Consider the following 51,405-nt stretch of genomic DNA (forward strand, 5'->3'; position numbering starts at 1 on the left):
ACTATCGACAAATTCGATTGGCGCAAAGCAATATCTGGATGATCGAGTGGGAGTCTTTTCTGATCCGAAGCAAGAGCGGCACGTAACAAGTCACGGGCCTCCGAAAGCTCACCTAGATCCTTAAGCACCGTGGCGAGGTTGTTTTGACTTTTTGCCACTCTTGAATGGTCAAACCCGAATATCCTTTCCTCTGAAGCAAGCGCGACGCGCATTAAATCACGCGCCTCCCCGAGTTCACCTAGTTTCTTAAGGGCAGATGCAAGATTCATTTGACTTCTGGCGATGTTGTGGTTACCTGGTTCGTAGCACTTCTCAACCGACGAAACGACAAGACGCAAAAGATCACGCGCCTTTTCGAGCTCACCTAAGTCCAAATACACCGTTCCTAAATTCGTCCGAACAGCATTAAGCCGAGGATGCTCAGCTGGAAAGTGTTTTTCTTGCGCAGCCAGCGAAGCGCACAACAGGTCTCTTGCTTCCGGAAGTTGGCCGAGTCCCCTAAGTACTATCGACAAATTCGATTGGCGCAAAGCAATATCTGGATGATCGAGTGGGAGTCTTTTCTGATCCGAAGCAAGAGCGGCACGTAACAAGTCACGGGCCTCCGAAAGCTCGCCTAGATCTAGAAGCACCATGGCGAGATTGGATTGACGCAAAGCGATGACTGAGTCGTCTGGTGGAATTCGTTTTTGATCCGACGCAAGGGCGGCACGCAACAAATCACGGGCCTCCGAAAGCTCGCCCAGGTCAGAAAGTATAGCCGCCAGATTCGATTGATCAGCGACGATGCGGGGATCATCGGGTGGCAAGAGTCGTCTACTTGCATCCAGCACTGTGAGCATCAGCTTACGTGCTTCCTTCAATTCGCCCAACTCTTTGAGGACTATTGCAAGGCCAGATTGGCAGACAAAGATAGCTGGATGACTAGACGGGCACGAAATTTCAAGAAGAGACAACGCTTCTTGATAATAAAAGCGAGCCAGCATCAACTTCCCGACGTTTTCATAATGCTTAGCGATGTGGACTGCAAGCTCGATCATAACCGGGTCGGAGGCCGAACGATTCTTGAACACAACTTCTGCATGCGGAAGAACCGCCTCAAGCTCGGTTATGCTATGGAAGTCATTTTGATCATGTGATCGCTCCATTTCGCGGCACAAACTTTGTGTTGTGGCTTCTCTTAGGGCGTCTTCAATTGGACTACGAAGTCGAACAAACCCCATGATTAATCGGTGCGTGAACGGATTGCCATCAATGTCGAAATCGATCAACGACAGCCGGCGTAGTTCGGTTAGCCAATTTCGAAGTGGATCACGCAGCGGAGTTGTTTCGGGGATTGCCAGAGCGGCCCTCAAAACCCGATGCGGCAACCCGATTGGAGCCAGGACAGCCATTACCGTCAGAACGCGTTTTGCTGATTCCGAGATAAGCGCCCAACTAAACTCGAAGGTGTTGATCACACCTTTTTCATGCCCGGTTGGTAATTCATCACGATACTCCCCCGCAAACTCCTCCAAAAAAGAAACAATATCCCCATGCTTAAACTCATCCAGAACGACCTTCGGTGTGATATCCGGGCGCATATCGAGATAATCTCGAAGAAGCTCCAAGGCCAACGGCAATCCGCCTACCGCTTGAATAATACTGGCGCCCTCATTGTATCCATAACGTCGTTGACCTGAACTTAGAAGTTGAACGCCTTCTTCAGAGCTTAAAGCGCTCAGTTCAACCGTTGAGTAGCGAGTCAAGTCGGTCCTGCGTGTCGTGACCAAGACATGGATTCGCCCGGTTGGCGGTAGCCACGGTTGTAGAGGTTGACTCTCAGAAAAGTTATCAAGGATTACAAGAGAGGCAGTTGTGCAATTTAGCGCATGCCATAAAGCCTGGACTTGTTCACCGAGTGGCAGCGTTTCGTCCACTTCAATACCCAGGGCCTTAGTAATAACCGCAATCAGTCGCGACGGTCCCTGATCGGCCTCGATCCAAAATACCCCACCTGGATAGTCGGTAGAGAAGCGGTGAGCGTATTCAACTGCGAGTTGTGTTTTGCCCAGTCCGCCAGTACCGACCACGACTGCTATGCCTTGCTCTACAGTGTATTTGCCTAAAATTAGACAGTTGCGCAGTGTCCACAACGCTTTAACACGCCCTATAAATCGGTTACCAAGTGAGCGATATAACATGCGGGAGCGTGCCGGAAGATTGACTATCGGTGGTAACACCGAATGATCCGTGGGGGTAACCATGTTATCTCCCGGCGTCCCCCCCAGATCATGGCAAATCAATGGGTATTTTTTTTCGAATAGTACATCGGTACTAATATCGAGCGTCTGCACCTGTCGTAAAAAACGGGGGAAATTCCCATCTGTCCTACATTGAGTCAACATTAGTGGACGAACCTTGCGCTCGAGACCATTTGGATCGTTCGCCATCGAGGCGGTTCGTTCGATCTCAGCCCATTTAGACGTTAGGAAATTCGGGGAAAGTATCACCACCAAGTAGTCGCATTCGTCAATCCCCTTTTCTAATGCCCTCACCCAGTTAGCACCCCATTCGATTGACTCTTCGTCAAAAAAACAGGTCACGCCATCGCGAGTGAGACGTGTGTACAGCTCACGAACAAATGGTTTGTCTTCAGAGCTGTGGCTGAGGAAAACAGAGGGCATCGATATCTACCAGTCGCGGAATATTCTAGGGACGAGACGTCCGCAATTTATAACATCGGTGCATAAGGAAGTCGATTCGTTTCGTAATTTCGTTGCGAAAGCAAGTGACGCGCGTTGTAGCGAATGGGGTTCCTTTCCGTAGCACGCCATCGACCTATGCAAGGTGCAATTTCCGATCATCAGTTTCGGCTTTAGCCTGTCAGTCAGAAATGCTGCGGAGCGAGACGTGCGCCCGAGGATATCGTAGTCCTGATTGCCGGTCGGTTCACGCGGTGAAGCCATACCAGCGACATTTGTTGGCCAACCTGAGTCCAAAACCTACGGACAGGCGTCGCCGCCTTGCCCTCTGGCTCGCGGTACTCCGCCTACGATCCGACGAGTCGGCGATCGACTGTTGAGGTTCGGTTATTGCGCTAATCGTGTTCACACGGTTGCTAGTGAAAACGGCCCCTAACCTCTTGATCTTCGAAGGAAAACTGCCACATATGTTCGTCATGCAATGTGGCGTTCTTGCGACACGACGCGACGTCTTTGCTCGTCATTTGCGCCAATGTCCCCCGCCCGTACGCTGATTGCGGTAATACGTTCCAACGTCGAGCGCGTTCATTTCTACGTAAGCTATACCGCGCAGCAACCTATCCGCGTGCGTGACGGATCGCGGGAAAGCCGATATGCCTTAATTTCAACGCCCCGGAACCGACATCATGTACGGATGTTTTCAATTAATATGGGGTCCTTATTTAAAACCGAATTTCGTTAGTCCGGCGTAGATTACGCGTTGATTCGTAACTGAACTTTGACGCCTTGATGACCAGTTATAGGGCAGTTGGATTGTTGCCGGAATTAAAGGCGCTCCTGGACTTCGTGCTGAGTGCGATACACATCCACTTTGCAACGTTCTAAAGTCGGATCCATCATGGATAGCTTCGACGACCGAGTCGCTCAGACGGCGTAAAGTCGCCAGCTACTGCCCAGCGTGATTGGCCTCTTAGTTCTGCCATTCGCTTCGAAGCGGCTTCAATGGCCGCTTCATAGCGGTATAACCGTCACTTGAATCTCGCAATTGATGTTTGTTCGGATGACCGAAGATGGCCGGTCTGAGACAGTACCCCCCGCAAATTTGCTCGCCGCAAAGGCGCCATCGACAAAGCGCGCGTGAGAACTTAGCTATTGACATAGGATGGAAACAATCGATCGATGGCACGTGCCAATCGAGTTGCCAACCTTATTCTTTCCGCCGCCCAACACCTTCGAACGATCGGCAGGCGATATGCCGAGTTTCGTCAGCGTCGACGAGCGCTCCATAGACGTCGGCGGCGTCAGTTGTAGCTGACGCCAGACAAGGGCCGTCTCTTTCCAGCCATCAGGCGCGTAATGCGCTATAAGGATGTGCGCGCAACGATGGTGCACCGCGAGGCAGACTTAGGCTCGGTTGTCAATGCGCATGCACGGCGGCGCGAGAAGATGCGTTTGGCTGAATCACGAAAACCAAAACTAAGTGGCGAAGAAGTGGCGAAGTGTATCGCGCAAACCCGCGTTGTGACTGAGTTGGCGCATTCTTGTGGGTCATCCTCCAGAATTTCGCCGGTAAGACTAAGACCGGCACGGATCGTTGACAAGATAAGCGCATGCGCCCACATTCCAACGTTGACGCATCGCCGATTACGTGAGTTTTCCAATGCATCGCGCACGGATTGTCAAGTCGTACGATGAGACACTGGGACCCTAGGGGGAGGGGGTATCTCAGATCTGGAGACCTTTCGACGCGGACACCGAGCGTTCTCTCACGCGCAGAAAAAATCCCCTTTTAACAAGAAATGTTAAAGGCTTTAACATGGCCCTAATTACCTAGGATCCTTTATTGGCGGGGCTTTGAGCCGATTTTTACATGTTAAAGGGATGTTAAAGCGATGTTAAAGTGGTGTTAAAGATGTTAAGGTGGAGAGACGGTCTTACGAAGTGAGCGGCAACTGAACTTCTGATTTCATGGGTTTGAAAATTCGACGGCACGGCCCGTCCTACGCCGATTCGCCCACACTTTTTCACCCCTTCCCCCAAGACGTAGTCCAGACGTCCCTGCAGCACCTTGAACGCAGCGCGGGCCTCCTTGCACACTTTGCGCGAACTCTTGCAAATCAGCACGAAAGGCTTTATCTGCGGCGTGGCAGTAGTCGAGCTAACTTCTGCAGTCGGCACAACATCGCCTGTCCGCTCAAGCTGCGCAATGTCGCGGCGGCGCAGCGCGACATTGCGAAGTCAAAAAAGACACACGCTGGCAGGGCAGCCGGACCAACAAACGGCTGAATTTCCGCTGAAGCGGTCATGGAAACCACACGCACTCCTGGCTGCTCATCCGTCGACGCCGCCGATACCCGGATGATTGAGATACGCGCTGCGACATTGAGCGATGGAAGACGCGCGCCGGCCGACGATTAGACACGCGGAGAAGCTGTCATTGATGGTGATGAGTCGGCTAGTAGCCCGCGAATCACACCGACGACGGCGGTAATCGACATGCTGCCAATGCGCACGCCGACATGACCGCGCGCACCTTTCTTGCGCGACGACTCGACGTGACTCGCTGTCAATTACGACGTCCCAAGCGGCGGGCGTGTTTGCGGCGATTCCTTCCAGGGCGCCCCCGATCAATCCGCGTGGAGCCGCGGCGTGGGCGATCTACGGTTGCGTCAACTCGGCGCGCGAAACCAGCAAACGCTCGTATCTGATCTCACGGAACGGCTCGCCGAATATGACTTGCGCCGCCTCGACGGACGTCAGGTGCAGCCCTGGGACTTAGCCGCCACCGGCCGCGACGCCGGGATCAATGACGCGGCGGCGATAGTAACGTCGGCACTGCTGGAGCTGGCGTGTCTGCAGTCCAATGCGCAGGACCTCGTGAAGCGGCAGCGTCATGGCATCGCGATGCTGGAAGGGCTGTGCCGCGATAAGCTCACGGGGTAAGGCGAGTGGTGCAAGCGGGTTTGCGCGAGACTCGGCAGGTGAAACTGCGGCCGAATAAGAAAAGACCTCGTGCCGGGTCAGGCAACAACGTCATCAGCATGCGCGAATACGGCCGGTTTCACTTACACGATGCGTTCGCTTCAGTTCAACACAATATTCAGCGAAGACGCCGCTCCATCGAGCCTTGCTGCCGGACGTGTTCTTTCGCGCGTCTGATGGCTGCGTCGAAGGATAGTTCGGTCGCCACGTGGCGGTTGTCGACGCTGACGAACCACCGGTCGTCCGCCTGGCACCAGCGCACGCGGCGGTCTTGCATGAGCAGCGAGAACCAGCGCCAGAGTTCCGCGTCCTCGGCGTTCGCGCCGGCGGCCGCCATGGCGCGCTGGCCATGCAAGGATTGAGACTTCGGCAACATACGGTTTTCTCTAATTTGGATCGCACCAAGATTCAGTGCTTCGACGGCGCAAGCGGTCGGCAATGGAGCTCAGAACGGAGATGAACACGAACCGCAGCGTGGATAGACGCCGCCGTCTTCACGCACCACGATGCGCTTGCCCGTCGTGCGCGCGGGTGTCCATACAAACGGGAACGCCGCGATCACCGCGCCCGGGAGCGCCTGCTCGATGACGGCACGGCGGCTTTAGGGAAGAGGTCTGTCGTTACGCTGTTTATCGTCTTCCAATTTTTCCTCTCTGCATGATCAGGGCCCCCAGCACGCCCTCGGGCCGCACGGGCCATAAGGGATCAGAAACGATGACGCAGCGACAGCCGCAGCGCGAATTGGTGGTTGCTTGCCGAGGGCGTCTGTCCGTTGATGGCTGCTACGGCGGACTGGCCGTACGAATCGGTGCCGCTTGCGCGCTGGTACACGCCGATCGCATAGACATCGGTACGCTTCGACAGCAGGTAATCTGCGCCCACGCCGACCTGGTTGTAATGGGCCGCGACGCGATCGTTCGCGCCGCTAGAATGCACGTACTCGTATACCACGCCGCCGAGCAGCGAGGGCGTGGCCTGCAACGTGTAGTTCGCCTCGACTGTATCGAACTTGCCGGTGCCGCCATAGCCGAGCATGTTCGGACCGTCGCCGTCTTCAAGATGCTTGAACTGCACGTTGTTGTAGTTCAGCGCCACCGACGAAGTGCCGAACTTGTACGACGCGCCCGTCGCGATGACCTGATAGGTCTGCGCCGAGCTATAGCCGCCGAAGATCGGATTCGATTGCGCGGCCGTCGCCGAGCCGAACGAACCCATGTTGTTGCTGGTCGCGGCGGTGCCGGATGACGGATTGGTGCCGAAGAACGAATAGTTCGGATCGCGCGAGTTCAGGTAGGCCGCGCCGATCGACAACGGTCCGCGCGAGAAGCCGACGCCTAGCGAGTAGACCTGATTGCGTCCGGCGCTGCCCGCCACGCCGCCCAGGCTGTAGACGCCGCCGAACGAGAAGCCGCCGTAGTCCTTGCTGCGGAACTTGACCGAGTTGTTGACGCGCCGGGTGTTGCCCTGATTGTCGATGTCGCCCGGCTGGCTGGCCGGATAGCCGCCCCACATCGCGACGGTCGAGTACGGCTGCACGAAGTCCACCACCGAGTCGTACTGGCGGCCGGCGGTCGCTGTGCCGTAGGGCGTGGTCAGTCCGACGAACGCCTGCCTTCCAAATTCCGCGCCGCCCTGGCCGAGCGTGCCGCTCTGGATGTTGAAGCCGTTTTCCAGCGTGGCGATGGCCCCATATCCGCCGCCCAGATCTTCCTTCACGCGCATGCCCCAGCGGCTGCCGCTGATGCCGCCCGAGCCGCCGTCCTGCATGTTGAATTGCGACGCGCCCTTGAGCGCGCCGTTCGCGCGTCCGGTCTGCGCGTTGCTGGTGTAGTTGATGCCGACATCGATGACACCATAGAGCGTGACACTGCTTTGCGCGGCGCAGGGAACCGCGACGGCCAACGACGAGAGGGTCGCCCCTGCCAACAAGCTTCTTTTCATTATGTATGTCTATCCGGTTGCTTTTCGATGATCGCGGGGAACGAGAATGAAGCGAGAGGTGAGTGTCGTGTTTCTCGTTGGTCCCGCGCGCTAAGCCGGCCGGCTGACCGGGCTGGAAGCGACTATCCGGAAACGCGAAACCAGCGTCAAACTACGAATAATCACTAAGTCTTGTGGTTTCTTCATCCTGAGGCGCGGACGAACGAAGGCGCCGGGGCATCCTGTCCCGGCGCCTTCGTTTACCACTAACGCTGGCTTTCGCCCAGCAGCGCCTCGCGCGCACGCGCAAGCCGCGCCGCCGCTTCGCCTATCTCCCCTATATCCGGCGCAGCGAACGAAAGACGGAATGCGGCGGCATCGGTTTGATCGGCATAGAAGGCCTTGCCCGGCACGAACAGCACCTTCTGCTCGATCGCATGCTTCAGCAGTTCCGATGAATCCGTCCCGTCCATGCGCGCCCAGACAAACATGCCGCCTTCCGGCCGCTGGAATTGCAGCGCGCCCGCGAGCTGCACATCGAGTGCATCGCACAAGGCCTCGCACTTACGCCGATACTGCTCCGCGATGCCCGGCAGGTGTTCCCTCAGCGCGCCCTGTGCGAGATACGTGGCGGCAATCGCCTGCATCCACGGCGCGCTGCACAGATCGGCAGTCTGCTTGGCGACGGTGCAGCGCCGCACGATGTCCGCGGGCGCGACGGTCCAGCCAATCCGAATCCCCGGCGCCACCACCTTCGACAGACTGCCGAAGTACACGACGCGCTCACGTCCGCCGTCGATGTCCTGCGCCACCTTCAGCAGCGAAGGCAAGGCCTCGCCGGCAAAACGCAGGTCAGCATAAGGTTCGTCTTCAACGATAATGAAGCCGTGCTTCACCGCCAATTCAACAAGTGCCTTGCGACGTTCGAGCGACAACGTCGCGCCTGTCGGATTGGCGAACGTCGGTACGGTGTAGAGCAGCTTCGGACGTCCCGCTTCGCCGCTCTCCAGCATCGCCGCGAGCCGCGCGACATCCAGCCCTTGCGCATCCACCGGCACCGTGACGATGCGCGCCTGCTGCATCTTCAGGGCCTGCAAGGTGGCGGGATACGCGGGCTGCTCGGTGAGCACGGCATCGCCGGGTGAGACCAGCACGCGCAGCAGCAGATCGAAGCCTTGTTGCGAGCCGGTCGTCACCATCAGTTGGTCCGCAGGCACCGTCACGCCGCGTTGCTGCATGAGCTGCGCGAGCGCGTCCTTGAGTTCCGGCAGGCCGTCGGTGGGACCATATTGCAGGCAGCGCGCGGGATGCGTCCACGCCTGTGCGGCGGCGCGCTGCAAGCCGTCGGTATCGAACAGATCGCTCGCCGGATAACCGCCCGCGAGCGAGATCATTCCCGGCTCGCCGAGATACTTGAACAACTCGCGGATCGGCGAGCCGCCGGGGTTCCGGAATGGCTCAGTAAAGTCGACCATCATGATGGCTCCAGAACGCGCGGCTTACTCGATCGAAAAGTCGATGCCCTGGGCCAGCGGCAACGCGGACGAATAGTTGACCGTATTGGTGGCACGGCGCATGTAGCCCTTCCATGCGTCGGAACCGGACTCGCGGCCGCCGCCGGTTTCCTTCTCGCCGCCGAACGCGCCGCCGATCTCCGCGCCGCTCGGCCCGATGTTCACGTTGGCAATGCCGCAATCGCTGCCCGAATCCGAGAGGAAACGCTCGGCCTCGCGCAGATCGGTCGTGAACACGCACGACGAAAGACCATGCGACGCCGCATTGTTCGCTTCGATCGCCTCGCTGAATTCGCGGTACTTCATCACGTAGAGAATCGGCGCGAAGGTTTCCTTCAGCATCACCGCGGTCTGCGACGGCATCTCGACGATGGCCGGACGCACGTAGTAACCGTTCTCGCGGCCCGCCACGACATGACGCTCGCCGCCCGTCACCGTGCCGCCTTCGTCCTTCGCCTGTGCAAGCGCGGCCTGCATGCGCTCGAACGATTGCGCGTCGATCAGCGGGCCCATCAGCGTGCCGGCCATGAGCGGATCGCCGATGGCGACCTTGCTGTAAAGCGTCTTCAGACGCGCGACGGTCTGCTCATACACGCTTTCGTGCACGAACAGGCGGCGCAGCGTCGTGCAGCGCTGGCCCGCTGTGCCGACCGCCGAGAACAGGATCCCGCGCAGCGCGAGTTCGCTGTCAGCGGTGCCGGTCACGATGCCCGCGTTGTTGCCGCCGAGTTCGAGGATCGAGCGGCCGAAGCGCTTCGCCACTTCGATGCCAACCGTGCGGCCCATCTCCGTGCTGCCCGTCGCGCTGACGACCGACGAGCGCGGGTCCGCGACGAGTTGCGCACCGATCTCGCGGCCGCCGTTGATGACGCAGGTGAGGCCCTTGGGTGCATCGCCGAATTCTGCGAGCGCGTCTTCGAGAATGCGGTCCACGGCAAGCGCCGTCAGCGGCGTCTTCTCCGACGGCTTCCAGATCACGGCATTGCCGCACACGAGCGCGAGCGCCGCGTTCCACGACCACACGGCCGCCGGGAAGTTGAACGCCGAGATCACGGTGCAGACGCCGAGCGGATGCCACGATTCCGCCATGCGATGGCCGGGACGCTCCGACGCGATGGTCAGGCCGTACAGCTGCCGCGAGAGACCGACCGCGAAGTCGCAGATGTCGATCATTTCCTGCACTTCGCCCATGCCTTCCTGAAGAATCTTGCCGGTCTCCAGGGTGATGATGCGTCCGAGCGCTTCCTTCTTCTCGCGCAGCTTGTTGCCGAGCAGGCGCACGAGTTCGCCGCGGCGCGGCGCGGGCACGTTGCGCCAGGCTTCGCTGGCGGTCTTCGCGGCGGCGAGCGCGGCATCGGCTTGCGCTTGCGTGTGGCTCTTCACATGGCCGACAACGGCGCCGTCGATCGGCGAGCGCACGACGATATCGCCTTCTTCGGCCAGACGCGCGATGCCCAGATCGGAAAGAATGGTGGAAGCTTTCAAGGATGGATCTCCAGTGGAACTGGCCCGATTGTGCGAGTGCGCGCAACCGGGCTCAAGCGAGTTAATTGCAGGACTTGATGCGCTTCACGCATCAAGCGAAGTGAGTCCGCGCTGTGGCGCGGGCTTGCGCGTGCCGTGTTGCAGCGCGCGTTGCAGCAGTTGCGCGACATGCAGCGTGTGCCGTTGCGCGCCGTGCGCGATCTGCTCGCGGCAACTGAAGCCGTTGGTGACGATCAGCGTGTCCTGCTGCGCCGCGCGCACGAGCGGCAACAGCTTGTCTTCGCCGATCTTCATCGAAAGCTCGTAATGGTCCGCGTTGAAGCCGAACGAACCGGCCATGCCGCAGCAGCCGGTATCGAGCAGCTTCCAGCGCACGCCGAGTCGACCGAGCAGCGCGGTTTCCTTCTTCATGCCGAACAGCGCCTTCTGGTGACAATGACCGTGCAGCAGCACGTCGGCGTCGAGTGTCGGCCAGTCGAAGTCGGCATCGGCGACGAAGTCCGAGAACATGAAGGTCTGGCGCGCCAGTTGATGCGCGAGCGGATCATCGGGAAGCTGCTTGACCAGTTCGTCACGGAACACCGACAGGCAGCCCGGCTCCAGACCGACCAGCGGCGTGCCCGCGCGGATCTCGTCGGCGAAGGTGTCGAGCACTTCGCGCAGCATCGCGCGCGCTTCGTCGAGCAAGCCGTAGTCGTACAGCGGACGGCCGCAGCACAGACGCTTCTTCGGCAGCACGACCTCATAGCCCAGCGCGGCCAGCACGTCGCTTGCGGCGTGCGCCACATCCGGCGTGAAGTGGTCGTTGAAGGTATCGACCCAGAAGAGCACCTTGCGCGTCGGCTTCGCGGCATTGCGATGCCCCTGCGCCGCCGCCGTCGCACGGAAGGTGCGCGGCGCGAACACCGGCAACGCGCGATCCTTCGCCACGCCGGCGATCCATTTGCTCACCGGCGCAAGCGGCCGGAACGAAGTCGCGAGATTGGCGAGCCACGGCGCGCGCGCGGCAAACGGCGCCCACTGCCCGATGCGCCCCATGAACCACGCCTGACGCGGACGCCGCCTGCGGGCATAGTGATGCGACAGGAATTCGGCCTTGTACGAGGCCATGTCGGTATGCGTCGGACAGTCGCTGCGGCAGCCCTTGCACGCAAGACACGTGTCCAGCGCTTCCTTGACTTCGACGCTGTCCCAGCCGTCCTCGATGACGTCGCCCTGCAGCATCTCCCACAGCAGATGCGCACGACCGCGCGTCGACTGGCGTTCCTCGCGGCTGCCGCGAAAGCTCGGGCACATCGTGCCGCCATCGAGCGAGCGGCACTTGCCCATGCCGATGCACCGCTCCACCGCGCGCTGCATGCCGTCGCCTTCGGGACTGCGGAAGGTGAGCTTCGTCTGCAACTGCACGGGCTTGTACGCGGGGCCCATGCGCAGGTTCTCGTCGGCGCGATAGGCGTTCACCACCTTGCCCGGATTGAGGCGCTGCGCCGGGTCCCAGATGGCCTTGAACTGCTCCATCGCCAAGATGATCTCGAGGCTGTACATGATCGGCAGGAACTCGGCCTTGGCCTGGCCGTCGCCATGTTCGCCCGACAGCGAGCCGCCAAATTCCACGACCAGTTCCGCCGCCTCGCGCAGGAAGCGCCGCCACACCAGCACGCCTTCCGCGCTGCGCAGATCGAAGGTTATGCGCGCATGCACGCAGCCATCGCCGAAATGGCCGTACAGGCAGGTCTCGTAGCCATGGCGGTCCACGAGCGCCTGGAAGCGCCGCAGATAATCGCCTAGGCGCAACGGATCCACGGCCGCATCCTCCCAGCCGGTGATCGGGTCCGGCTTCGACGGATCCACTGACAACGCCACCGCCGACGCACCCGTTTCGCGAATCGACCAGATCAGCGCCTGCTTCGCTCTCTCTTCGACGACAAAGCCCGTGACGCCCTCGCCGCCCGCGCCCGACAGGAAAAACGCGCGCGCTTCTTCGGCCTGCGCACGGGCCTCGGCGAGGGTATCGGCGCCGAATTCGAGTACGACCCACGCGTCGCCTTCCGGCAGTAGCGCGATTTCGTCAGCCTTGAGGCCACGCGCCTGCAGGCCGCGAATGATGCCGCGATCCAGTCCTTCGATAGCAATGGGACCAAAGCGCTCGAAATGCGCGACGCCGTCCGCCGCGACGAAGATATCCGCGAAGCCGAGCACGAGGATCACGCGGCTCGCCGGACTGTGGACGAGGCGCACCTTTGCGCGCAGCGTCACCGCACACGTGCCTTCCGTGCCCACCAGCGCCCGCGCTACGTTGAAGCCGTTCTCCGGCAGCAGTTGATCGAGATTGAAGCCGGACACGCGGCGGCGGATCTGCGGAAACTCGCGACGGATCGCGTCGGCGTAGCGGTCGCGTAGATCGCGCAACTGCCGATAGATTTCGCCCTGCCGCCCGCCATCCGCAATGATGCGTTGGAGTTCTTCGGGCGACGTCGGGCCGGTCCAGAAGCGCGCGCCGTCATACGTGAGCACTTCCAGCGCCTCGACGTTCTCGGCGGTCTTGCCCGCCATCACCGAATGCGCGCCGCACGAGTTGTTGGCGATCATGCCACCGAGCGTGCAGCGGCTGTGCGTCGCCGGGTCCGGACCGAATGTGAGGCCATGCGCGCCCGCCGCATCGCGCAGCGTGTCGCAGATCACGCCCGGCTCGACAATCGCCGTGCGCGCCTCGGAATCGATCGACACGACCCGGTTCACATACTTGCTCGCGTCGGCCACGACCGCGACATTCACGCACTGCCCGTTCTGCGACGTGCCGCCTCCACGCGTCAGGAATGGCACGTCATGTTGACCGCACAGTTCGAGCGCGCGCGCGAGGTCATCGACATCGCGCGGCACCACGACGCCCAGCGGCACCTGTCGGTAATTGGACGCATCCGACGCATAGAGTGCCTTAGCGCCGGCATCGAAGCGCACTTCGCCGCGCAACGCGGCCGCGAGGTCGCGTTGCAGCGACTGCAACTGAGCGGCATCCGCCGCATACGGCTGCGCGCTCACCTTACTTCGCCGCGCCGGCTGTCATCTTGAAGATGCCTTGCGCATTGCCGGCATCGAAACGCAGGTCGGTCATCCAGGCGCGGGCAGCACGGTCGAACTCGCGCTTGCGCGTAATGAATTCGTAGAACGAGCCCGGCACCTTGCGCGTGACCGTGTCGCCGTTCGCGGTGCGGAACATGCGCTCGACCGTGTCCGCGCGATAGGCCGTCTGGAACACCCGTCCGGAACGCGAGCGTTCGACTTCGGGCTTCATCGGACGGCCCTTTGCCTTTTCGTCGTCGGAGAGCTGGAACACGTCGGCGACGCGGTCGGTTGCGTGATTGAAGCCGTTGCCCTCGGTCGCGATCCACGCCATTTCCGCCGATTCCGCCAGCAACAATTCATAGTCGGCCAGCATGGGCAGGTCGTGCTGACGCTCGAATGCGCCGACGATCACCGGCAGCAGTTGGTGCACCGCGTCGATGGGCAGCGAGCCGTCGCGCTCCAGTTCCGACAGTTGCGCAACCGCCAGCGGCGTGAGCGGATCGCGCGACGCGCCTACCACATTGGTCACGGCCTGCTGGAAGGTCTCCGAGAAGCGCTCGGGGTGCAGTTCGCTCACGAAGAACTGCGCGATCTCATCGGGCGCGTCTTCATGGGCATAGGAACGGCCGGTCATGCCGAGCTTGTCGAGCGGATAGCGGCCGTTCAGCCGGAAACCGAGCGGTCGGAGAATGCGGGTGAACGCGGCTTCGCCCGGCGGCAGGCCGCCGTTCTGCGGCCAGCGCACGGTGCGCAGCGCCCCGTGGTCGAAATATACGGAGCCGCCGTTGGCGATGGTTTCATCGGTATAAGTACGGCCGTTCGGCGAACGCGCGAGCAGGCCTTCGAAGAGCGCCATGTTCATCGCCTGGGCGAGTTCGGCGCGCGTGACGGTGCTGGGTTCCCAGTCGTTCAGGATCGAGGGGGCGTTCAGGGTCTTGAAGAGCAAGCCCGTCTTCTCGGAGCCGAGCAGACGCTCGAGCAGGCTTTCGATATTCGTATTTCGCATGGTCGCCTGGTATCGCGGTTGGACGTTGGATGCCGGCCTTCACGCACGGTGGCGGAGCCGCAACGGCAAGGTCGCATTATTTTTAATCGTTGTGCCGCGCGTAAAGCGAGATTAAATTGTGACTTGATGAGTGTTTGGAATCACCATGCGCAAGTTCAAGCTCCCCAACATGGGCGCGCTGCTCGCCTTCGAAGCCGCCGCGCGCCATGAAAGCTTCACGCACGCGGCCAAGGAACTGTTTCTTACGGAGAGCGCCATCTCCCGTCAGATCGCCACGCTCGAAATTAATCTGGGCGTGCGTCTATTCGTGCGCGCCAAGCAGCGCGTGGTGCTGACGCGCGCGGGCCGCATCTACGGCACGCAGGTGCGGCGTTCGCTCGAACAGCTCGACCGCGACACGCTCTCCATCATCGCGCACGGCAGCGGCGGCGGTTACCTGGAGCTGGCCGTGCTGCCTACGTTCGCGTCGCAGTGGCTGATTCCGCGCATCGGCGATTTCTACGCCTGCACGCCGGACGTGCGCGTCAACATGGGCGTGCGCACGGATGCGTTCTCCTTCGTGGATTCTCACTTCGAAGCCGCCATTCACTACGGCAAGCCCACCTGGCCCGGCACCACGGCGGACTATCTGTTCGGCGAGGAAGTGGTGCCGGTGTGCAAGGCGTCGCTGCTGGAGCGGCCGATCGGGCACGTGCATGAACTGCTCGCGTATCCGCTGCTGCACTCCACCACGCGGCCGGACGACTGGACCCGCTGGTTCGCGAGCCTCGGCCTGGAAGACGCGAGCACCATGCACGGCATGCGCTACGAGCTGCACACCATGGCGATCAGCGCGGCCGCGGCAGGCCTGGGCGTCGCGCTCGTGCCGAAGTTCCTGGTGAGCGGGCAGCTCGAACAGTTCGGGCTGATCGTGCCGTTCGAGGCGAGCATCAAGGCCGACTCTGCCTACTACCTCGTCTATCCGACCGAACTCAGCCATGGCAAGCCGCTGGAGAAGTTCCGCGAATGGCTGCTGAAGCAGGCCAGCGATTACACCGCCGACGACGACTGCAAGCCCGCGAGGTCTTGAGCATTTCGCATCATGTGGTGCTTTTATCTCGTTTGGCGAAGCGTCACGTCTGACCGATCATGAGCGCACGCTGGCAAGGCGCGTCGAATGCGTTGAATGCGTCGATGAGGCGCGGCGAGCCGCCAGACCATTACTCCTGCGGCGCCGCGCGTGCTCTGCCTGTCCGCGCGGCGTCCGTTTTCGCACCTCGGGGACCCACATGGCAAACGACCAAAAGAAACCTTCCACCGCTTCGCGCCGCGACTTCATTCGACTCGGCGTAGCCGGCGCGGCCGGACTTGCAATGCCCGCCATCTGGACCTCGGCGAAAGCCGCTTCGAAGCGCCTCGTGGTGCGCGACTCGGGCGGCGTCTACACCGACATCTACACCCGCACGCTGTACAAGCCGTTCCAGCAGGCGACAGGCATTGAAGTCGTGGGCGTGGCCTCGGGCGCTGAACCGACCGCGCAGATCAAGAGCATCGTCGAGACGGGCGCGAAGACGTGGGACATGGCCGAGCTGAGCTTCCCGGCCGTGTATCTTCTGTCGCGCAAGGACAAGGTCTATCTGGAGCCTGTCAATCTCGACGGCAACGCAGCCGTCGCGAAGATTCCCGCGCAGTTCCGCGACCAGTATGCGATCGGCCACAACGTCTACACGACGGTGATGACCTATCGCTCGGACGCCTTCAAGGGCGGCAAGACGCCCGCTTCCTGGGCCGACCTGTGGGATGCCAAGGCGTTCCCGGGCCGCCGCGCGCTGCGCAAGTTCCCGTTCGACACCATCGAAGAAGCGCTGATGGCCGCCGGCACGCCGCCAAGCAGCGTCTATCCGTGCGATCTGGACAAGGCGTTCAAGAGCCTCGACCGCGTGAAGCCGAACATCGACATCTGGTGGACCACGGGCGCGCAGTGCGAGCAGTTGCTCAAGTCGGGCGAAGTGGCGATGGCATCGAGCTGGCTGGCGCGCGTGCTGCCCGCCATCGATGCAGGCGCGCCGCTCGCGATTGCCTGGGACGGTCACATCTACGGTCCGCAAGGGTTCGGCATAATGAAGGGCGGCGACAATGTCGATGCCTGCCGCCAGTTCGTCGCGTTCTGCGCGGACCCGAAGCGCCAGGCGGAAGTCGCGAGCGCGCTGGCGGTCGGGCCGACGCATCCGGACGCGTTCCAGTACATTGATGCGAAGCGCGCGAAGAACCTGCCGACCTTCCCGGACAATCTGAAGCGCGGCGTGCGTATCGACCCGTCGTACTGGCCGGCGCATCAGGATGTCGCGATCGAGCGTTTCAACGACTGGGTGCTGCGCTAACCGTCGTCGAACCATCACGATGCAATGAGTCTTTTCTATTCTTCAACGCAGGGCTTCGCCAACGTCGCCGACTACCGTGAGGCCGCGCGACGGCGGCTGGCGAAGATCGCCTTCGACTATCTCGACGGCGGCGCCGAAGACGGCCATACGCTGGCGCGCAACCGCGCCGCGTTCACCGATGTGCATTTCGCCCCGCGCGCGATGGTGGACGTCTCGCACGTCTCGCCGGCCGCACAGTTGTTCGGCTACGCGTCCGCCGCGCCGATGGTCGTCGGGCCGACCGGACTGAACGGCATGTTCTGGCCCAAGGCCGATGAAACGCTGGCCCGCGCTGCTGCCGCGCGCGGCGTGCCGTTCGCGCTGTCGAGCGCGTCCACGTCGTTGCTCGAAGACGTGCGCGCCGCTGCGCCGGACGGCGAGCTGTGGATGCAGCTGTACGTGCAGAAGGATCGCCGGATCGCCGAGTGCATCATGCGGCGCGCGTCGGAAGCGGGCTACACGACGCTGCTCGTCACGGTGGACACGCCCGTGCATGGCCGCCGCGATCACGATATTCACAACAACTACCGCCTGCCGCTGCCGATCACGCCAAAGCTGATCCTCGATCTGCTGCGGCATCCGCACTGGGCGTTGCAGATGGCGCGCCAGGGCACGCCGCAACTCGTCAACCTCGCGCGCAGTCTCGGCGAAGCGCCCGATTTGCAACGTCAGGCGGCCGCGCTGGCGCGCCAGATGGATCTGTCGCTGGCGTGGTCGGACATCGCGTGGCTGCGCAAGCACTGGAACGGGCCGCTGCTCGTCAAGGGCATCCTGACCGTCGATGACGCGCGTCTCGCGCAGCAGCACGGCGCGGACGGCATCGTGCTGTCGAATCACGGCGGCCGCCAGCTGGAAGGCGCGCATGCGCCGCTCGACGTGCTGCCCGCCGTGGCCGATGCGGTCGGCGATGCGCTGCATGTCTACCTCGATTCGGGCGTGCGGCGCGGCGCCGACGTGGTCAAGGCCGTGGCGCTCGGCGCGCGCGGCGTGCTGCTCGGCCGCGCGCCGCTGTATGGCCTCGCGGCACGCGGCGATGCGGGCGTCGCGCACGTGCTGTCGCTGCTGTTCGATGAAATCGTGACGACCATGACGCTGCTCGGCAGCCCCGGCATCGACACGCTGCCCGAGCGCATCTCGGGCGCGCGGCCCGGCACTGCGGCTGCGACCGGCAAACCCAACGTCACTGTCATACCCAAGCTGGTCCAATCATGAATCTGATCGAATCGCTGCTGCATATCGTGGGGCCGAAGGGCCTCGTGGACCTCGCCGACGCCGAACCGATGCTCACCGACTGGCGCGGCCGCTATCACGGGAAGGCGCACGCCGTGGTCAAGCCCGCGGACACCGCGCAGGTCGCGCAGGTGATGCAACTGTGCGCGGAGCTTGGCGTGAGCGTGGTGCCGCAAGGCGGCAACACCGGCCTCGTGGGCGGCGCGACGCCGTCCGAAGCGGGCGACAGCATCATCATCAGCCTCGCGCGCATGAGCAAGATCCGCGAGATCGACACGCGCAACGACACGCTCACCGTCGAAGCCGGCTGCACGCTGCAACAGATCCAGGAAACGGCGGCGTCGGTGGACCGGCTGTTTCCGCTGTCGCTCGCGAGCGAAGGCTCGTGCCAGATCGGCGGCAATATCTCGACCAACGCGGGCGGCACCGCCGTGCTGCGCTACGGCAACATGCGCGCGCTGGTGCTCGGCCTCGAAGCGGTACTGCCGGACGGCCGCGTCTGGGACGGCCTGCGCGGCCTGCGCAAGGACAACACCGGCTACGACATGAAGCAGATGTTCATCGGCGCAGAAGGCACGCTCGGCGTGGTGACCGCTGCCGTGCTCAAGCTGTTCCCCGCGCTGCGTTCGCATGCCACGGCATGGGTCGCGCTCGATTCCGCCGATGCCGCCATCGAACTGCTGTCGCGTTGCCGCGCCACCTGCGGCGACGCGCTGACTTCGTTTGAACTGATGTCGCGCAGCCAGCTCGACGTGGTCTATCAGGAAGTGCCCGACACGCGCGATCCGCTCGACGGCCAGTCGCCGTGGGTGCTGATGATCGAACTCGCCGATGCCGCGCACGACGCGCCGTTGCAGGCGATGCTCGAAGACGTGATCGGCGCGGCGCTCGAGGAAGGCATCGCGCTGGATGCCGCGCTGCCCGCGAGCGAAGCGCAGGCCGCGGCGTTGTGGCATATCCGGCATATCGTGTCCGAGGCCAACGTGCGCTTCGGTACGAGCGTCACGCACGATATTTCGTTGCCCATCTCGCAGATTCCCGCGTGCCTCGCGCAGACCGAAGTCAGGCTGAACGAAGCGGGACTGGTGGAAGGCGCGCGCTTTCTCTATGTCGGGCACGTGGGCGACGGCAACATTCACTCGATCGTGCTGTTCCCGCATTCGGTATGGGCGAAGGTCGAGGACCGCGACGCTCGCGTCGATGCGATCGGCAAGATCGTCAACGACGCCGCCGTGGAGTTCGGCGGCAGCATCAGCGCGGAGCATGGCATCGGCCGCGCGCATCGCGATGAACTCTCGCACTACAAGAGCGCGGTTGAACTCGACATGATGCGCGCCGTGAAGCGCGCGCTCGATCCGGATGGCCGGATGAATCCCGGCAAGCTGCTCTGACGCGCGCTGCTGTTCAAGGCTTTCACAGGACTCTCACCGATGACACTCGAAGTCTCCGCCCTCAAGGGCATGTACCCCGCGTTCCCGACGCCGTTCACGGCGGATGGCGCAATCGATACGGAACGTCTGCATGCACTGGTCGATACGCTGATCGCCGATGGCGCGACCGGCCTCGTGCCGGTGGGCGGCACTGGCGAATATACGGCGCTCTCGCCGGCTGAACGCACGCTGGTCGTGCGCGCGACCGTGGAAGCGGCGCGTGGCCGCGTGCCGGTGGTCGCGGGCGTGGTGTCGCCGGGCTATGCGGAAGCGCTCAGTGCGGGCCAGGCCTTCGTCGATGCGGGTGCGGCGGCGCTGCTGCTGGTTACGCCTTTCTACGTCACGCCGAGCGACGCCGGTGTGCGCGCGTATTTCCAGGGCTATCGCGATGCGGCGGGCGTGCCGCTGCTGTTGTACGACATTCCGGCGCGCACGCGCTACGCGACGCCGCCCGCCACCATCGCCGCGATGGCGAAGGAGGACGGGACGATCATCGGCATGAAGGCGTGCAACACGGATCTCAATGCGTTTGCGCGTACGGCGGCGCTGGCGGGCAAGGACATGGCGATCCTCAGCGGCGACGACCTGCTGTATGTGCATCACGTGCTGCTGGGCGCGGTGGGCGGCATTCTGACGTCGGCGAGTTTGTTGCCGAAGGCGTGGGCGCGGATTCATGCGAGTGCCGCAAATGGTGATGCGGCGACCGCGCTGCGTGAACATGCAATGCTTGCACCGATGCTCGATGCGATCTTCAGAGAGACCAATCCGGGTCCGGCGAAGAAGGCGTTTGAACTGCTCGGCGATGGCTTGGGGCCGGTGAGGTTGCCGCTCGTGGAACCGGCGGCGGCGACGGTGGCGCGGATGAAGGAGGCGCTGGCGGGGTTGCCGAAAGGGTGGTTGCCGTAAGCGCATCAATCTGACACGCTCCAAATAAAACGGGCCCGGTTCATCGAACCGGGCCCGTTGCTTTTACTGCTGGTGCAAGACGCGGCGCTCAAGCCGCCCGCTTCTCCCCCGCCTCCAGCGCCGGAAACTCCGCCACGAGTTCCGCGAACACCGCATGCACGATCTCCACGCCCGCCGCGACATCCCCGCGCGCCGCCAGACGCTCGAACATCTGATGCTTCAAAAAGAAGCGCCAGCCGATCGACACCGACTCCAGGTATTCGCACAGCACCGCATAGCGCTCGCGCGTCCACACGGCTTCATGCGCGCGACGGTTCGGACCGTAGTCGAAGAAGCCATCGTCGAGCTTCCGCTCCGTGCCCATCCCGGCACGCAGCGCAGCGGTAGCCTGCACATCCAGGGCGCCATTCGCGATCACCACGCCATACAACTCACGAGCCTGCTGCGCCGACACATGACCACGCCGGACATCGCGTTCCACTGCTTCGGCCGCACGCAGCGTCGGCGCGCCGTAACCGCCGCCGCCATTGCCTTCGAGCCGGATCACATCGCCCGGCTCGCAGGCCACCAGGTCCGTATTGCCGAGCACTTCCTCGCGCGCCGTGCCCGGATTGCGCTTGAACACCGACGTGCGCCCCGCCATGCCGCCCTTGATGCCCCACGAGCCAAACAGCGTGCGGTCGCGATTGCGCGCCGTGATCAGCGTGTTCGGTGCGAAGACCTTGAACTCCATCGCGATGGCCAACCCGCCGCGATACTGACCCGCCCCGCCGCTGTCGCCGACGAGGCCGTATCCGAGAATACGGATCGGCACTTCGGCTTCGTTGATCTCCACCGGCGTGTTGCGCAGGAACGCCATGTTCGCGCCTGACGCATCCGAGCCGTCGCCGGCCGATGCACCGCCCGCACCGCCCATCACCGGACCCAGCGAAGCCATGATGGTGCGGCCCGCCGTGTCGGTGGTCTTGACGTTGAGCAGACACACGCTCGACGCTGGACACGCCGGCATGCGCTCCGGCAGCGCCTGCGCGAACGCGCCGAACACCGCCGCCTGCACGACCACGCACGTCAGCGTACGCATGCCCACTGCGGCGGGCGGCACCGGATTCAGCACGCTGCCGAGCGGCATCTCGCAGGTCGCGATACGCAACATCCCCGCGTTGAGCAGGATGTCCGGGTTCAGCGAATACAGCACGTAATTGAGCGCGACCAGCAACAACGCGTGGCGCGGATGATTCCCGGTCGGCACGTTCATCGACGACGTCAGTTGCGGATCGCTGCCGGAAAAGTCGAAGCCGAGCAGGCCGTCATCGACCGTCAGCGTCAGTGCAATGCGCATCGGCTTGCCGCCGACGGCGTCTTCATCGACGTAATCGGCGAAGAAGTACTTGCCATCCGGAATCGTGCGCGCCACCGCGCGCGCCTGGCTCTCCGAGTAATCGAGCAACTGGCCAATGCCCGCCTTGAACGCCTCGACGCCAAAGCGCTCGACGATCTCGAGCACGCGCCGCTCGCCCGTCGTCAGACACGCGATCTGCGCCTTCAAGTCGCCGATGTTCTGATCCGGCGCGCGCACGTTTGCCATCATCCACGACAGCAGCGTCTCGTTGACCACGCCGCCGTCCACCACGCGCGTCGGCGGAAAGCGGATGCCTTCCTGATGGATCTCCGTCAGCGTGCGCGACAGCGATGCCGGCACGGCGCCGCCCATGTCGGTGTTATGAATGTGCCCCGACACGAAGCAGATGATCTCGCCTTCGTAGAACACCGGCTTCCACATCACCACGTCCGGCGTGTGCGTCGCCACGTAACCGCTGTACGGATCGTTGGTCATGCACACGTCGCCGGGCTTGTAGTCCGTGAACGAACGGATCACCGGACCGTAATCCAGACCGACATACCACGTCGCGCCAAAGGTGCGCGGCGACGCGAAGGTCAGGCCGTCCACGCTCGCCAGTGCACACGAGAAGTCCTCGGTTTCCTTCACGAAGGTCGAGTGCGCGGTACGCACCAGCGTATAAGCCATGCTCTCGGCCGCCGCGACGCAGTAGTTCGCGAAGATCTGCAGTTCCGATTTATCGAATTTCATGATCGGTCTTCAAAGTTGAGTTGCGCGATTCGTCAGAACCAGATTGCCGAACGGATCGACGGTGACCGAGAAGCCCGGCAGCACGCAGGTGGTTGCATCGTCTTGCGAGACCACTGCCGGGCCTTCGAACGCCTGGCCCGCGCGGAGATCGGCACGGCGATACAGCGGAATGCGGCGCGCTTCGTCGTCCATCCACACATCGATCTCGCGCACCGGCACCGGCGCCGCATCGCTCGTCGCGATGCGTTCGAGCTCGGGCTTCGGCGTCGGCGATGAAATCACCAGCCGCAGCGCCACCAGCTGAATGCCCGCGTGATCGTCGCTGTGGCCATACAGGCGACGATGTTCGCGATGGAACGCTTCGCGCACTGCGGCGAGATCGCCGGACGCGATCGTGGCGGCATCGAGCGCCGTCTCGATCTCGAACGATTGCCCGCGATAGCGCATGTCCGCCGTCATGACGGTCGACACGCCCTCCGAGTGACCGATCTGAGCCGTCATCCAGTCGCGCGCCTGCTTCTCCAGTTCGCGGGCATCGTTCGCGAGGAGCGCGAGCGTCGCCTCGTTCAGCTCGTAGTAGGTCGTCTTGACGAAGTCGTTCTTGATGTCCGCGATTAGTCCGCCCAGCGCGCTCAGCACGCCCGGCGTGACCGGCACGGTGACGTCCGGCATGTTCAGCGCGCGCGCCAGATAGCACGCGAGCATCGGGCCGGCGCCGCCGAACGGCAGCAGCGTGAAGGTGCGCGGGTCGATGCCGAAGCGCGACACGAGCCGGCTCGTGCCCGCATACATGCTCGACGTGGACACGCGGATGATGGCCTCCGCCGTCTGCTCGACGCTCTTGCCGAGCCGTCCGGCAAGCGTGCCGATTGCGTGGCGCGCAGCGTCGCGGTCCAGCGACACCGAGTTGTAGCCGAGATCCGACTGCCCGAGCACGCCCATCACGGCGAAGGCGTCGGTGATGGTGGGCTGTTCGCCGCCGCGTCCGTAGCAGACCGGACCCGGATTCGACCCCGCGCTGTGCGGGCCGACCTTCAACACGCCGAAGTCGTCCACCCACGCGATGGACCCGCCGCCGTCACCAATCGACGACACCGACACCGACGGAATATGAATCTGGAATTCGCCGATGTATTCGCCGGTCGCGTACTGCGGCTTGCCGTCGACGATCAGCGCGACGTCCGCCGTCGTGCCGCCGATATCGAGGCTCATGCAGTTGCGAATGCCGCACTGGTTCGCGATATACGCCGCGCCGATCACGCCCGACGCCGTGCCCGACAGGATCATCTGCGCGCAGTTGCTCTTGCCGTTCTCGGCGCTCATCACGCCGCCGTTCGACTTGGTCACCTTCAGTTCGGCGGGCACGCCGGCTTCAGCGAGCGCAGCTTGCAGGCGCGTCAGATAGTCCGCGACCTTCGGCTGCACATAGCCGCTGATGATCGCGGTGGAGGTGCGCTCGTATTCGCGGATGATTGGCCACACTTCATGCGAGCACGACACGAACAGCTCCGGATAGTGCTTCGCGATCAGCGCCTTCACGTCCTTTTCGTGCTGCGGATTGCGATACGAATGCAGCAGCGACACCACGACACCTTCGCAATCCGAGCGGCGAATGCCTTCGATGGCAGCAAGCACGCTGGCTTTGTCGATCGGCGCTTCCTCCCTGCCGTCCGCCGCAAGCCGGCCCTTCACGCCGAACACGCGGTCGCGCGGAATCAGCGGATCCGGCCGGCGCGACAGCAGGTGATACATGTCGGGGATCTTCAGGCGCGCAATGTCCAGTACGTCCTCGAACTTCTCCGTGGTGATGAGGGCGAGACGCAGGCCGCGCCGCTGCACCACCGCGTTGACGCCCACCGTCGTGCCGTGCGTGAAGTACGCGACATCGCGCGCCTCGATGCCATAGCGCTCGATCAATCCTGCCATGCCCGCCAGCACTTCGCTGCCGGGACTGTCGGGACGCGAGAACACCTTCAGCGTGCGGATACTGCGCGTGTCGTCGTCCAGCACCGCGAAATCGGTGAAGGAACCGCCGATATCGACTCCAATTCTCAGGCTCATGAACTCAATCCTCTGTTGCGGTCAGCGACCGATCTGCTTGTTCCACATCTCGACCCATTGCGGCGTCTTCTGCGAGATCACGTCGAACGGCAGCCACATCGAGTCGTTGTCCTGCGGCACGCGCGGCGCCACCTTCTCCGAGTACTTGGCGTTCTTGTTCGACGCCGAGTACTGGATCAGGTTGGCGAAGCAGCTCTGCCCTTCCGCTGATGCCACCACGTTCATGAACTGGAAGCCGAGCGGCGAGCCGTTCTTGACCTTCTGCACCATGGTCGGGAACGCTACCGCGCCCGGCTTCGGATTCAGATAGCCGATGTCCGGATTGCTCGCGTCATGCTCGGCCCAGGCGCGGCCGTCGAAGTACATGGCCATGTCAATATCGCCCGACTTGAGCGCCACCAGCGGCGAATTCGGTTCGCTGTAGAAGGTCACGTTGCCGCTCTTCTGCATCTTCTTGATCTCGTCGAGACCCGGCTGCACGTTGTCGAGACTGCCGCCGTACACCATCGCGAACAAGCCGATCAAGCCCTGCGCCGTGCCCACGTAGGCGATGCCGGGCAGCGCCGCGTGCCACTTGCCGGCGTTGGTGCCATCGACGAATTCCTTCCACGTCTTCGGCGGATTCGGCACCGCCTTCTTGCTGTACATCAGGCCAAAGTCGCCGAACGCGATCGGGAAGCCATAGCCCTTGCCGTACGCGAGCATGTTCGGCTTGATGTCCTTCAGGTTCGGCACGTTCTTCTCGTCGATCGGCTCCACCAGGCCTTTCTGGCGCGCGATCTCGCCGCTGTCCACGAGGCCGATCATCACGTCGATGGGCGGATGCGCCGTGTTCGCCGCGATCTGGTTGATCCACTGCATCGGGCTGCCGAGAATCACGTCGACCGACTTGCCGGTCTGCTTCTCGAACGGCTGCACGAAGCACTTGCGATAAGCCTGTTCCCATGCACCGCCGTAAGCGGTGACGGTCAGGTCGGCGGCGTGCGCGGTCAGCGCGGCGGCGGAAAGCGAGATCGCCAGCCCAGTGGCGCGCGCAGCATGTGAGACGTTCATTCAGGCTCCGTAGCAGGTGAGGTGGTGTGGCGCTGGCTTCATTGCGTCGTCAACGCGCGCAGGCCGTAGGTTTTTTCGACGATCAACAGCAGGACAATGGTGATCGCCATCTGCACCGTGCTGATCGCGGCGATGGCGGGATCGAACTGGTTTTGCAGGTACGACAACATCACGACAGGCAGCGTCGTGACGTTCGCCGTACCGAAAAAATACGACACGCCGAGGTTGTCGAGCGACACGAGAATCGAGAACAGCGCGCCCGCGAAGATGCCCGGCGCGATTAGCGGCAAGGTCACGTGGCGGAAGGTCTGCCAGCGGTCCGCGCCAAGCACCGAGGCCGCTTCCAGATAGGATGCATGCGTGTTCTTGTACGTTGCGAGCGTGGTGCGCATCACGTAGGGCACGGACACGACCGTATGCGCGATCAGCAGCGCCAGGAACGACACGCCAATGCCGATGTTCGACAGGAAGTACAGCAGCGACAGCCCGATCACCAGCGCGGGAATGGCGATGGGCGCGAGCAGGAAGGTCGTCAAGGCCGTCGCCACACGGCCGCTGCTGCGGCCCACGCCGATCGCCGCGGGCACGGCGATCAGGATCGCGATGAACGACGAGCTGAGCGCGAGATAAAGGCTCGTCAACAGCGAATCGACGAACGGGCGGTAATCCCACAAGCGGTGATACCAGCGCAGCGACAAGCCGCCGAGCGGCACGGCGAGCGATTCGTCCGGCGAGAACGACACCAGTACCACCACCACGATCGGCGCGATGAGCGCGATGAAGAACAGCGCGGTGAAGACCGCGAGCGAACCGGCGCCGGCGCGCGCGGCCATTCTGTCGAGGGTTCCGGCGCGCATCATCGTGCGTCTCCCTTGCGTCCGGCGACGCGCAACTGGACATACAGGCACGCAAGCACGATGACGAGCAGCAGGTTGCCCATCGCGCTGGCGAAGCCGAGATCCTGGGTGAGCGAGAACTGCTGGAAGATCAGCAGCGGCAATGTGACCACGCTGCCGTCGCCGAGCAGCAGTTGTGTGACGAAGCTGCCGCTCGTGAGCATGAAAACCAGCACGCAGCCCGTAAGAATGCCTTCCATCGCGAGCGGCAACGTGACGAGCAGGAACGTGCGCGCCGCGCCCGCGCCGAGAATGCGCGCCGACTCTTCGAGCCGCCGGTCCACGCCGCGCAGCACCGGCACGATGGAAAGCACCATGAACGGCACCATCACATGCACGATGCCGATATACACGCCAAACGGTCCGCCCAGCACGCGCAGCGGCCGTTCGATCAGGTGCAGCCACATCAGCAGGTCATTGAACGGGCCGTGTCGCGCGAACAGCACGCGCCAGCCGAACGTGCGCATGATGATCGACGTGAGCAGCGGCGCGATCAGCAGGAACAGCATCGGCATCGCGAGGCGTCCCGCGCGGCGCACCATGAAGTGCGCGATCGGATAGCCGAGCGCCAGACACAGCAGCGTCGCGATGAAGCTCACCTTGATGGTCTCGACGATCACGCCGCGGTAGTACGGATCGACGAACAGCTTCTCGTAGTTCGACCACGGACTGGCGTGCGACGACCCGGCCTGCGCGTCGAGTCCAAGGCTGCGCAGCGCGTTGCCGATCAGCGGAAACGCAAAGAACATGATCAGCAGCACGAGCGCGGGCGCGCACAGCAGCGCGATGCGCAGCGCGGCCTCGCGCGCACGGCGCTGTCCTCGGGGCGCGGCGGCGGATGCGGTGGCGGCGGGCGTGGACATCAGCGCGCTCCTTCGCTCGCCAGCGGCCCGGTCTGCGTGACCGGCGCGATGCTCGCATCCGGCGCGGCGGCGGGCGCGCCGTCCGGTTCGAGCACGACCACGTCGTGCGGGGCGAAGGACACCGTCACCGCCTGGCCGCGCGCATGGCCCGCGTGATCGGTGGAGAACGCTTGTTCGTAGGCGTAGGTGCGCGGGCCGAGGCCCGGCACGTCGATCTCATAGGAATGTTGCGAGCCGCGAAACACGTGCTGCACGATCTGTCCGCGCAGGCGGATATGACCTTCCTTGGGCGCATCGATGGCGATCTTCTCCGGCCGCAGCGCCACTTCCAGCGTGCCCGGCAAGTCGCCCTGCAGGGCGCGGGGCAAGTCCAGCGTCATCTCGACCGGCGCGTTGCCGGATTCGGGCAGCGTGGCAACGGACATCGACTGCACGCTGCGCGCGCTGACGCGGCACGCGAACACATTCGCCGTGCCCAGAAACTCCGCGACGAAGCGGTTGCGCGGCCGGTCATACACTTCACGCGGCGCGCCGCTTTGCAGGATCCGCCCGTGACTCATGACGACGACGCGATCGCTCATCGTCATCGCTTCTTCCTGATCGTGCGTGACCATCACGCTCGTGATGCCGAGTTCCTGCTGCATGCGGCGGATCTCGAACTGCATGCCTTCGCGGAGGTTCTTGTCGAGCGCGCCGAGCGGTTCGTCGAGCAGCAGCACCGAAGGATCATTGACGATGGCGCGCGCCAGCGCGACGCGCTGCTGCTGGCCGCCCGACAATTGGCCGATGCGGCGATCGCCATACTGCGGCAGACGAATCAGATCGAGCATGCGGGTCACGTGCGCCGCGATCTGCGCCTTCTTCACGCCCGCCATGCGCAGCCCGAAGCCGATGTTCTCGCCCACCGTCATGTGCGGAAACAGGCTGTAGTTCTGGAACACCATGCCGAGACCGCGCTTGTTCGGCGGCAACGCGGAGACGTCGGCGCCGTCGATGCGCACACTGCCCGTATCGGGAAACTCGAAGCCCGCGATCAGCCGCAGCGTGGTCGTCTTGCCGCACCCCGACGGCCCGAGCAGCGAAACCAGTTCGCCCGGTTCCACGGCGAGCGTCAGCGTGTCGAGTGCCTGAACGCCGCCGTAGCGCTTGCTGACGCCTTCGAGGACGAGGCTCTTCGAACCGGTTCTCGCGGCGCCTGCCGCCGGATGCGCCGTAGCGCGACTAGGGTGATTCATGCGAGCTCCCAGGTGCCTGAACGGGGTGATGCGATTCAAATAAGGGCGTTGCGCGGGATGTTGCGGTTCGGCTAGGCGGACAGCGCCTTCATCTCCTGATCGAGCGCATGGATCAGCCGCTCGAGCTGGCGATTCAGCCATTCGGCTTCATGGCCGGCGAAGAACGTGTCGAGGAAGATGCCGCGCATCGACGAGAGCAGGAACGGCAGCAGTTCGGTCAGTGCGCGCTTCGTGTCGGCCCTGAGCGACGGATTCGCCTCGACGACGCGATACATGCGTTCGCGCGTGCGCGTGCGGTGCTCGATGAGCGCCTCATGCAGCGCCTGATCCGGCCGCAATCCGATGTTGATTTCCCAGACCGCCCAATAGCGGCGGCTGCCGTACAGCGCCCACAGCGACGTGACGATGCCGCGCGCCGCGCCGTCGCCGCGGCTCGCCGGATCGCGCAACTGGCGAAACAGCGCGAGCGCTTCTTCGGTGAGTTCGTCGAGCACCGCGAACAGCAGGCTCTCCTTGGTCGGAAAGTGGTGATGCAGCGCGCCGGTGGTCACGCCCGCATGCTCGGCGATGGCCGAAGTCGTCGCGCGGGCAAAGCCGAGGTCGCTCAGGATCGCGATGGCCGAGCGCACCAGCGCAGCCCGTGCGAGCGCGGTGCGGTCGGCCTGCGTGCGCCTTTTCACGACGGTCGTCGTCATGGCCGGTCTCCGTTTGGCTTCGTGCAGATACCGTCTGCTCGGTATGTAAGTGAGGGTGGCTCCGCGCGAACGGGCGCGCGCATTCGCGCCGGCGAGCCCTCGCAGGCTCCGGCGGCGTCGTATTGAAAGTATTTTGGCGAGGAAAGAAACGCGTGTAGCGTGAGAAATAATCAAGACTTCATGCCGGGGGGGCATCAAGTCTGGATCATCGTTACAGGGGTGAGGGGGGTTTGCGGCCTCGGCTATCGAGCGCCGCGGCCAGTTCCGGGACGGCCGTGAACAAATCGCCGACGAGACCGTTGTCGGCCACGCTCAAGATCGGCGCACACCTTCTCCAGCATCTGCGGCTTCACGGCGAGCACGACTGTATCGAAGCCCTCCGCCGATGCAAGGCGCTCCGCCGTAGCGACACGCAGTTCCTGCGCGGCTGCTTGGCGCTTGCTTTCGAAGGGATCGACGGCCAGCAGGTCATGCGGCGTCGCGCCTCGTCCAATGAGTCCGCCCATTAGAGCCGAAGCGAGATTACCTGCGCCGATGAAGGCGATTTTCATATCGTTTTCCTGAGTTAAGCATCTTTGATTGAAATACAATCGAAGCCATCGGAATACAATTATTGGCCCATGCCCAAGGCATCATCCACGTCTGCGCGCAGCACGCGCGAAGCATTCGGCGAGCGCTCTTCGCTGTTCGTCGGTTCCGCTGAAAAGACCTTCCGTGTGCTGCACGCCTTCGACGGTCCCAACCGGCAGATGACGCTTGCGGATCTCGCCAAGGCTTCCTCGCTCGACCGCAGCGCCGCGCAACGCATCGTTCATACTCTTGAGGCGCTCGGCTATCTGGCGCGCGTGCCTGAAACGCGCGACTACCGGCTCACGACCAAGGTCCTGCAGTTTTCGTATAACTACATCCGCGCCAACGAGCTGATCGATAAAGCCTCGCCTTATCTGCTCGACATCAGCCGCCATCTCGGCGAAACCACGAATCTGCACGAGATCGACGGCAATGAAATCGTGTTTGTCGCGCGCTTTCCCGGCCGCCATCTCTTCAATGTGGATATCGCCCTGGGCGCGCGCCTTCCCGCGCTCTACACGGCGTCCGGCATCGCCATTCTTTCCCGTCTTCCCGAGAAGCAACTGAAGGCCGTCATGGCGCGCACGCCGCTCGAACGCATGACGCCCTATACCGAAACTGATAAGAAGAAACTGCTTGAACGCGTGCATCAGGCATCGCGCCGGGGGTATAGCGTCATCGAGAATGAAACCGTGCTGGGCGACATCGCCGTTGCCGCGCCGATCACCGATCATGACGGCACCGCTGTCGCCGCCGTCAACATCTCGGTACCCACTACGCGCTGGACCATCGAGCGTGTCGAAGCGGAGCTGGTCAAGCACGTGCAGGTCGCCGCGACCTCCATCTCGAAGTCGCGGCTGCCGATGTCGCGCCGGTAATCAGCGTCCTTCGAAGATCGCCAGCTGCTTCTTCAGCTCGGCGCGCAGATTGCCCGACAGCGTGTCGTCTGCACGAAGCAGCGGCGCGAGCATGTCCGGCGCATTTACGCCGATTAGGTCCATGACCGACTTCATCGGGCCCGGATTGGTTTCGGCGAACGCGAGGTTCATCAGCGGGATCAGCGAGCGATGCATCGCGAGCGCTTCCTGCGTCTTGCCTGCGCTGGCGAGTTCGAAGATACGCCGCCACGCCGTGGGCAACAGCGACGCCGTCACGACGATACCGCCACGCGCGCCCGCCGCCACATGCAGCGGGAACAAGGTGTCTTCACCGCTCAACACCGCGAAGGAATCGTCGACGCCCGCGACCACGCGCAGGAAGTGATACATGTCGGTGTTGCACGCCTTCATGCCGATGATGCGTTCATGCTTCGACAACTCATGAATGACCTCGGGCGCAATTGCGATGCGCGTGCGGTACGGAATCTCGTACAGCAGGATGGGCACCGGAGATTCGTCGGCGTAGCGCAGGAAGTAGTCGCGAATGCCGGCCTGCGTCGGGTTCGTGTAATAGGGCGTCAGCACGAGCAAGGCGTCGGCGCCGGCGGCGGCGAAGTCCTTCGCGGCTTTCATTGCGTCGTGATATCCCGGATCGAGCACGCCGGCGATCACCGGAATGCGGCCCGCCGCTTCACGCGCGGTCAGTTCGACCATGCGCACGCGCTGTTCGCTCGACAGCGCGCCATATTCGCCCGTGCCGCCCAGTGGCAGCACGCCGTCGATGCCCTGTTCGAGCAGATAGCGCAGCAAGGCGCGGGTGGCATCGACGTTAATGGTGTCATCCGGATTCACCGGCGTGGGAATCGCGGGCAGGATGCCATGCAAGGATTGAGACGTCAGCAACATACGGTTTTCTCTAAATTTGAATGGCTCAGGGTGCCGTGCTTCGACGACGCAAGCGGTCAGCAATGGAAATCAGAATGGAGATGAACACGAACAGCAGCGTGGATACCGCAGCGATCACCGGTGAGATCTGCATCGTGGTCTCGTCCCAGAATTGCTTGGGCAACGTCGTGCTCAGCCCGCCCGAGGAGAACAGCGCGATGGTCAACTCATCGAACGAGGTCGCGAATGCAAACAGAAACGAGGACAACATGCCCGCGCTCAGGATCGGGAAGGTCACGCGTCTAAGTGTCGTGAAGGTGCGTGCGCCCATGCTTTGCGCGGCCAGATCAAGTCGCGTGTCGTAGTTGCGCAGCACCGCCATCATCGTGATCACCACGTATGGCACCGCGACCACCGTATGCGCCAGCACCAGTCCCAGCGACGAACCCACCAGACCGATCTTCGCGAAGAAGTAGAACACGCCCACCGCCAGGATCATGCGCGGCACCACGATCGGCGCCAGCACGAACGCCAGCATCGCCGCATTCCAGCGCAAGCCGCCGCGCACCAGCAGGAAGGCCGCAGGCGTGCCGATCGCCATCGACAACACGCCGGTGCCCACGCCCACCACCAGCGAACGCGTGGCAGCTTGCATCCACAGCGGCGAGTCCATCACCTGTTGGTACCACTGGAGCGATACGCCGTGCAGCGGCCAGGCGAGGCCCGAGGCGGAATCGAACGACAGCGGGATCATCAGGAACGCAGGCGCGCTCAGGAACACCAGGATCAGCGCGACCACGGTTCTCAGCGTCATGCCGTTGCCGTCGCCTGCGCGTTTCTTGCGCTTGGGGAGTACAGCAAGCAAGGCGTCTGTGGTGTTTGCCAATAGCATGAGCAATGCGTCGCCGACCTTGCGGCCCAGGCTGCCGTACTGCTTCGGGCTGCTCGCTGTGCTGCCACCGGTCATGGTCGACAGACCTACCATCCGGTCATACACCACGAACACCACCAGCACCACCGCCAGCAGCAGCACCGAGATCGCACCCGCGAAGCCCCAGTTCAACGCCTGCAGCACCTGATCGATGATCAGTTGCGTAATCATCGTCTCGTGACGTCCGCCCAAGAGCGTCGGCGTGATGAAGAAGCCGATTGCCGTCACGAACACCATCAAGGCCGAAGCAAACACCCCCGGCAACGACAGCGGGAAGTACACCTTCCAGAACGCCGTGCCCGGACGCGCACCGAGCGTCGATGCCGCGCTCGGCAAACGCCGGTCGATGTTCTCCATCACCGAGAGCATCGTCATGATGGCAATCGGCATCAGCGCGTGCGTCATGCCTACGATCACTGCCGGCAGGTTGTACAGAAGCCCGAGCGGCGTATCTACGAGCCCCAGGTGCTTCAGCACCCAGTTGAGCACGCCATTACGCCCGAGCAGCACGACCCACGCGAAGGTGCGCACCAGAAAGCTCGTCCAGAACGACAGCAGCACCCAGTACAGCAAGCGATTCTTGCGCTCGCGGGTGGCCGCCGAGATCAGGTACGCGACCGGATAGCCCACCAGCACCGAGAAGAAGGTCGTGAGCAACGACACCTTCATTGTCACCCACAGCACTTCCACATACACCGACGAGGCAAACAGCCGCTTGTACTCGGCCATCGTGAAGCCGCTCTGATTGTGGATGCTCAGCAGCAGCAATTGTCCGACTGGATAGATCAGGAACACCGTGAGTAGCACGATCACGGGTGCGGCCATCGCGGCCACGCGCAGCTTGCGGCTCAGGCGCGGGTTGCGCGCTTTGGCGCGCGTCGTACGATCATCGTGCGCGGTCATGGCGGAAGGGTTCATCGGCTTACCCCGCGATGGCGACAGCATCGGCGGGCGACCACGACAGCGTCAGCGTCTGGCCGATCTCATAGCGCGCGCCCAGCCGGTCGGTTGGAAACGACGCCACCAATTCGGCGGCTTCCGCGTTCTGCTGCTGGCGCTGCATGTACAGCTTGGTCATGCCGCCGGTCACCATGATGTCGGTGAGCTTGGCCAACATCGTTTCCGCGCTTGAATCGTTGTGACCGTTCACGCACAGGTTCTGCGGACGCAGCATCAGCTTGACCGGCTTGCCCGACTGCACCTGTGCGTCGTAGACCATCGCGCGGCCCTTGTCGATGCCTTGCATCGCGAGGCGTACCTGATCGCCGTCACGTGACGTCACCTGTGCATCCAGCAGGTTCGATTCACCGAGAAAGTCCGCCACGAACACATTCTTCGGACGGAAGTACAGATCAGCAGGCGTACCGAGTTGCGCAATCTTGCCCGCATCCATCAAACAGATACGGTCCGACATCGTCATCGCTTCTTCCTGATCGTGCGTCACGTAGATGATCGTCGTGCCCAGATCGCGGTGAATGCGCTTGATCTCCAGCTGCATGTGATCGCGCAGCTTCTTGTCGAGGGCGCCGAGCGGTTCGTCCATCAGGATGATCGAGGGCCGGTACACCATGCAGCGCGCCAGGGCGATGCGCTGCTGCTGCCCGCCTGAAAGTTCACGCGGATAGCGACCCGCCACATGCGGCAGATGCACCATCTCCAGCGCCTCGGCGACGCGCTTCTTTGCACTCGCCGCATCGACCTTGCGCATCTGCAACGGGAACGCGATGTTCTCCGCCACCGTCATGTGCGGGAACAGTGCGTAGTTCTGAAACACCATGCCGATGTCGCGGTCGTACGGCGCGCCGTCGGTGACGTCGACGCCGTTGATGCGGATCGAGCCGCCGTCCGCCTGCGCGAGGCCCGCGATGAGGCTCAGCAGCGTGGTCTTGCCCGAGCCGCTCGGGCCCAGCAGCGTCAGGAACTCGCCCTGCGCGACGTCGAGTTCGGTCGGCGCGAGCGCGACGAAGTCGCCGTATCGCTTGCACAGACCGCTGATCTGGAGATTGATGGTTGCCATGCGGATCTCTTCCTTGATGAACGATGCCAGGCCTTAAGTGAGAATCCAGCGGTTGAAGCGCTCGAGCGCCACGCTTTGATTCTCCTGCCAGTACTTCGCCTCGATATGCACGCCGGTCTTCATGTTGTCCGGGAACGTCGGGCAGTTCTTCGCCTGTTCCGGCTTCACATAGTTGAACGATTCCGGTTGCGTGAGACCCGCCGGGAAGTACTCGACGAGCGCGGCCTGACGCTTCGGGTCGCTGGCGAACTTGATGAACTCGCGGCAGGCGTCGGCGTTCGGGGTGCCCTTCAGGATCGCCCAGTTGTCGCAACCCCAGATGTTCTGGTTCCACACGATGCCCACCGGCGCGCCCGAGGCCATCGCCGATTGCGCACGCGAGGCCCACGTCGCGACCATCGCGACTTCACCCGAGTTGAGCATCTGTTCGACTTGCGCGCCCGTCGTCCACCACACATCCACTTGCTTTGAGATCTTGTCGAGGCTCGCGAACGCGCGATCGAAGTTGATCGGATAGACCTGGCTCGTCGATGCGCCATCGGCCATCATCGCTTCTTCGAGCGTATCGAACGGATACTTGCGGATCGAGCGGCGGCCCGGGAAATCCTTCACGTTCCAGAGGTCGGCCCACGAGCTCGGCGCCTTGCGGCCCTTGAAGGCATCAGTGCGATAGGCAAGCACGGTCGAATAGACATTGGTGCCGACGCCGTACGCCGACATGTATTGCTTGGGAATCTTGGCGATGGTCGGATCGGACTCGAGGTTGTGTGCCTCGAGATACTCCTTTGCGCCCGAGGTCAGCAGAAGAATCGCGGGCTGGCTGATCTTCGCCATGTCCCATGTGTAGCTGCCCGCCTCGACCATGCTCTTGATCTGTGCGGTCGGCTCGGCATTGGCCTGCACGCCCACCACTTCAATGCCGGTCTTCTCGAAGAACGGCTTGTAGTACACCGCGCCGTACGCCTTGGTGTAGATGCCGCCGTCGTCGCGCACGACGATGCGCTTGCTCGCCGCGCGCGAAGGCGTCCAGACGAACGGGAATGCGCCGGCCACGACGCCTGCGCCTACGGCCTTGATCGCCGAGCGGCGGGCGGGGTTGAGGATCGTCTTGTTGTTATCGTGCTTGGGTTTCATATCAGTCTCCTGCGGTAAGCGAGGGGCGGTGGTGGCTTGATGGGGAATGAATCAGAGCGGCGCGGCGGGAAAGAGACGCCCCGGGTTCATAAGATTCGCGGGATCGAGCGCATTTTTCACGGCGCGCATGATCGACAGTTCGGCGGCGGACTTGTAGTGCGTCATTTCCGACAAGCCCGTCTGGCCGACGCCATGTTCCGCGCTGAAGGTGCCGCCGAGCGCATGCGCGGCATCGTTTACGGCACGGCGCACGGCAGCGCCCGCGGCCGTCTGGTCGGGCAATGCGCTCCAGGCATCGAACGAGTACATCGGCACCAGATGAATGTTGCCGTCGCCCATATGGCCGACGATCACAATGCCGATCTGCGAATCGAGCGCGAGCACCGCTTGCGTGGCCTGTTCGATGAACGCCGGCACTGCCGACAATGGCACCGCGCAATCGGTGGTCAGCCCAATGCCGGCCTTCTTGTTGGCTTCCGTCACGCTGTGCCGCACTTCCCACAGTGCGGCGCGCTGCCGGTCGCTGCTCGCGATGATCGCGTCTTCGAGCAGGCCCGCTTCGGCGGCTTTTTCCAGCGTGTCCTGCAACACGCTTTCCATGTCGGATGCGCCTCGCGTGTCGCTAAGTTCGACCATCACGTGCCAGTCGTGCGCTCCTTCGAGCGGCGCGCGGCGATCCATCACGTGCTCGACGACCAGCTGCAACTGCCGTGCGTTCATCAGTTCGAACGCCGAGAGGCGCGAACCGCAGTTGGTCTGGAACATCCCGAGGATCGTCAGCGCGGCTTGCGGGTCGGTGGGCGCGAACCAGGCGAGCGCGTGATGCATGGGCAGCGGATGCAGCTTGATGGTGGCCGCCGTGATGATGCCGAGAGCGCCTTCCGCGCCAATAAAGAGATGCTTGAGGTCGATGCCGGTGTTGTCCTTGCGCAGCCCGCGCAAGCCGTTCCAGATGGTTCCGTCGGCCATGACCACTTCGAGGCCGAGCACGTTCTCGCGCGTATTGCCATAACGCAGCACGCTGGTGCCTCCGGCGTTCGTCGAGAGCGTGCCGCCGATCTGGCAGGAACCCTCCGCACCCAGACTCACCGGATACAGTCGCGCAACATCGGCGGCTGCATCCTGCACGGTCTTGAGGACACAGCCCGCTTCCACTTCCATCGAGCCGTTCGCGGCATCGATGCCGCGAATGCGGCGCATGCGCGTCAGACTTACGATGACTGGCGGCACTCCGTGCGCCGCCGGCACCGAGCCGCCGCACAGGCTGGTGTTGCCGCCTTGTGCGAGCAAGGGCACGCCCGCCGCCGCGCACAGGCGCACGACACCCGCGACCTGCTCCGTCGACGACGGCTGCACCACGCACAGCGCCGTACCGCGACAACGTCCGCGGAAGTCCTCGACGAAGCCGCCCATGTTTTCCGCGACGGTGATGACTGCACCATCACCTAGCAGACTGCGCAAACGGTCGATCAATTGAGATTCATCAAGCAAGGCAAGCTCCATTGAGGCGAGGGTTCCACCCGTTGTTTGAGGTAAGAATATGAGCACCAAAATTGAAATAAAATCACAGTGATTGAATAGCAATTAACGTCGATATGTTGCGATGCATTTTTCTTTCAGTTCAGACACTTACCTAGTTGAATACTTGATGGAAGGCTACGGCGGGACACGCCTGCGCGTTTGCGCATGACGGCAGACAGCGCGCACTGCTCGATTGTGTTGCGCTATGGTTTCCTCTTTCCTCCGAGAGGCAGTTGGCGTCTTGTCCGACGGTTTGCGGGGGTCAGGGGAAAATGCGCGGTGAAGTCTTCGACGGTTGTGGTCGGAACAGCGGCCATATCAAGCTTGGACAGACTGTCTCCCGTCGCATGTGCATAGGTTGAGGAGAGTGAGTTGGATGACCGGACTGCCTCCGTTACCTGCCCTTGCATCGCTGGGAATGCGACCGTCCGTTGAGGGTCGGAAGTATGCATTGCCGACGGGCCGCTTCTGGGCAATTCAATTCCATTGCCGCTTTCCAGCGAAAAGTTTGAAGAGCGGACGGACGCATGCCAACCTGTCGCTCACCGTTCGAATTAGTGCGAAGCGGCCATTCAGTTAAGCGACATAGTGATGGACTATCTGTGAGACCTGCGCCTGAGAAAAGGAAGGTCCAAACAGGCTCGACGCTAAGTACGGTGCCTGGTCTTCATCGTCGTACTGTGCCGATGGTACCGGGGCATCTGCATGCGGACCGCAAGGCGCTGCAGATCCTATCAGCCCGGGCGTCGTGTCGCCGCCGGTGCGCCATCGTTTTCAGACGGAGGCGTGTTGCGCAGAGCGGGCTCACCCGACAGATCTGTAGGCACTCATCGGCGCGCCAGCGAAACCAGAGGATGAGAATGTGCGCTGGGAAGCAGTGGCGATCGTACGAATGTCCGCATGCTCAGAGGCAAAGAGGTGATCACGGCCGACGCAAACATCTCGCAACGGGCGGCGAGCTTTTATAGCTAATATCGGCTAAACGTGAAAATGGGCACTCGGGTGGCCTTTCGAGCGAGTACCTAAGCAACCTTACTGCCTAAGCAGCTTTCACGCAGCCCAACGCGAAATTCTGGCAAAGCTTACATTGGCAATCTGCCGGAAATACTTGCAGTGCTTGGCGCGCCCGGCTGAGATCGAACCAGCAACCCCTGCCTTCCCGAAGCGCGCTCGATCGCACGTTATGGCAATCCAACGCATGCTTCAATACATTGCTCCCGCCGACCGCTTTCAAACCGGCATTCAAGCGAGTTCATCCCATCGTGAATGTGTTGCCGAGGCCGGGTTACACAGCGGTTACACGGACCTTAGAAAACAAAAAGCCCAGTCATAAAGACTGGGCTAAGTGCTTGAAATGATTGGTGGGGCGTGAGTGACTCGAACACTCGACCTACGGATTAAGAGTCCGCTGCTCTACCAACTGAGCTAACGCCCCCAACACAGAAATGAAATTATAGCGGGGTTATTTCAAAAAGCGCAAGTCCTTCGCCCGAAAATTTTCGCATCGCACCAACGGCCAGCCCGCAAATCAAAAACGTCCCGCCCGGTATCATCACGCACACAGCATAAAAACTCACAGCCATGGACGACTCCGCCATTCGCAATCTGCTGGACACGATCCTCGCGCCGTGGGTCCGCGAACTGCATCTCGCGCCGCAATCTTCCACGGAAGATTCGATCACGCTGCGTCTGCCGCACGCCGATCATCTGCGGCACGCGGGCGGAGTCATCTGCGGTCAGGTCTTCATGGCCGCCGCCGATACCGCGATGGTCGTCGCCATCTCCCACGCAATGGGCGGCTTCGTTCCCATGACCACCGTCTCGCTCAACACGACCTTCATGCGCCCGGTCAAGTCCGGCGATGTCCTCGTCACCGCGAAAATCCAGCGACGCGGCCGCAATCTCGTCTTCGGCGAAATCGAGCTTCGCGGCGACGACGGCGAACTCGCCGCTCACGCGACCACGACCTACGCATTCATCAACCCGACGCATCAGCAAAAGGCTTAAGCAGCAAACATGTTCGATCAAGTCGTATTCGCAGGCGGCGGCAATCGCTGCTGGTGGCAGGCAGGTTTCTGGGACGTCATCCAGCCGCAACTCGATCTCAAGCCGCGCATCATCGCGGGCATCTCGGCGGGCGCGGCCACCGCCTGCATGCTCTACACGAACAACGCGCAATGGGTGATGAAGTACTACGCAAAAGCCCTGAGCGGCAACACGAAGAACGCCTATTGGGGCAACCTGCTGCGCGGTCAGTCCGTGTTCCCGCATTACCGCATCTACCGTCAGGCGCTGCTCGATATTTTCGCGGAACGCTTCGGCGCGCTGCAAACGGCGCCGGAAATTCGCATCGGCGTGTCGCATCTGCCGCGCTGGCTCGGGGCGCGCAGCGCGGTGGCGGCGGGCATCATCGCGTATAACATCGAAAAGTACGTGCGCAAGACGCTGCATCCGACGCTCGGCACCGCGCTCGGTTTTCATCCGGAGTTCGTCACCGCGCAAGAGTGCGCGACGCTGGAGGACCTCGCCGACCTCATCCTGCAGTCGTCGAGCACGCCGCCTTTCACGCCGATTTTGCGGCGCAACGGTCGTCCCGTGCTCGATGGCGGCATGGTCGATAACGTGCCCGTCTCCGCGCTCGATGCATCGCCGGGAACGGTGCTCGTCATGGTCACGCGGCTGTATCCGCGCGAGCGCATGTTCGTGGTGCCGCACGGCGAGCAGCGACGCATCTACGTTCAGCCGTCGCGCAAGGTGCCAATTTCGAGCTGGGACTATACGAGCCCCGCGCAGATGCAACACGCGTACGATCTGGGCCGCGCCGATGCCGACGATTTCCTCGCGCATCTGCCGCGTCTTCTGGAGGCAGCTTCACATCTCGACTAGAGCCAAGGAGCAGAACGTGGCGAAGAAGCACACCTATACGCTCAGCGTCGCGTGGACAGGCGATCTCGGTTCGGGCACGTCCGCCTACGACGCTTATTCGCGCGACCATCTCGTGCGCGTGGCGAACAAGGCCGCGATAGAAGCGTCGAGCGATCCCGCCTTTCGCGGCAATCCTGCGCGCCACAATCCGGAGGAGTTGTTCGTGGCGTCGGTGTCGTCGTGTCACATGCTCTGGTACTTGCATGTGTGCGCGACCAACAAGATCGTCGTGACCGGATATGTCGATGAAGCCATCGGCACGATGCAGGAAGATAAGGACGGCAGCGGCCGTTTCATCGACGTGACGCTGCATCCGCGCGTGACCATCGGCGCGGGGAACGACGCCGAGTTAGCCGCGCGTCTGCATGAAGACGCGCATCGCTATTGCTTCATCGCGAACTCGGTGAATTTCCCGGTGCGATGCGAGCCTTCGATCGAGGTATCGACGCTTTAGCGAAAGCCGCGCGGCCGCTCGCTCTTGCGCTCAACGCCGCCGCGCGTGCTGCAACGCTTCCGGATTCGACACGCTCGACTTGTCGCCGGCGTCGAAGGCCAGAATGTTCCTGAACGCCGCGCCGAAGTAGAGCTCGTAACTCTCGCGCTCTACGTAGCCGATGTGCGGCGTGCAGATCACGTTCTCCATGCGCAAGAGTCCGTAGCCTTGCAGAATCGGCTCGCTCTCATAGACATCGGTGGCGACCATGCCCGGCCGGTTGTGATGCAGCGAATTGAGCAGCGCGTTCTCTTCGAGCAATTCGGCGCGGCTCGTGTTGACGAAGAGCGCGGTCGGCTTCATGCGCATGAGGTCTTCCGTTCGAACGATGCCGCGCGTTTCATCGCTCATACGTAGATGGACGGTGAGCACGTCGCTCTGTTCGAAGAGCGCTTCGCGGCTTTCGGCGACGGCGAAGCCATCGTCGCGTGCTGCCTGCAACGAATGCTCGCGGCCGAACACCAGCACATTCATGCCGAACGCCTTGCCGTAGCCCGCGACCAACTGGCCGATCTTGCCGTATCCCCAGATGCCGAGCGTCTGTCCGCGCAGCACTTGTCCCAAGCCGAAGTTTGGCGGCAGTGCAGAGGTTTTCAATCCAGATTGCTGCCACGCGCCCTGTTTGAGATTCGCGACGTATTGAGGAATGCGCCGCTGTGCCGCCATGATGAGCGCCCAAGTAAGCTCGGCCGGCGCGACCGGCGAACCCGTGCCTTCGAGCACGGCGATACCGCGTTCGGTACAAGCGTCGATGTCGATATGTCCGCCGCCCGCGCGCCCGGTCTGGCTGATCATGCGCAGCTTCGGGCACTTGTCGAGAAGCTGGGAACTAATGCGCGTGCGTTCGCGAATGAGCACGAGGGCATCTGTTTCCGACAGTCTGCTAGCCAACTGTCCGAGCCCGCGCACCGTGTTATTGAAGACCTTCACCTCATGGTCATCGAGCAAATGGAAGCAATCGAGCTTCCGAACGGCGTCCTGGTAGTCGTCGAGAATGGCGATTTTCATGTGCATTGATTAGCTTTTGTTGGGCATCAAACGTGCTGCTCGATTGAACTCGCGAGACAATGAATCACGCACTAACTTCGGGTAACTACCGATAAATATGCGCTTCATCCATGTACGCGCTGCATCACGGTAGGAGTGTGACGCGGTGTTATGCTTGACTCCCAATTTTTGAATGACCGCGAACGAATGCGCTAAAAATAAAGAATCACAGCGCACACTGCGGAAAACGCGGTTAGGCAGGAGGAGACAGGCCACTTAGTATCTCTTTTTAACAGTTTGTTCCTTTAAGGCGCAAGGCGCAAAGTCGCTCGCTTGAGCGCCTGAGGAACACACGCCCACGACGCGCAAACGGCTCACGAACCGTTCTTCATGCGCCAACGCGCATGAAGCGCCCGGCGGTTCAGTCGCAAAAAGCCTCTCGCATGCAGCGTCGTTGGGCCACCGGTTTTCATTGCAGAGAACGGAGAAGCTCGATGAACCAGCCCGCAGTAGTCGAAGACAACAAAACCGCCGCAGATCTTGAAGCACCGGCCTATGTACGACATCGAAGATTGATCGATTGGGTGCAGCAGGTCGCGGCCCTCACGAAGCCGGATCGCATCGAATGGTGCGATGGGTCGCAAGCGGAATACGACCGCCTTTGCGAACAGATGGTCGCCGCCGGCACGATGAAGAAGCTCAACCCCGCCAAACGCCCCAACTCTTTTCTAGCCTGTTCCGATCCCACGGATGTGGCGCGCGTCGAAGACCGCACGTTCATCTGCTCGCAACGCCCCGAAGACGCTGGTCCCACGAACAACTGGATCGACCCGCAGGAAATGCGCGTGACGCTCGATGGCCTCTTCGATGGCTCGATGCGTGGCCGCACGATGTACGTCGTGCCGTTCTCGATGGGTCCGCTCGGTTCGCCAATCGCGCACATCGGCGTGGAGTTGTCGGACAGCCCGTATGTGGTCACGAACATGCGGATCATGACGCGCATGGGCCGCGAAGTGTATGACGTGCTCGGCGACGACGGCGAGTTCGTGCCGTGCGTGCATTCGGTCGGCGCGCCGCTTTCGGATGGTCGCAAGGACGTGCCCTGGCCGTGCAACGACACGAAGTACATCGTGCACTTTCCGGAATCGCGCGAGATCTGGAGCTTCGGGTCGGGATACGGCGGCAACGCGCTGCTCGGCAAGAAGTGCTTCGCGTTGCGTATCGCATCGACGATGGGCCGCGACGAAGGCTGGCTCGCCGAACACATGCTGATCCTCGGCGTCACGTCGCCTGCCGGACGCAAGTACCACGTCGCGGCGGCGTTTCCTTCGGCGTGCGGCAAGACCAATTTCGCGATGCTGATTCCGCCGCAAGACATGAACGGCTGGAAGGTGACGACCATCGGCGACGACATCGCCTGGATCAAGCCCGGCCGCGATGGCCGTCTCTACGCGATCAATCCGGAAGCCGGCTATTTCGGCGTCGCGCCGGGCACGAGCGAGAAGACCAACTTCAACGCAATGGCGACGCTCAAGGAAAACGTGATCTTCACCAATGTCGCGCTCACCGATGACGGCGACGTGTGGTGGGAAGGCATGACCGATAAGCCGCCCGCGCATCTCACCGACTGGCAAGGCCGCGACTGGACGCCGGAACTCGCGAAGGAAACCGGCGCTAAAGCCGCGCATCCGAACGCGCGCTTCACCGTGTCGGCATCGCAATGTCCGTCGATCGACGCGGACTGGGAGAATCCAGCAGGCGTCGCAATCGATGCCTTCATCTTCGGCGGCCGGCGTTCGAACACGGTGCCGCTCGTGACCGAGGCACGCGACTGGAAAGAGGGCGTCTACATGGCCGCGACCATGGGCTCCGAAACCACGGCGGCCGCTGCCGGCCAGCAAGGCGTCGTGCGCCGCGATCCGTTCGCGATGCTGCCGTTTTGCGGCTACAACATGAGCGACTACTTCGATCACTGGCTCAAGATGGGCGAGCGCCTCGAAGGCATGAACGCGAAGTCGCCGAAGTTCTTCTGTGTGAACTGGTTCAGAAAGGGCGCGGACGGCAAGTTCGCGTGGCCCGGCTTCGGTGAAAACATGCGCGTGCTGAACTGGATGGTCGGGCGCATCGAAGGCACGGCGGCGGGCGAGGAACACGCGTTCGGCATCTCGCCGCGTTACGAGGACATCGACTGGGGCGGCATGAACTTCACGCGCGAGCAATTCGAGCAGGTCATTTCCGTCAACGATACCGCCTGGCGCGACGAACTCGCCCTACACGACGAGCTCTTCGCGAAGCTCCATCAAGGCTTGCCGGATGCGCTTCCGGAGGCCAAGGCGGATATCGAACGGCGTCTGGCGGCCTGATTCCCGTCGTAGCAAGCGCTCCGTGATTACGCTCACGGAGCGCATCAATCCCCAAATGCAAATCTGCCGATGCCGGTTCGCATTTTCTTCCGCTAACCCGCCAAAATTGGCGCGGCCAGCTTGACCAAAAATCTCGGCTTGTGGCGCGTGCGTTCGAGTGTTGTGCGGCCGACAACAATCGGCGATCTTTCGTTCGCGTAAGCCGCCATTTTCATCGGAAATTTCCGAAAAAACTCCGCGCCCTCGCAACTTCTGCACGAAATCGCTAGTCCTAGGATAATTCTGAATAGCTTTTCAGCAGAAATTGAAAGCCGCCTCGCGGCAGGAGTTGTCCCATGGATCATTTGCAGTCGATGAGAGTATTCATTCGCGTGGCCGATCTCGGCAGCTTCGCCCGCGCGGCGAACGCGATGGATATCTCCAATGCGGTGGCAACGCGCCATGTCGCCGACCTCGAAGGTCGCCTCGGCACGCGTTTGCTGAACCGCACGACGCGCAGCCTTTCGCTCACGGAGTCCGGGCAGGTTTATCTGGAGCGCGCGCGGCAGATTCTCGATGAACTGGAAGATGTCGAGCAAATGGTGGTTGCGCGGAATCACGAGCCAATGGGTTCGTTGAGAATTGTCGCCCCGGTGGTGTTCGGTCTGCATAATCTCGCGCCCGTGTTACAGACATATGCACAGCGCTATCCCAAAGTCGTACCCGACGTGACGCTCGTGGATCGTCAGGTCGATCTGGTCGAGGAAGGTTTCGATGTGGGCATCGTGATCGCGCGGCAAGTGAAAAGCGCGAGCGTCGTTACGCGGCGTCTGACCACCGGCTGCATGACCGTCTGCGCCACGCCCGCTTACCTCGAATCGCACGGCACGCCAACGCGCCCCGAACATCTGCTCGAGCATCCGTGTCTGAGCTTGCCCGCCGAGTATTGGGGCGATGAACGCGTGTTCACCGGCCCGGACGGCGAAGTGCGGGTGCGGCCGACCAACGTGATCATCGCGAACAACACGGAAATGCTGCGCCAGTTTGCGCTGCTCGGCATGGGCATCGCGATTCTGCCGAGCTATCTGATCGGCAACGATACGACGCGCGGCCAGCTCGTACGCCTGCTCGGCGACTTCCAGTTGCCGCAAGTGGAGATCAACGTGGCTTATCCGAGCCGTCGGCATCTGCCGGCGAAGGTGCGCACGTTCATCGATCACCTCGTCGAGTATTTCAGCCAGACGCCCAATCATCAGCTCGGTGAACAGTGGATCCGCGATGGCATGGGCCGGCCCGCGGTATCGACTGCGCCGCCGCCGCACTACGGGCGCGCCGAAGAGGAAGTGGCGTCGCGTTCGCGTTCGAATCAGAGTGAACTCGGCCCGAAGCTGGCCAAGCCGACGCGTCCGCGTGGCCGCTTGCCGGCGGCGTCGCCATACTGAACACGGCTGCGCCGCCAATGACAAAAAGCCCCGCGAATTGCTTCGCGGGGCTTTTTCTTTTCGACGCGAGCTCAAGCTAGCTCGTCTTGCGCGCAGCGGTCTTTTTCACCGCGGCTTTTTTCGCAGGCGCTTTCTTCGCCGCGACCGTCTTGGTCGCGGGCTTGGCGCGCGTCGTCTTGGCGGCTACGGCGACATCGCTATCGCCTTCGTCGCCGTTATCGGCTGGCGCTTCCGTTGCCGCGCCGCGCTTCGCTGCCGTCTTCGCGCCGGGTTTGGCTTCCTTCTTCTCGAATTCGAAGCCGATCTTGCCGTCCGGCTGCTTGACGAGAAACGCCTTGAAGTTGCGGCCCGTGCGCGATGACTTGAAGTTGGTCAGCAAGTCGGTGCGTCCTTCGTTCAGCAGCTTCTCCATCTGCTCACGCGCGATTTCCTGCTGCAGGATGACCTTGCCCGAGCGGAAGTCGCAGGTCTTCGGATTCGCGACGTAGTTCTCGCAGACGTAGCTCATGCCGTGCTCGTACACGCGCGACTGGCACTTCGGGCACGCGCCGACCGGCGTCTGCTCGGAAAAGTCGGGCGGTTCTCCGTCTTCGCCGCCGTTGTCCTGACCGAAATCGAACTCGAGCTTGAAGTTCTTGATCTCGTCGTCGAAAGCGAGCTTCAGGATGGCCGAGAACGGACGGCCCATCTTGCTGCGGAAACCCGACAGCGGTCCGATGGTTTTCTCGCGCAACAACTCCTCGACTTCAGGAATCTCGAACTGACGTCCGCCCGGAATCTTCGAGATGGAAAATTCGCACTTGGTACACGCGAAGCGGCGATAGTTCTCCTTCACCTGCGACTCGCAGTGCGGACACGGCGTTTCGAGCGTGGCGTAGTCGCCTGGGATCGTGTCGGAGTCGTATTCCTTCGCGCGCTTGACGATGGTCTGCGTCATGCGGGCGATTTCCTGCATGAACGCATCGCGATGCAAATTGCCGCGCTCCATCTGCGACAGCTTGTGCTCCCACTCGCCGGTCAGTTCCGGCGCCGTCAATTCCTCGACGCCCAGACCGCGCAGAAGCGTCATCAACTGAAATGCCTTGGCAGTCGGAATCAGTTCGCGGCCTTCGCGCACCATGTACTTCTCGCCCAACAGACCTTCGATGATCGCCGCGCGCGTGGCCGGCGTGCCGAGCCCTTTCGCTGCCATCGCTTCGCGCAACTCTTCGTCTTCGACGAGCTTGCCCGCGCCTTCCATGGCCGAGAGCAACGACGCTTCGTTGTAGCGCGCGGGCGGCTTGGTGACGAGACCGTGAGCGGCGACCTTGTCGACATCGACCTGTTCGTTTTTCTGCACCGGCACGAGATTGCCTTCCTCGCCCGCCGCTTCGCGACCGTAGACCTGCAGCCAGCCCGGCTCGACGAGCACCTTGCCCTCGGTCTTGAAGTGATGCCCCGAGACTTCGGTGATCCGCGTCGTCACCAGATATTCCGCCGCCGGGAAGAACACGGCGAGGAAGCGCTTGACCACGAGGTCATACAGCTTCTGCTCGGGCTCGGACAACGCCTTGGGCGCCAGAAGCGTGGGGATGATGGCAAAGTGATCGCTGATCTTCGAGTTGTCGAAGATGCGCTTGTTCGGCTTCACCCAGCCCTTGTCGAGCACTTGCTTCGCGAACGGCAGATAGTTGTTGCTGTCCTTGAGCATGGTCAGCGTGTCCTTGACCGTGCCGAGATAGTCTTCCGGCAGCGCGCGTGCATCGGTACGCGGGTAGGTCAGGACCTTGTGCTTTTCATACAGCGCTTGCGCGAGGCCGAGCGTGTTCTTCGCCGAAAAGCCGAAGCGGCTGTTGGCTTCGCGCTGAAGACTCGTCAGGTCGAAGAGCAGCGGCGACATTTGCGTGGACGGCTTCGATTCTTCCGTCACGGTGCCGGTCTTGTCGCGACAAGCCGCCACCACGGACTCGGCCGCGGCGAGACTCCACAGACGCGAGTCGCGCTGTTCGGGATCGTTCTCGACGCGCTTGAACTTCGGGTCGAACCAGCGGCCTTCGTAAATACCCTTCGCCGCGACGAATTCGGCGCGCACTTCCCAATAGTCGCGAGGCACGAAGCGGCGAATCTTTTCCTCGCGTTCCACGACGATAGACAACGTTGGCGTCTGAACGCGGCCCACGGTGGTCAGGAAGAAACCGCCGCCCTTGCTGTTGAACGCGGTCATCGCGCGCGTGCCGTTGATGCCAACGAGCCAGTCCGCTTCCGAGCGACAACGGGCTGCATCGGCGAGCGGTTGCATGTCGGCGTCGCTACGCAGATGCGCAAATCCGTCGCGGATGGCGGCGGGCGTCATCGACTGCAGCCACAGGCGCTGGACCGGCTGCTTCGCCTTCGCGTGCTGCGCAATCAGACGGAAGATCAGTTCGCCCTCACGCCCCGCGTCGCAGGCGTTGATGAGCCGGTCGACATCCTTGCGCTTGAGCAGCTTTGTCAGAACCTTCAGCCGTGATTCGCTTTTCGCGATGGGATTCAGGTCGAAATGCGGCGGAATGACCGGCAGATTGGCGAAGCTCCACTTCCCGCGCTTGACGTCGTATTCCTCCGGGGCCGCGATTTCGAGCAAATGGCCGACCGCGGACGAGAGCACGTAGTCGTCGCTCTCGTAATACTCGTCATGTTTCGTGAAGCCGCCCAGCGCACGCGCGATGTCGTTCGCGACGGAAGGCTTCTCAGCGATGATCAGGGCTTTGGACATGACTCAATATAGTAGGTATTTGGCAGCGGTCCGATTTGGACTGCATTAACGCCGCTTTATAGCACAGGCTTTGTTCGATGCGCGCCGAAGCACGAATTGCGACGCTCGCCGTATAGTTCCGCGAGCTTCGTTTCGCGACGCCGCGCGCACGCACTTTTCTACGCCGTGGCAAGCGCCGGACGCAGTTTCGGCGCGCCCGCCATGTTCGGCAGCGCGGTCAGATCGACCAGCATGCGTTCGACGATGGCAGCCTGCGGCAACACGGTGCCGAAGAAGCGGGTCGTCACCGAGTCCTCGATGAGAATGGTCGGGAAATTCTCGACATCGAGGTCATCGAAACGGTCCGCGTGATTTTCGATATCGATCCACGCGAAGCAGATTTCCGGATGCGCCGCCGCCAGTTTGTCGAAACCTTCGCGATATTCGCGGCAGGTTCCGCACCATTCGGCGCACAGACAGGCGACGAACAAGGTGCCGGGCACGGCGATGCGCTCGGCGATCTCATCGGCATCGGTATCGAGATTCAGCGCGGACATGGCGTTTCTGGCGTCCTTTCGTCTGGGGTTTGGCGTCGTACTCATTTTTCGCGAATGTAGCACGACGCAACTTCACGAGCGTTCGAGCGCCGTCACGCGTCCGCCCGGCAAGGCCGCGATCAAGCCCGATAATTCGAGTTGCAGCAGGGCGCTTTGCAGCGCGGCTCCGTCGAGATCGGTGCGGGCAGCGAGATTTTCAAGCGTCGCGGGTGCATGGCCGAGCGCGGCGAGCACGCGGGCGGCTTCGTCGGTCTCGGGTTTGCCGGGCAGACGCGCCGAAGCCCACGAGGCGTTTGCCGGAGCCGGTGCCTTGCCGCGCTTTTTGCGACGTGTGGCGGGAAAGCCGAATTCCTCCAGCACGTCTTCCGGCGTTTCCACGAGCTTCGCGCCCTGCTTGATGATGCGATGACAACCCTGCGACAGCGGCGCGTGGATCGAACCGGGCATGGCGAAAACATCGCGGCCCATTTCGTTGGCAAGCCGCGCGGTGATGAGCGAGCCGGAGCGCATTGCCGCCTCGACGATCAAAACGCCCTGCACCAGGCCCGCGATGAGCCGGTTGCGCTGCGGGAAGTTGGCGGAGCGCGCGGGCGTGCCGAGCGGCCATTCGGACACGATCACGCCATCGCGGGCGATTTCGTGCGCGAGCTGATGATGCAGCGACGGATACACGAGATCCGCGCCCGTCCCGATGACGGCGATCGTGCCTGTGGCGCCGTCCAGCGCGCCCCGATGCGCCGCGCCATCGATGCCGAGCGCGAGCCCCGACGCGACGGCAAGCCCGGCGTCCGAGAGCGCGCGCGCGAACCGGCGCGCGTCTTCGAGTCCTTGCGGCGTGGCGTTCCGGCTGCCGACGATCGCCACCGCGCGCGCTTGCAGCAAGTCGGTTCGCCCTTTCGCGTACAAGAGCGCGGGCGGATCGGGCATGGTGAGGAGCGCTTGCGGATACGCGGTATCGGCGAAAGTGAGAATGTGATTGCCGGGTTCGGCGGCCCATTCCAGCACGCGTTCAATATAGTTGCCGAATGGCACGCCTTCGACTTCGGCGGGCGGCGCGAGCGCGGCGGTCGCGGCATCGGTGTTGGTGACTTCGGCGAGCGAGGCGAAACTTTCGGCTAAAACGTGCTTCGGTCCGCCAAACGCGCTCAAGAGCGCGCGCAGGGCGGCGGGACGCAGTCCCTTTGCATGCGTGAGCCGCAGCCAGGCGGAAAGTTCGTCGAGGTCCGTGGTGAGCGCTTCCGGTTGAGGCTCGGTCGGCGGTAAGGCGGTCGTCATGTTAAGATTTTTGGTCCCGGAACGTAATTAAGAAGTGTCGCCCGCCCGTGTGTTCAGGCCGAGCGACGCCGGTTGGCCGCTTGCCGGCGGCGTTGAATCCAGCGGATTCACCCGCATATCTTCGGCATGCCGCCATCCACCCGCAACCTGGCCGAATGGCCGACTTCACACGCGTCGCGGCGCGCGTAGATAATCCGAATCATGGCTCTGCTCAAGATACTGAACTACCCGGACAAGCGGCTGCACAAGGTGGCGAAGCCCGTCGCCGTCGTGGACGACCGCATTCGCAAGCTCGTCGCCGACATGGCCGAAACCATGTACGCGGCACCCGGCGTCGGCCTCGCCGCGACTCAGGTGGACGTGCACGAGCGGGTAATCGTCATCGACGTATCGGATGCACACGACGAACTGCTCGTCTTCATCAACCCGGAGATCGTCTGGGCGAGCGAGGTCAAGAAAGAGTGGGAAGAAGGCTGCCTCTCGGTGCCGGGCATCTACGACTTCGTCGAACGGCCGGACAAGGTGCGCGTGAAGGCGCTCAACGAGAAAGGCGAAAGCTACGAACTGGACTGCGATGGCCTGCTTGCCGTGTGCATCCAGCATGAAATGGATCATCTGGCGGGTCACGTGTTCGTCGAATATCTCTCGACGCTCAAGCAGACGCGCATTCGCGGCAAGATGAAGAAGCTCGAAAAGGCGCTGTAAAGCGCTTTATGTTGTCTCAAGGGTAGTAACAATCGATGACTCAATCGCTGCGTGTCGTTTTCGCCGGTACGCCGGAATTTGCCGCCGCCGCGCTCGCGGCTATCCACGCGGCCGGATTTCCCGTGCCGCTGGTTCTGACCCAGCCCGACCGGCCTGCTGGCCGTGGCATGAAGCTGACCGCCAGCCCCGTCAAGCGTTTTGCCGTCGAACACGGGCTTACGGTCGCGCAGCCCACGTCGCTCAGGCGCGCGGGGAAGTATCCGCAAGAAGCCGCCGATGCCATCGAGTTGCTGCGCGCCACGCCGCACGACGTGATGGTGGTCGCCGCTTACGGGCTCATCCTGCCGCAGGAAGTGCTCGACATTCCGCCGCGCGGCGCCATCAACATCCACGCTTCGTTGTTGCCGCGCTGGGGGGGGGGGGCGCCCCGCCCGCGCCCCCCCGCACCGGCCCCCCCCGCACACCGCCATACGCTCAAGAAAAATCACCCCCCCCACCACAACCCCCCCCAGAACCCCC

37 protein-coding genes, 1 tRNA gene and 1 pseudogene are annotated in these 51,405 nt (G+C 62.6%); 14 read left to right on the forward strand and 25 right to left on the reverse strand.

The annotated features are described in order from the left end of the window. A partial coding sequence (locus NCT04_RS00320; protein ID WP_250462484.1) for a tetratricopeptide repeat protein occupies nt 1-2,666 on the reverse strand: 2,666 nt, incomplete at its 3' end. 2,667 nt (nt 2,667-5,333) lie between these two features. Here NCT04_RS00320 and NCT04_RS00325 point away from each other — a divergent pair. Continuing rightward, nucleotides 5,334-5,627: a hypothetical protein gene (locus NCT04_RS00325; RefSeq protein WP_250462486.1), complete on the forward strand. Its 294-nt coding sequence runs from the start codon at nt 5,334-5,336 to the stop codon at nt 5,625-5,627. Nucleotides 5,628-5,784: 157 nt separating this feature from the next. Here the strand turns inward: NCT04_RS00325 and NCT04_RS00330 are convergent, their stop codons facing one another. The 6 genes from NCT04_RS00330 to NCT04_RS00355 all read right to left on the reverse strand — a co-directional run bounded on the left by NCT04_RS00330 (nt 5,785) and on the right by NCT04_RS00355 (nt 14,654). Further along, nucleotides 5,785-6,042 (reverse strand): hypothetical protein, encoded by a 258-nt coding sequence (locus NCT04_RS00330; RefSeq protein ID WP_250462488.1) that lies wholly within the window; start codon nt 6,040-6,042, stop codon nt 5,785-5,787. A gap of 329 nt (nt 6,043-6,371) precedes the next feature. Beyond that, nucleotides 6,372-7,607, reverse strand: a complete 1,236-nt coding sequence (locus NCT04_RS00335; RefSeq protein WP_250462490.1) for a porin — start codon at nt 7,605-7,607, stop codon at nt 6,372-6,374. Nucleotides 7,608-7,852: 245 nt separating this feature from the next. After that, on the reverse strand, nt 7,853-9,061 hold the full coding sequence (locus NCT04_RS00340) for an aminotransferase-like domain-containing protein (protein ID WP_250462552.1): 1,209 nt from the start codon (nt 9,059-9,061) through the stop codon (nt 7,853-7,855). A gap of 24 nt (nt 9,062-9,085) precedes the next feature. Further along, a complete protein-coding gene (gene amaB / locus NCT04_RS00345; RefSeq protein WP_250462493.1) occupies nt 9,086-10,585 on the reverse strand; it encodes an L-piperidine-6-carboxylate dehydrogenase in 1,500 nt (499 codons plus the stop codon). A gap of 84 nt (nt 10,586-10,669) precedes the next feature. Next, complete coding sequence (locus NCT04_RS00350; protein WP_250462496.1) at nt 10,670-13,624, reverse strand: FAD-binding and (Fe-S)-binding domain-containing protein; 2,955 nt, start codon at nt 13,622-13,624, stop codon at nt 10,670-10,672. A gap of 1 nt (nt 13,625) precedes the next feature. Further along, nucleotides 13,626-14,654, reverse strand: coding sequence for a DUF1338 domain-containing protein (locus NCT04_RS00355; protein ID WP_250462498.1), 1,029 nt, complete (start codon nt 14,652-14,654; stop codon nt 13,626-13,628). Between the two features lie 145 nt (nt 14,655-14,799). Between NCT04_RS00355 and NCT04_RS00360 the strand changes: the two genes are divergently transcribed. The 5 genes from NCT04_RS00360 to dapA (NCT04_RS00380) all read left to right on the forward strand — a co-directional run bounded on the left by NCT04_RS00360 (nt 14,800) and on the right by dapA (NCT04_RS00380) (nt 20,619). Next, nucleotides 14,800-15,723 carry a LysR family transcriptional regulator gene (locus NCT04_RS00360; RefSeq protein ID WP_250462500.1) on the forward strand — a complete coding sequence of 308 codons (924 nt, stop codon included), beginning with the start codon at nt 14,800-14,802 and terminating at the stop codon, nt 15,721-15,723. Nucleotides 15,724-15,922: 199 nt separating this feature from the next. Then, nucleotides 15,923-17,014 (forward strand): ABC transporter substrate-binding protein, encoded by a 1,092-nt coding sequence (locus NCT04_RS00365; RefSeq protein ID WP_250462503.1) that lies wholly within the window; start codon nt 15,923-15,925, stop codon nt 17,012-17,014. 24 nt (nt 17,015-17,038) lie between these two features. After that, nucleotides 17,039-18,265, forward strand: a complete 1,227-nt coding sequence (locus tag NCT04_RS00370) for an alpha-hydroxy acid oxidase (RefSeq protein ID WP_250462506.1) — start codon at nt 17,039-17,041, stop codon at nt 18,263-18,265. Continuing rightward, entirely contained in the window at nt 18,262-19,674 is a 1,413-nt protein-coding gene (locus NCT04_RS00375; protein WP_250462509.1) for an FAD-binding oxidoreductase, read from the forward strand. Before NCT04_RS00370 ends, NCT04_RS00375 begins: the two co-directional genes overlap by 4 nt. A gap of 39 nt (nt 19,675-19,713) precedes the next feature. After that, on the forward strand, nt 19,714-20,619 hold the full coding sequence (gene dapA / locus NCT04_RS00380) for a 4-hydroxy-tetrahydrodipicolinate synthase (protein ID WP_250462512.1): 906 nt from the start codon (nt 19,714-19,716) through the stop codon (nt 20,617-20,619). An 88-nt stretch (nt 20,620-20,707) separates the two neighbouring features. On the opposite strand, the gene NCT04_RS00385 is transcribed toward dapA (NCT04_RS00380), so the two are convergent. From NCT04_RS00385 to NCT04_RS00420, 8 genes and pseudogenes are all read right to left on the reverse strand, one after another. Beyond that, nucleotides 20,708-22,708, reverse strand: a complete 2,001-nt coding sequence (locus NCT04_RS00385; RefSeq protein ID WP_250462515.1) for a hydantoinase B/oxoprolinase family protein — start codon at nt 22,706-22,708, stop codon at nt 20,708-20,710. Between the two features lie 9 nt (nt 22,709-22,717). Next, nucleotides 22,718-24,769 carry a hydantoinase/oxoprolinase family protein gene (locus NCT04_RS00390; protein ID WP_250462517.1) on the reverse strand — a complete coding sequence of 684 codons (2,052 nt, stop codon included), beginning with the start codon at nt 24,767-24,769 and terminating at the stop codon, nt 22,718-22,720. 21 nt (nt 24,770-24,790) lie between these two features. Beyond that, entirely contained in the window at nt 24,791-25,822 is a 1,032-nt protein-coding gene (locus NCT04_RS00395; protein WP_250462520.1) for an extracellular solute-binding protein, read from the reverse strand. 38 nt (nt 25,823-25,860) lie between these two features. Further along, the gene (locus NCT04_RS00400; protein WP_250462523.1) at nt 25,861-26,682 is read right to left on the reverse strand and encodes an ABC transporter permease; all 822 of its coding nucleotides are present in this window, start codon (nt 26,680-26,682) and stop codon (nt 25,861-25,863) included. Then, nucleotides 26,679-27,581, reverse strand: coding sequence for an ABC transporter permease (locus NCT04_RS00405; RefSeq protein ID WP_250462526.1), 903 nt, complete (start codon nt 27,579-27,581; stop codon nt 26,679-26,681). Before NCT04_RS00405 ends, NCT04_RS00400 begins: the two co-directional genes overlap by 4 nt. Beyond that, nucleotides 27,581-28,816: an ABC transporter ATP-binding protein gene (locus tag NCT04_RS00410; protein ID WP_250462529.1), complete on the reverse strand. Its 1,236-nt coding sequence runs from the start codon at nt 28,814-28,816 to the stop codon at nt 27,581-27,583. Before NCT04_RS00410 ends, NCT04_RS00405 begins: the two co-directional genes overlap by 1 nt. A 71-nt stretch (nt 28,817-28,887) precedes the next feature. Beyond that, complete coding sequence (locus NCT04_RS00415) at nt 28,888-29,511, reverse strand: TetR/AcrR family transcriptional regulator (protein ID WP_250462530.1); 624 nt, start codon at nt 29,509-29,511, stop codon at nt 28,888-28,890. A 368-nt stretch (nt 29,512-29,879) separates the two neighbouring features. Beyond that, nucleotides 29,880-30,062: pseudogene (locus NCT04_RS00420) on the reverse strand (pyrroline-5-carboxylate reductase family protein); the annotation flags it as partial. A gap of 69 nt (nt 30,063-30,131) precedes the next feature. Between NCT04_RS00420 and NCT04_RS00425 the strand changes: the two are divergent. Continuing rightward, nucleotides 30,132-30,959, forward strand: coding sequence for an IclR family transcriptional regulator (locus NCT04_RS00425; protein ID WP_250462532.1), 828 nt, complete (start codon nt 30,132-30,134; stop codon nt 30,957-30,959). Here NCT04_RS00425 and dapA (NCT04_RS00430) read toward each other — a convergent pair whose 3' ends face one another. The 6 genes from dapA (NCT04_RS00430) to NCT04_RS00455 all read right to left on the reverse strand — a co-directional run bounded on the left by dapA (NCT04_RS00430) (nt 30,960) and on the right by NCT04_RS00455 (nt 38,882). Continuing rightward, a complete protein-coding gene (gene dapA / locus NCT04_RS00430; RefSeq protein ID WP_502800643.1) occupies nt 30,960-31,865 on the reverse strand; it encodes a 4-hydroxy-tetrahydrodipicolinate synthase in 906 nt (301 codons plus the stop codon). It lies immediately after the preceding gene. A gap of 25 nt (nt 31,866-31,890) precedes the next feature. Further along, nucleotides 31,891-33,600, reverse strand: coding sequence for an ABC transporter permease subunit (locus NCT04_RS00435; RefSeq protein ID WP_250462556.1), 1,710 nt, complete (start codon nt 33,598-33,600; stop codon nt 31,891-31,893). Between the two features lie 97 nt (nt 33,601-33,697). Next, entirely contained in the window at nt 33,698-34,792 is a 1,095-nt protein-coding gene (locus NCT04_RS00440) for an ABC transporter ATP-binding protein (RefSeq protein WP_250462535.1), read from the reverse strand. 33 nt (nt 34,793-34,825) lie between these two features. Further along, a complete protein-coding gene (locus NCT04_RS00445; RefSeq protein WP_250462536.1) occupies nt 34,826-35,926 on the reverse strand; it encodes an ABC transporter substrate-binding protein in 1,101 nt (366 codons plus the stop codon). A 51-nt stretch (nt 35,927-35,977) separates the two neighbouring features. Next, nucleotides 35,978-37,339, reverse strand: a complete 1,362-nt coding sequence (locus NCT04_RS00450; protein ID WP_502800644.1) for an FAD-binding oxidoreductase — start codon at nt 37,337-37,339, stop codon at nt 35,978-35,980. 1,467 nt (nt 37,340-38,806) lie between these two features. Beyond that, nucleotides 38,807-38,882 (reverse strand) — tRNA-Lys (locus tag NCT04_RS00455). A gap of 146 nt (nt 38,883-39,028) precedes the next feature. On the opposite strand from NCT04_RS00455, the gene NCT04_RS00460 reads away from it, so the two are divergent. From NCT04_RS00460 to NCT04_RS00470, 3 genes are read left to right on the forward strand one after another with little or no spacing between them, the layout of a single operon-like run. Then, nucleotides 39,029-39,454, forward strand: a complete 426-nt coding sequence (locus NCT04_RS00460) for a PaaI family thioesterase (RefSeq protein WP_250462540.1) — start codon at nt 39,029-39,031, stop codon at nt 39,452-39,454. 9 nt (nt 39,455-39,463) lie between these two features. Then, nucleotides 39,464-40,333, forward strand: a complete 870-nt coding sequence (locus tag NCT04_RS00465) for a patatin-like phospholipase family protein (protein ID WP_250462542.1) — start codon at nt 39,464-39,466, stop codon at nt 40,331-40,333. Between the two features lie 16 nt (nt 40,334-40,349). After that, nucleotides 40,350-40,826: an OsmC family protein gene (locus tag NCT04_RS00470; protein ID WP_250462544.1), complete on the forward strand. Its 477-nt coding sequence runs from the start codon at nt 40,350-40,352 to the stop codon at nt 40,824-40,826. Between the two features lie 30 nt (nt 40,827-40,856). Here the strand turns inward: NCT04_RS00470 and NCT04_RS00475 are convergent, their stop codons facing one another. Further along, entirely contained in the window at nt 40,857-41,873 is a 1,017-nt protein-coding gene (locus NCT04_RS00475) for a D-2-hydroxyacid dehydrogenase family protein (RefSeq protein ID WP_244826722.1), read from the reverse strand. Nucleotides 41,874-42,346: 473 nt separating this feature from the next. On the opposite strand from NCT04_RS00475, the gene NCT04_RS00480 reads away from it, so the two are divergent. Together NCT04_RS00480 and NCT04_RS00485 are read left to right on the forward strand one after the other, a co-directional pair. Beyond that, complete coding sequence (locus NCT04_RS00480; protein WP_244826723.1) at nt 42,347-44,215, forward strand: phosphoenolpyruvate carboxykinase (GTP); 1,869 nt, start codon at nt 42,347-42,349, stop codon at nt 44,213-44,215. A gap of 335 nt (nt 44,216-44,550) precedes the next feature. Then, nucleotides 44,551-45,636, forward strand: coding sequence for a transcriptional regulator GvmR (locus tag NCT04_RS00485; RefSeq protein ID WP_244826724.1), 1,086 nt, complete (start codon nt 44,551-44,553; stop codon nt 45,634-45,636). Nucleotides 45,637-45,712: 76 nt separating this feature from the next. Here NCT04_RS00485 and NCT04_RS00490 read toward each other — a convergent pair whose 3' ends face one another. From NCT04_RS00490 to dprA, 3 genes are all read right to left on the reverse strand, one after another. Further along, a complete protein-coding gene (locus NCT04_RS00490) occupies nt 45,713-48,370 on the reverse strand; it encodes a DNA topoisomerase III (protein WP_250462546.1) in 2,658 nt (885 codons plus the stop codon). A gap of 158 nt (nt 48,371-48,528) precedes the next feature. Then, nucleotides 48,529-48,906 carry a thioredoxin family protein gene (locus tag NCT04_RS00495; RefSeq protein ID WP_250462548.1) on the reverse strand — a complete coding sequence of 126 codons (378 nt, stop codon included), beginning with the start codon at nt 48,904-48,906 and terminating at the stop codon, nt 48,529-48,531. 72 nt (nt 48,907-48,978) lie between these two features. Further along, complete coding sequence (gene dprA / locus NCT04_RS00500) at nt 48,979-50,181, reverse strand: DNA-processing protein DprA (protein ID WP_250462550.1); 1,203 nt, start codon at nt 50,179-50,181, stop codon at nt 48,979-48,981. A 201-nt stretch (nt 50,182-50,382) separates the two neighbouring features. Between dprA and def the strand changes: the two genes are divergently transcribed. Both def and NCT04_RS00510 read left to right on the forward strand, forming a co-directional pair. Then, on the forward strand, nt 50,383-50,886 hold the full coding sequence (gene def, locus NCT04_RS00505; RefSeq protein WP_244826728.1) for a peptide deformylase: 504 nt from the start codon (nt 50,383-50,385) through the stop codon (nt 50,884-50,886). 35 nt (nt 50,887-50,921) lie between these two features. Then, nucleotides 50,922-51,405 (forward strand): methionyl-tRNA formyltransferase (locus NCT04_RS00510; RefSeq protein WP_284509293.1); only part of this gene is annotated, 484 nt, incomplete at its 3' end.

This window comes from Caballeronia sp. GAFFF2 (genome assembly GCF_023631485.1).
In the GTDB taxonomy this organism is placed as follows: Bacteria; Pseudomonadota; Gammaproteobacteria; order Burkholderiales; family Burkholderiaceae; genus Caballeronia.

Excerpts from the sequence above, each read along its gene's own strand:
- NCT04_RS00450 (WP_502800644.1), bottom strand. The coding sequence starts at position 37,339 with ATGGGCGGCTTCGTCGAGGACTTCCGCGGACGTTGTCGCGGTACGGCG.
- NCT04_RS00440 (WP_250462535.1), bottom strand. The coding sequence starts at position 34,792 with ATGGCAACCATCAATCTCCAGATCAGCGGTCTGTGCAAGCGATACGGC.
- NCT04_RS00390 (WP_250462517.1), bottom strand. The coding sequence starts at position 24,769 with ATGAGCCTGAGAATTGGAGTCGATATCGGCGGTTCCTTCACCGATTTC.
- NCT04_RS00370 (WP_250462506.1), top strand. The coding sequence starts at position 17,039 with ATGAGTCTTTTCTATTCTTCAACGCAGGGCTTCGCCAACGTCGCCGAC.
- def (WP_244826728.1), top strand. The coding sequence starts at position 50,383 with ATGGCTCTGCTCAAGATACTGAACTACCCGGACAAGCGGCTGCACAAG.
- dapA (WP_502800643.1), bottom strand. The coding sequence starts at position 31,865 with ATGTTGCTGACGTCTCAATCCTTGCATGGCATCCTGCCCGCGATTCCC.
- NCT04_RS00360 (WP_250462500.1), top strand. The coding sequence starts at position 14,800 with ATGCGCAAGTTCAAGCTCCCCAACATGGGCGCGCTGCTCGCCTTCGAA.
- NCT04_RS00435 (WP_250462556.1), bottom strand. The coding sequence starts at position 33,600 with ATGGCCGCACCCGTGATCGTGCTACTCACGGTGTTCCTGATCTATCCA.
- NCT04_RS00495 (WP_250462548.1), bottom strand. The coding sequence starts at position 48,906 with ATGTCCGCGCTGAATCTCGATACCGATGCCGATGAGATCGCCGAGCGC.
- NCT04_RS00425 (WP_250462532.1), top strand. The coding sequence starts at position 30,132 with ATGCCCAAGGCATCATCCACGTCTGCGCGCAGCACGCGCGAAGCATTC.
- NCT04_RS00490 (WP_250462546.1), bottom strand. The coding sequence starts at position 48,370 with ATGTCCAAAGCCCTGATCATCGCTGAGAAGCCTTCCGTCGCGAACGAC.
- NCT04_RS00485 (WP_244826724.1), top strand. The coding sequence starts at position 44,551 with ATGGATCATTTGCAGTCGATGAGAGTATTCATTCGCGTGGCCGATCTC.
- NCT04_RS00335 (WP_250462490.1), bottom strand. The coding sequence starts at position 7,607 with ATGAAAAGAAGCTTGTTGGCAGGGGCGACCCTCTCGTCGTTGGCCGTC.
- dapA (WP_250462512.1), top strand. The coding sequence starts at position 19,714 with ATGACACTCGAAGTCTCCGCCCTCAAGGGCATGTACCCCGCGTTCCCG.
- NCT04_RS00475 (WP_244826722.1), bottom strand. The coding sequence starts at position 41,873 with ATGAAAATCGCCATTCTCGACGACTACCAGGACGCCGTTCGGAAGCTC.
- NCT04_RS00375 (WP_250462509.1), top strand. The coding sequence starts at position 18,262 with ATGAATCTGATCGAATCGCTGCTGCATATCGTGGGGCCGAAGGGCCTC.
- NCT04_RS00465 (WP_250462542.1), top strand. The coding sequence starts at position 39,464 with ATGTTCGATCAAGTCGTATTCGCAGGCGGCGGCAATCGCTGCTGGTGG.
- NCT04_RS00355 (WP_250462498.1), bottom strand. The coding sequence starts at position 14,654 with ATGCGAAATACGAATATCGAAAGCCTGCTCGAGCGTCTGCTCGGCTCC.
- NCT04_RS00400 (WP_250462523.1), bottom strand. The coding sequence starts at position 26,682 with ATGATGCGCGCCGGAACCCTCGACAGAATGGCCGCGCGCGCCGGCGCC.
- NCT04_RS00410 (WP_250462529.1), bottom strand. The coding sequence starts at position 28,816 with ATGAATCACCCTAGTCGCGCTACGGCGCATCCGGCGGCAGGCGCCGCG.
- NCT04_RS00395 (WP_250462520.1), bottom strand. The coding sequence starts at position 25,822 with ATGAACGTCTCACATGCTGCGCGCGCCACTGGGCTGGCGATCTCGCTT.
- NCT04_RS00480 (WP_244826723.1), top strand. The coding sequence starts at position 42,347 with ATGAACCAGCCCGCAGTAGTCGAAGACAACAAAACCGCCGCAGATCTT.
- NCT04_RS00415 (WP_250462530.1), bottom strand. The coding sequence starts at position 29,511 with ATGACGACGACCGTCGTGAAAAGGCGCACGCAGGCCGACCGCACCGCG.
- NCT04_RS00330 (WP_250462488.1), bottom strand. The coding sequence starts at position 6,042 with ATGTTGCCGAAGTCTCAATCCTTGCATGGCCAGCGCGCCATGGCGGCC.
- NCT04_RS00445 (WP_250462536.1), bottom strand. The coding sequence starts at position 35,926 with ATGAAACCCAAGCACGATAACAACAAGACGATCCTCAACCCCGCCCGC.
- dprA (WP_250462550.1), bottom strand. The coding sequence starts at position 50,181 with ATGACGACCGCCTTACCGCCGACCGAGCCTCAACCGGAAGCGCTCACC.
- NCT04_RS00405 (WP_250462526.1), bottom strand. The coding sequence starts at position 27,581 with ATGTCCACGCCCGCCGCCACCGCATCCGCCGCCGCGCCCCGAGGACAG.
- NCT04_RS00385 (WP_250462515.1), bottom strand. The coding sequence starts at position 22,708 with ATGAAATTCGATAAATCGGAACTGCAGATCTTCGCGAACTACTGCGTC.
- NCT04_RS00365 (WP_250462503.1), top strand. The coding sequence starts at position 15,923 with ATGGCAAACGACCAAAAGAAACCTTCCACCGCTTCGCGCCGCGACTTC.
- NCT04_RS00340 (WP_250462552.1), bottom strand. The coding sequence starts at position 9,061 with ATGGTCGACTTTACTGAGCCATTCCGGAACCCCGGCGGCTCGCCGATC.
- NCT04_RS00460 (WP_250462540.1), top strand. The coding sequence starts at position 39,029 with ATGGACGACTCCGCCATTCGCAATCTGCTGGACACGATCCTCGCGCCG.